Origin of the sequence: Niabella agricola (assembly GCF_021538615.1) — a bacterium.
In the GTDB taxonomy this organism is placed as follows: domain Bacteria; phylum Bacteroidota; class Bacteroidia; order Chitinophagales; family Chitinophagaceae; genus Niabella; species Niabella agricola.
The window spans coordinates 3,690,303-3,747,973 of sequence record NZ_JAJHIZ010000003.1 but is presented as its reverse complement, the minus strand read 5'-3'; the positions used below and the strand labels follow the sequence as shown (position 1 = coordinate 3,747,973).

Sequence of the window (57,671 nt, the reverse complement as noted above, 5' to 3'; positions counted from 1 at the left end):
GGGGGTGATCACCGGCTCGAACAATCCATTCTCATTGAGATAGGACCCGGAAATATAATACTTGGCGATCTTACCCCCTCCCGTTATATTCAGGTTTACGCGTTTATTGGTGGTCCGGTTCTTAAAGATCGCATCCATCCAGTCTACATTTGGATACAGATCCGGATCGGTTTTATTGAGATATAGTTGTTTTACATGTTCTGGGTATGGCATATTGGATGAGCCTTCAAAACTGATATCGTTATAGTAGTCCATCCATTGCTCTGCATTGGCAAGTTTTACCATCCGTACTGGGCTCAGGTAACCTTGTTCTGCCCGGAGGTTGATGCTGGGCTTGTCGCTGATCTTTCCGCGCTTGGTCGTAACCAGTACAATACCGTTGGCACCCCTTACACCGTATACCGCTGTTGCCGTAGCATCTTTCAGAATGGAAAAGGACTCTACATCTTCCGGATCCACCAGGTCCAGCGAACGCTCGATCCCGTCCACCAATACCAGCGGGCGACTGTTGGCTCCGAAAGTGCTCACGCCCCGGATCCAGAAGGCAGCGCCGGAACCCGGCTCACCCGTACTTTGCACTGCTACGATCCCGGCCAGCTGACCGGCCAGGGCACTGCTGAGCTTCGTTACCGGAAGTTTTAGCTTGCTGGGTGAGATTGAGGTGATGGCGCCTATTACACTTACTTTCCGTTGCGTACCATAGGCTACAGTTACGATCTCATCCAGATCGGCTATCACCGCACTCAGCACCACATCAAGAATGGGCCGGTTTTCGATGGTCACTTCCCGCTCCATATATCCAACAGCGCTGAAGACCAGCACGGCGCCTTTTGCCGCCTGGATACTAAAGCGGCCATAAGCATCTGTAGCGGTGCCCGCATTGGTACCTTTCAGCTGCACGGATACAGATTTGAGCGGATTTCCCAGAGAATCCGTAACACGTCCTGTGATATCCATTTTATTGCCTGGTGATGCCGGCGCTTTGGGCGGAGGGGCCTTATCTGCCGGAATCAGTGTAATGATTTTGCCGTTGATCTTATAATCGAATGGCTGATCGGCAAATAACAGCTCCAATACTTCTTTAACCGGTTTCTGCTTAACCGTTAACGTAACCGGCCGGGCCTGGTCAAAATATTCGGCCTTAAACAAAAAGCTATAGCCGCTTTGTTGCTGAATGCTCAGCACCACCGACTCCAGCGAAGCGTTCTTAACATTCAGGGAGATCGTCTGCCCGTTCGTTCGGGCGGGCCAGCACAATACTGCAGCAAGGATGCCGGTTAACAGCAGCCGGAAAAAAAAGCCGCCGGAAAGGAAGGAGGAGTAATGGTTTGTTTTTTGTTTCATATTTATTTCTTCAAATGGCTAAAAAGCAGTGACGATAAGAAATGAGCGCACTCAGATCCACCGCGGGTTCCATATTTCAGGATCACCGCCGCTTAGATATTAAGGAACAATTCAGTTATTGGTTGCACAACTGGCTGGATGCAGGGTGTAAAGGAGGTGGCCTTCACAAACGATGCATCATGTTATCGTTAATTCATACCTGTTTTTGAACTTATTAAAACCGTTTTTCCCTGAAGGGTAAACTTCCACCCGGTATTTAACGTAAGCACCTCCAGGATCTCCGAAAGCATTACATTCCTGGAAACGGTGCCCCACATCAACGTGCGTTCCATGGATGCGGGGTACCTGAACTGCACATCATACCATCGCTCTATCTGCGGCAGGATCGCCTGAACCGGCAACCGGTTGAAAACAAACAGCCCGTCCTTCCAGGCTATATAATAGCCCACTTCTACTTTTTTTACAGAAAGATCCCCGTCTTTTAAGACCGATTGTTGTCCGGGAACCAGTAGCCGGGGCTGGCTGCCCACACCCGGCAGGATCTTTACCGACCCCTCTGCCAGCGTGGTGACGATCCTTTTATCTTCCGGGTAAGCCGAAATATTAAACCGGGTACCCAGTACAGACAATTCCTGTCCGCCACTCATTACAACAAATGGCATATCCGGGTTCTTCTGTACCTCAAAATAGGCTTCCCCGCTCAGCGTTACTTCCCTGCGGGCGCCTGTAAACCGCATTGGATAGCGGATGGAAGAGGAAGCATTGACCCATACCCCGGTGCCATCAGGAAGCGTAAGCCGGTATTGTCCGCCCGGCGGTGTTGTGAGCACAACAAACTCCGGTTGTCCGTTCGCATGGCTGCTGTCCGCACTCAGCGAAGTGATCAAAGAACCGTCCGCATAACGAAGCGCTCCGTTCTGTACGATCACCGCGGCCTGATTACTATCCAGCACCACCCGTTGTCCGTTCCCAATGGCTAAAAAGGCCCGGTTGCCGCCAGGATTTACATCATGTGCTTTGACAGCTGCCTGCTGCGACGCATGCCGGGATTGCGAAACTGTATACCAGATCACGGCGCCTATGACCAGGAACATGATGATCGCTGCACCGGCGAGCCACCATTTCCTTCGCAGGCTTCGCGCAGAACCTTGCCGGTTCCCGGGGATTCGTGTTACTGATCCATCCAGCCGTCCCAGTAATCGTTCATCCAGCCCCTCCAGCAATGCTTCCAATTCCACCGAAAATATATCTCCGTCCGGGGCCGTTGTGGACCATTCATTACGAACCCAGGCTCTCAGCTGTTCTTCACAGCCTTCGGCCGACAGGTGCTGCAACAGTTCCAGGAACTCCTCCCTGCTGATATCATTATTGACATATTTCTTAAATAGCTCCTGTATGTCCTCCTGGCGATCCAAAATATTCTTTTATACTGGTAATACGGGAAAATGATTGTTTACATCTGTTCCGGCGACGAAAACTTTTTACAATACCTGACCAATATGACTGATGCCAACCAGCAGCAGGTATACGATCCTGGCCGCCAGGTATTTTTTTAAGAACTGGTTGGCCTTATAAATATGATCGTTCACGGTACTCATGTTAATATTGAGCATCAGGCTAACTTCTTCATAACTCTTGGACTCGAACTTGCAAAGGATGTATACTTCCCTTCGCTTGGGCGGCAACAGGTTAATGGCAGCGTGAATCAGTTCCCGCTGCTCAAGGTCCTCCATCCGCTCTCCGGCACTTATCACAGATGGCTGTATACGCGTCCATACCTGGTCCTGCATTTTTTTATCCCGCGATAATTTCCGGAAGAAATCGCATACAAGATTTTGCGCGATCCGGTGCAGGTATCCCGCCACCGGCAAACCGGGGTCAATGCGCTGCCGGTGTTCCCATAACCGGATGAACACTTCCTGCAACACGTCTTCCACCAGCCCGGGGTCCTTTACCATGCGGTAAATTGCCGATGCAATGGACATTTTGTGCCGCTGATAAATGATTTGAAAGGCAGGCCGATCTCCTTCCCGTAACCTGGAAAGCAGTACTTTTTCCCCAGCATCCGCTTCACAACGCATCATTGTCTGAAAGTTATAGCAATCATCGTTATACCGGCTAAGTTACGCATTCTGCAGCGGATCCCGCCCGGCCTTATTGTTCATCTGTTCTATCAGGTATATACGGCAAAAGAAGCAGTGCCACCTGCTCCCTTCGAAAAAAATATTTCTTTAGGGGATGTTTATCGGCGCCCAAGCCAGCAGTGAGCCAACCGGCACTTACCATATATCGGCGCATGAAGACAACCTGAAGAAAAGGGGAACATCTATACCGATCTGCAACCGGCATTAAAAAACTTGGGGGATTATTCCAGATTGTTCAATGCCAAGAATAAACCAGTATTCAGTTAAACACTTGCGGTTTAGTTGGGTTGCTGACCGGTGTTTACACCTTAATAAACGGAGAATGATGCAGGATAGTCAATTGGTTTAAAGATGAAGCATACAGGTCATTGCAGTTACTGTGTTAACAGCAACTTTATCCCTACGAAAATAAATGATGAAGGTGCGGTATCAATCGCCAATTTGAGCGAAAAAAAACCGCCCCCTGAAGGGGCGGTTGCATATATATTATAGTTCTTTTTATACGGCTGCATTATAGTGTTCCTCAACCTTCTTCCAGTTCACCACATTCCAGAATGCTTTTAAATAATCCGGACGCCGGTTCTGATATTTCAAATAGTACGCGTGTTCCCAAACATCCACACCAAGGATAGGTGTACCTTTAACTTCGGCAACATCCATCAGGGGGTTGTCTTGATTAGGGGTTGAAATCACTTCCAGTTTTCCATCCTTTACGATCAGCCAGGCCCAGCCGCTTCCGAAACGGGTAGCACCTGCTGTATTTATTTTTTCCTTCAGCGCGTCCAATGAACCGAATGTTTCATTAATCGCATCCGCCAGTTTCCCGGAGGGTGCACCACCATCAGCGCTCAGGATCTCCCAGAAAAATGAGTGATTCCAATGGCCACCACCGTTATTACGAACGGCCGGAGAAATAGCGCCTGCGTTTTTCACAAGGTCTTCCAGCGATTTATCTGCATGCTCGGTACCATCAATCGCTTTATTTAAATTGTCCACGTAAGCCTGGTGGTGCTTACCGTGGTGAATTTCCATTGTTTGTTTGTCGATGTGCGGTTCCAGCGCGTCGGGCGCATAAGGAAGGGCTGGTAGTGTAAATGCCATGATTCTTTATTTTTTTATTGAGTAAATAATAATACTTAATTGCCCAAAGTTAAACCATTATCGCCGGGCTGCAAAGACGGAAAAGTACAAAGAATCACAAAGTTTGCAGGCTTGCAAATACGGATTTCATTTATGCGAAGAAATTACCACGGATGCTGCACGGTACCCTTTATTGAAGTGTTCTGTGCAAATCTGAGAAATCAGTAAGCGGTGTTTGTGTTGCTGCGAAAACTTAAAAATTGGTAAAATAGTTGGTAAATACCAGGTCGAACATATTGACGTTCGCCTTCTTCGTTTGCAGGTAGGCGCCGGGTACCGGCACTTTATTGAGTTCCCGGAAAAGAACCATTTCCGTTTGGAATGATTCGCGGAGCAGGTAGTTGATCATCCCAATATCTTTCAGGTATTGCTGATGACGTTTTCCATCGTTCAGGCAAAACTGGTCGTGATCCATCATGGCCGTGCCATTCAATCCCAGGAAATCCGTTACAACAATGCTATGCCAGGGCATCAGCACGCTTAACAGCACATGTATTTTAAACAGACCGCGTCCTTCTTTTGAAGTGCAGTCCAGATAGTAACAGAACTTATTATGAAAAAGATCCGTCCGGTCCTTTAGCTCATAACGGGTCAATATTTCGTCAAGCGCCTGTACAAACCCATTCCACTGTTCTTCTAATGCCTGCTTCAGCATCTTAACCGACCGCTTGCGCCGGGCATACACCCGCTCATACTCCTGCCGGTCCACAAGAGGTGTTATTCCCTTTGGATAATGGTCGTAGATTTTTGACGGATCCGGCATTTTCATAACACCCTATTAAATAACACAAATATCACATATAATAAACACAACTAGATTCAATCCGAATTTACGAAAAAATTTCAAATATTTAAATATATAACATTATATAATATTTTTTAGTGCGTCCATCTTGTCAAAAAGCAGTAATCTTCCAATAATATTTGCAGTTTTTTGCAAACTTTATCTGCTTTTTGCATTTCCAATTTAAATAACTTATATTTAACAAACCTATAACTCCAAATTAAACTCATTTGCATGAAGAGAAAGCTTTCCCTCCCCCCGGCAATCTTGCTTTTGCTGTTGTTTCCGCTCTTTTTAAACGCTCAGCAACGGCAGATAAGCGGATCCGTTAAAAATGAATCCGGCGAACCTGTTCCAGGAGCTACGATCCTTCAGACGGGCACTCCTAATGCCGCTACCACAAACGATGATGGAAATTTTTCCATGCAGGTAACCGGCAACAACGTGCAGCTTGAAATTTCTTCCGTTAGCTACATCTCACAAAAAGTATCCATCGGCAATAACGCCTTTATTTCGGTCACCCTGACAACGGACCAGAAAGCAACGATGGAAGAAGTGGTAGTCACCGCGTTGGGGGTCACCCGTGCGCAACGATCGCTCGGATATGCTACTCAACAGGTAGAAGGGAAAAATCTTACAATGGCAAAAGAATCGAACCTGATCGCCTCACTGGCAGGTAAAATTTCCGGTGCGCAAATCGTTGGTTCCTCCGCTGCCAACCTGGGCGGCACTCAAAAAATCAAGCTAAGAGGAATAAATTCCTTAAACGGCTCCGGTTCTCCGCTGCTGGTTGTAGACGGCACCCCCATTTCAAATATCAATTTCAGTTCTGACAATGCCAATGGCATTGACCTCGGTAATATTGGCCAGGATATCAACGCCGAAGATGTAGAAAATGTAAGTGTGTTAAAGGGACCTGCTGCATCCGCGCTTTATGGTCTTCGTGGTCAATATGGGGTTATCATGATCACCACGAAAAAGGGGGGCCGTTCCAAAACGCCAACAGTAAGTTTAAATGCTGCTTATACCATTGATAAGGTAGGCAACTTTTTGCCACTGCAAAACATTTATGGCGTGGGCAACAATCAGACATTCCTGAAACTACCCAATGGGGAATTGTATGTAAATGGCAATGATGAAAGCTGGGGGCCAAAAATGGACGGAACGCCTGTAAGAATGTATTATAGTTTTTATAAACAGGACCCGGAATATGGGAAAGCGACACCCTTTTTACCACAGCCCAATAACATTAAAGATTTTTTTGTAACCGGACATAACATCAACAACAGTATTTCAGTCTCAGGCGGTGGCGACCGGAGTACCTATAAACTGAGCTATACCAACAATTACATAAAAGGCACGTATCCCAATACTTTTCTAAAGCGCAACAACCTTGGCCTGAACGCTGCATTGAATGTAACCGACAAACTAACTGTTGGTACAAACGTTAACTATGCCAACAACCTGGGCCAAAGACCGGTTCAGGGCTACCAGGGATCTTTTACCGGGGCTACTCAATGGTTCCAGCGGAACATCGATATCCACCGCCTTAAAAACTATAAATATGCTGACGGAACGATTCTGAACTGGAATGTAAATCCCAATACAACGGCGGGCATCATTACCAACAATCGCCCAAGCGACTGGAACAACCCTTATTTTGACGCCTATGAAAATCTGAATTCCGATTCAAGAGACCGGTTGTTTGGAGACGTGAACGTAAAGTACCAGATCTTACCCGAACTGCGGCTAAGCGGCTTTGTAAGAGGTGATATTTTTATGCAAAAACTTTCCCAGCGCACGGCCGTAGGTGGCCGGCTGGATCCCGGCTACAGTGAAGGCAAATACCAAAACAAAGAAATCAATTATGAATTACTGGCAGAGTACAGCAAAAAATGGGAAGACTTTTCATTAAATGTAAACCTGGGGGGCAACCTGCTTAATACTCAATACTCCTATCTGTCTGGCTATACCGTAGGCGGTTTGTCAAGCCCCGGTTGGTACAGCCTGGAAGCCTCTGTCAACAGACCGGTTATTAACCAGCGTTTAAGAGAAAAAAGCGTGCGCAGTGTATATGGGATGATCTCTGCCGGCTATAAAGACATGTTGTTTATAGATGGAACGCTGAGGAACGACGTTTCGTCTGCGCTTCCAAAAAAAAATAACTCCTATCTCTATCCATCATTATCGGGCAGCTTCGTCTTTAGCGAACTGTTACATTCGGGAGTGCTGTCTTTTGGAAAACTAAGGGCAAGCTACGCCAGTGCCGGTTCTGATTTAGACCCTTACCAGATTCTCGACATCTATGCCGCAGGATCTATCTATGCCACCCCTTCCACAACGATCAATACGATGCGCCTGCCGATTGAGCTTAGAAATGCAGACATCAAGCCCGCCTATGCCAATTCTTTTGAAATCGGTACTGAACTCCGGTTTTTGAAGAACCGGATCGGGCTGGATGTAACCTACTATGAGCAGGTCAATAAGAACCAGATCCTGCCCTTACAAATTTCTGCCGCCACCGGCTTCACGAACGCCATCATCAATGCAGGGCGTATTTCCAACAAAGGCGTTGAAGTTTCTGTAAAGGGAACTCCGGTTCAGGCGCAAAACTTCCAGTGGAACACAACCCTGAATTTTGCCAAAAACAAAGGCATGGTTGATGAACTGTATCCCGGTGTAAACGCCTATCAACTGGGCTCAAATACCTATTCCAGTCAAACCATTTATCTGTATTCAAATGTTAAACAACCCTTTGGAACCCTGGTAGGGCCTGGCTATAAAAAAGATGCTGCTACCGGCAAAATATTACTGGATGAAAGCAACATGCCTGTTCAGGAATTAAACAAGAACTTTGGATCGGTAGTGCCCGATTTTACCGGTGGTTTTTTGAACAGTTTCCAGTTTAAACAATTTGACCTCAATGGAATGATCGACTTCCAGTCTGGCGGAAAATTCTTTAGCTGGTCACAAATGCTTGCCGTAAAATCGGGGCAGGCCGCCATCACCGCTGCCGTCAACGATAAAGGGAAAAATGTAAGAGACCCGCTGGCAGATGGAGGCGGATACAAAATAGAAGGAATATCTCAGAAAACAGGAGAGGCGGTTACGACATATGTAGATGCAAGAACTTATTTCAGAAATAATATCGGCACACGTATCTACGATGAATGGCTCTATGATGCCTCTTATATAAAGCTAAGAGAAGTAAGTATAGGCTACAACTTCAGCAAAAAAACGTTGGAAAAAACGCCGGTAAAAGCATTGCGTCTGGCCTTAATTGCGCGCAATCCGCTGATGATCTGGCAAAAAGCCCCTAAAGGTCTGGACCCCTCCGAACTTTCATCGGGCAGCGCGTCCATTAGCTGGATCGAAAAAGGAGAACTGCAAACCGTGCGTTCCTATGGCATTAATTTAAATATTACCTTCTAAGGATATAATCTGATTATTATGATAAAGTTTATACAACTTTCAACGATACTGGTACTCCTGGCAGCGGCCGGATGTACAAAATTTGACGATAAATACTATGTGGACCCCAATAACCCATCAAAAGCGTCCGGAACCCAGCTTATTGCAAATGCGCAGTTATTTTTGCCAAGCATGAGCTCCAATGCCTATGGGCCATTGTATCCGCAACAGCTGTCCCTGACCACATTTACGGACAACAGCCGGTATATGACTACCAGTTTCAATTTTGCAGACTGGTACACCGGCCCGTTAATGGACCTCCAAACAGCCCTTAACAGCCCCCTCGACGCTAATGAAGGGCCGGTGGAAAACCAGGTGGCTGTTGCCAAGGTACTGAAAGCGTATTTTATGTGGTTCCTTACCGACCGATGGGGCGATCTGCCTTACAGCGAAGCCTTTCAGCGACTCAATAAAATAGCTCCAAAATATGATAAGCAACAGGTCATTTATGATTCCATGTTTAATCTGCTGACAACGGCCAATGATGCCTTTATACTGACCAATGGAGCTATAAAGAATGATATTATCTATAATGGAGACATCGGTAAATGGAAACGGTTCGGAAATACCATTCATATGCTGATGGCGCTTCGGCTCTCAAAAGTGGATCCGGAAAAGGGAAAAGCTGAATTTGTGAAAGCGCTCGCTGGTGGAATTATGAATGCGAATACCGATAATCTATTTTTCCCGCACCTGGCAGATCAGTCGATGGAAAATTATTGGTACAACTCTTTTACCAGGTTGGGCCGGGAATGGTATGCGCTCAGCAAGCCATTGGTGGACTATATGCAGCCGTTGAATGATCCCAGACTTCCGGTATTTGGTAATAAAAATAAAGACGGCAATTATGTAGGCCTTGAATATGGAAAAGCCGTTCCCAACGCCAATGATATTCCCGGCATTTCCCTGCTCGGTTCCGGTTTACGGCAGCAAAACTCACCCGTATACCTCACCACCTACGCACAGGCACTCTTTGCAAAAGCAGAAGCCGCTAAACTTGGATGGATACCAGGCGGCGATGCTGAAGCAAAGGCAAATTACGAAGAAGCCATACGCCAGTCTATTATTATGTGGACCGGAAGCGCAGCAGGTTTTGATGCGTTTATGCTAAACCCCTCCGTTATTTACAACCCGGCAAATGCGATCCGGCAGATTGCCTACCAGCGATGGGTACACCTGTTCTTAAATGGCTACGAGGCCTGGGCAGAATGGCGCCGGACCGATTTCCCAACACTAGTGGCACCTACAGGAGCCAACGATGGAAAGATACCCCGTCGCGAAGGGTACCCCTCTGCTGAAGCTCAGATCAACAAAGCAAATTATGACGCAGCCGTTGCCTCCTTTCCTTATGGTGGATCCGACGGGTTAAACGCAAGAGTGTGGTGGGATAAACCGCAATAACAGACAATTAAAGTTACCAACCGGTAGTTCAAGGCAACTCTATAGAAGGGACAGCAAGATTTGGGAGACAGTGCTTTTACGGCGATTTCAGACATCAGCAATTAAACCCGTCCCTTCAGTCACCCGGATCTTCAATTAACACTGTAAAAATTTTACCTTTTTGCCTTAAAAAAAGCTTTCATCAAAGCGGCACATTCTTCTTCCAGGATACCGGTAACGATCTCCGTTTTTGGATGAAACGGCGAGGTTTCCGGCTTTACCCGGCTGAAGCCATTTTTTACATCCGATGCGCCCCATACCACGCGGCGGAGCTTGCTCCAGTAAAGCGCTCCGGCACACATGACGCAGGGCTCCACCGTTACAAAAAGGGTGGCGCCCGGCAAATATTTGGCATTGAGAAAACTGAACGCAGAGGTTAATGCGATCATCTCCGCATGTGCCGTAGGGTCATTTAGTTTTTCAGTCATATTATAACCCCGCGCAATGATGCGGTCGCCCTGAACCACCACGGCCCCGATGGGGATTTCGTCTTCTTCAAATGCCCGCTGTGCCTCTTTCAGCGCCTGCTGCATAAAATATTCATCCGTCATTGATCTTCATTAAAGGATAAAATTAGAAATAAGGAGTGAAATAACGCATAAGATTTATTGGGTTCGTGAGAACACAAACCAAAGAATTCCTCTCATAAATTGATTTTTTACTACCTTGTATTTTTAAAACACAGCATGATAACCCGCATTCGTAAAACAGCGGCTGCAGACGATAAATAAATACACAGATGGCATTTCCCAAACAGAAACTGGAAGAAAAATTTAAGGAAGTATACCAGCAGCTCAACGATCAGCAGCGCCTTGCGGTGGATACACTGGAAGGCCCGGTAATGGTGATTGCGGGCCCCGGTACCGGTAAAACACAGATCCTGGCGGCCCGTATTGGAAAGATCCTGCTGGACACAGATGTGCTTCCCGAAAACATCCTTTGCCTGACCTATACCGACGCCGGTGTGGTGGCCATGCGCAAGCGCCTTCAACAGTTCATTGGCGCCGACGCGTATAAAGTTAATATTTATACGTTTCATGCGTTTTGCAATGATGTGATCCAGGATAATCTTTCGCTCTTTGAAAAAAATTCCCTGGATCCAATTTCCGAGCTGGAGCGCATCGAATACTTTAAAAAACTGATCGATGCCTTCCCCAAAAACCATCCGCTAAAACGTTACCGGGGTGATGTGTATTTTGATGCGCCGCACCTGCAGCAATTGTTTTCCGCTATGAAACGTGAGGGCTGGACCGCAGCCTTTATCAATGAAAAAATTGATGCCTATATTCAGAACCTGCCCAACCGGAACGAGTACATTACCAAAAGAGCCACCAAAGATTTTAAAAAAGGCGATCTGCGCACCGATAAAATTGCCGAAGCAACCGAAAAAATTGAAAAAGTGCGCGCGGCCGTGCATGCATTTGACGCCTTTCAGCAAATGCTGAATGAAAAACGCCGTTATGATTTTGATGACATGATCAATTGGGTGATCCGGGCCTTTGAAGAAAATGAATCGTTGCTGCGAAGCTACCAGGAGCGTTTTCAATACATCCTCGTGGATGAGTTCCAGGATACCAGTGGTACCCAAAACCGGATCGTGCAGTTACTGATCAACTACTGGGAACAGCCCAATATTTTCGTGGTGGGTGATGATGATCAAAGCATCTATCGCTTCCAGGGCGCCAACGTGCAAAATATGCTGGACTTTGCACAGCAATACCAGAACGCATTGAAAACGATTGTACTTACCAGCAACTACCGCAGCATCCAGCCCATACTGGATGTTTCCAAATCGGTAATCGCAAAAAACACAGAGCGGCTGGTAACCCAGCTCCCCGGGCTGAGCAAGGACCTGGCGGCGGCCAATGCAACCATCAACCACCTGACCACCCCACCGGAACTGATCGAATACAACAGCGAAAAAGAAGAAATGGCCGGTATCTGCATGGAAGTAGATGCGTTGGTACGGAAAGGCGTACAACCGGGCCGGATTGCCGTGATCTATAAAGAGAATAAATACGGGGAAGAGCTCTCCAATTATTTCCGGCTGATGCAGGTACCGGTGTTTAGCAAACGGCCCATCAACCTGTTGCAGGACCCTTTCATCAAGAAGATCATCACCATCCTCCGCTACCTCAATGCCGAGCACGACATCCCCTACGGTGGAGATGAACTGTTGTTTGAACTGCTCCACTACGATTTTTATAAGATCCCTCCAATTGAAATTGCCAAACTCAATGTAGAAGTCAACAACCGGCAATTTAAAGGGGAAAGCACTTCCCTGCGCCAGCTGCTTTCCGAAAAAGCCAACCGGCCGCCCAAAGATCTTTTTGACACAGGCATCCATCCCCAGCTCAAACAGTTCAGCATTGTGTATGAACAGCTGATCGGCGATGTATCGAACCTTACGTTGCAGCAACTGGTGGAAAGCGTGATCCGGAACGCCGGTGTGCTGGCTTATGTGATGCAACATGTAGAAAAAATAGAGCTGATGCAGTACCTCTCTGCCTTTTTCGATTTTGTAAAAGAGGAGAACAGTCGCAACCCGGCATTCAGCCTGGACGGACTGATCAGCATCATCGACCTGATGGAAAAAGAAGGCGTGCCGCTTTCCATGATGCGTACCATCGGCAATGATAAGGGCGTGAACCTGCTTACAGCCCATGGAAGTAAGGGGCTGGAATTTGAATATGTGTTCCTGGCCGGCGTGAATGCATCCTATTGGGAAAAGAAGAAAAGCTTTCCCACTATTTTTAAACTACCCGATACCATTTTCAGCTCCCAACCGGAGGGCGATTCCACCGAGGAGCTGCGGCGTGTATTTTATGTAGCCCTTACACGGGCAGAGCAGCACCTGCATATTTCCTGGTCCAAACGCAACAATGCCGGTAAGGAACTGGAGCCTTCTATGTTCATTGCTGAGATACAGGAGCAGCATGCGCTGCAAATACGGTTCCGCTCCATACCGGAAGAGGAAATGACCCGGTTCCGCCTCCTGCAGTTCACGGCACAGGCCCCCACCATTGAGCAACGCGAAGCAGATTTCATCACGCCCCTAGTCGATAAATTTGTGATGAACGTAACCGCGTTGAATAACTATCTTAACTGTCCGTTGCGATTCTACTACCAGAACCTTATCCGCATCCCCTCCGGTAAAAATGAGAATACAGAATTCGGAAGTGCCATCCACTTTGCACTGGAACGTTTTTTCCGGAAGATGCGGGAGCATCCGGCCAATGCCTTTCCGCCAGAGCAATCGCTTTACGAAGATTTTAAGTGGTATATGCAGCGCCACCGCCAGCATTTTACCCGAGAATCCTTTAAACGGCGCATGGAGCAGGGCGGCATTATCCTGCCGGAATACTACAACAACTATATCGACGCCTGGAATAAAGTGGTGGTCGTAGAATTAAACATCAAGAACGTAGTGGTAGACGGCGTTCCATTAAAGGGCAAACTGGATAAACTGGAATTTAATGGTAAAGATGTGAATGTGGTGGATTACAAAACAGGGAACGTTAAATACGCCAAACCCAAATTATTGCCACCTTCCGAAAAAGACCCCAATGGCGGTGATTACTGGCGCCAGGCGGTTTTCTACAAATTGCTGGTGGATCATTACGAGGCCAAGAACTGGACAGTTGCCAGCACCGAGTTTGATTTTATTGAGCCGGATGAAAAGAAAAATTTTGTGAAACAAAAAGTGGTGATCCTTCCGGAACACCTGGAGATCGTACGCCGGCAGGTACGGGAAACCTGGGAGCATATCCAGAACCATGAATTTTACAAAGGCTGCGGCAAGGAAGACTGTCACTGGTGCAATTTTGTAAAGGACAACCAGCTGTACACGGATCTGGAGGCACTTGAAGAAGATATCGAATAAACACCGGGAATTCCTTATAGTTTGAACCGATATATCCCATACCCCCAAGCTGCTTTAATGAACAGGAAAACGATCATCCTGACCGGATTTATACTGATTAAATTTGTATTGCAGTATACACTGATAAGTCCTGAATACGAATTGCATCGCGACGAGTTCCTGCACCTGGACCAGGCCAACCACCTGGCATGGGGCTATCTTTCCGTTCCCCCGGTCACAGCATGGATCGCATGGCTTGTAAAGTTATTGGGAAACACGATCTTCTGGGTAAGGTTTTTTCCCGCTTTGTTTGGGGCTTTAACAATTTGGGTAATCTGGAAAACCATCGAAGAACTAAAGGGCGATCTTTTTGCACTGCTCCTGGGGGCAACCGGTATGCTGTTCTCGGTATTGCTGAGATTAAATATATTGTTTCAGCCCAACTCTCTCGATGTACTAGGTTGGACGCTGTTTTACTTTGTGTTTATCAAATACCTGAACACCCAAAAAACAACATGGCTGTACGCAGGAGCTGTGGTGTTTGCGCTGGCCGTTTTAAATAAGTACAATATTGCATTTTTGCTCATAGGCCTTCTCCCAGCTCTGATTCTGACACCGCAGCGAAAAATACTGGGCCGGCCGCAGGTCTATACTGCCGCAGGTGTTGCGCTTATACTTATTCTCCCCAACCTGTGGTGGCAGTACACACATCATTTCCCGGTAATTCACCATATGAATGAGTTAAAACGGACACAGCTGATACATGTTAGCAGAAGCGGCTTTATAAAAACACAGTTTCTTTTTTTCTTAGGCGCCCTTCCGGTGATCCTCGCAGGTTTTTACGCACTGTTATTTTACCCTCCATTTAAAAAATACCGGTTGTTCTTCTGGTCTTATGTCTTCACAGTCGCCTTATTCATCTATTTCAGGGCTAAAGATTATTATGCCATTGGTTTGTACCCGATATATATTGCCTTTGGGGCCACTTATCTTTCAAAAATACTAAACGGGCGATGGGTAACCCTGCTTAAACCGATCAGCGTTGCTTTACCGTTGCTCTGCTTTATACCCATTTTCCGGGTAGGCTTTCCAAATAAAAGTCCCTTGCAAATTGCGAAGCATCCCGAAGCCTACAAAAAACTGGGACTGCTGCGCTGGGAGGATGGCAAAGAGCATGCCTTACCCCAGGATTTTTCGGACATGTTGGGCTGGGAAGAGCTGGCCCGTAAAACAGACAGCTTGTATATGAAAATGCCTGTTACGGGAAAAACAATGGTCCTTTGCGACAATTATGGCCAGGCAGGAGCCATTAATTTTTATACCACCAAGGGAATCCGTGCTTTTTCGTTTAATGCAGACTACCTCCATTGGTTTAATTTAAAACAGCCCTATCAACATCTTATACGCATAAAAGAGCATGAAACGCCTTCTACAGAGTTGAGCATAACCGGTCCATATTTTCAGCAGTCATTTGTTGGGGATTCGGTTACAAATAGTTTCGCAAGGGAATATCGCACTACCATTTTTGTATTTAAAAATGCGTGGGTTGATATCAACAACCGTTTAAAAGCCGAACTCGACACCATGCAAAGACGCTGGTACTAACATGCCTGGATTATTTTTATCATAAAGATGGGACACGCGGAACTATAGAAAGTGGCATTACGCCCTTTGCCGCTTTATGTTCAGGCGCCTTTACCGCCTACTGTGGATAAAACCGTATCTGCTCAAAAGTATAGTCCCCGCTTGCTTTCAGCCGGTCAACGAGTTGTTTCAGCGCACTTTCCTCCCATTTTGTCTGGAACATTTCATCATGGATCAGCAATACAATATTTCCCTGTGTAAAGGTGTTTCCCGTTTTACAACGCTGTGCAATTTCATCAAACATCGCTGTTACCGTTTGCACCGGCCGGCCATCGGGGTGGTGCTGCCACTCCAGGTCCCACCCGATCACCTTGTACCCCTTCGCAGCCAATCCGTCCGCGGTTGAGGCTCCGCTGATCCCATCGTCGCGCTTCTTTCCATTCAGCCGCCACATATTCCTTCCCGGTAGCCGCACAATTTTATAATGCAGTTTCAGCAATTGCTGGTTTTTCAAAATGTCCGCAATGGTCGTTTGCGGATTACTGTAAAACTTTTCATAGTGATTGTATGCATGTGAATAACTGTGATTGTATTCATCGATGTAGGGGTTCTCTTCATAGTATTTAAAATACGTGTCCATGCGGCGGTTGGCCTCCACGTGCGCGCCTACCAGGAAAACGCTGATCTTGATCTTTTCGGCAAGGATCACGCTATCGATGTTCTCGCTGCCGTTCAGCGGGCCGTCGTCGAACGTCAGATAAATCGTACATTTTTTTTGCGCGGTACCTTGTGGCTGTGAAGTTCCCGACAAACAGGCATTCAGTCCAACCAGAACGCCAACAAGGATAATTTTTGATAAAGCATGCATAAGAAGAGGTTGTTCGTATTTAAAACTACTAAATAAAAAAATACGCATCGTTTTGGAGAAAAATTATTTGTTGTAACGGAGGGCTGCACGCAGCGGCACCAGGGAGCAATGATGCGGCGCCTTATTGTTTAGGGTTGCCAGGAAGGCGGAAGGCCTGGGAATGAACGAATAGCTAACCCCCTTGCGTTGCTTTATAGCTTGGGGCTTTCCTTGCCCCGCTATCTAAAGAATAACTATTTTTACACTCTAAATCATTTCGCTTATGACCAATATCTTTTCCCCCGAAGGGGCCCAAACCATGATCAACCGCATTGAGCAACTTACACCCGAAAGCAAACCACTTTGGGGCAAAATGAGCGTGGGTCAGATGCTGGCGCATCTTTGCGTGATGTACGAAACGGTTTATACCGACAAATATCCAAAGCCCAAAGGCTTTCTCAAATGGATTATGAAAACCTTTATTAAAAAAACTGTTGTAGGCGATGCGCCCTATAAGCGTAATATAAAAACCGCTCCGCATTTCCTGATCACCAGCCCCCGCGATTTTGACAGAGAAAAAACGAGGTTAATTGACTATATCCGTCAAACCCAGGAACTGGGTGGTACCCATTTCGATGGCAAGGAATCTCATTCTTTTGGTCCACTTACCCAAATGGAATGGAATACCATGTTCTCCAAACACCTGGACCACCATCTAAGACAGTTTGGGGTATAACCAGCAAAAAAACGTTTTCAGGAAGGGATAAAAAACAACGCATGCCTGTCAAAATAAACGTAAATTAGTAGCAGCGAATCATTCGTATTAAATCCTTTACAAATGCTGCGACTATTACTCCTCATGGTGCTGGTTCCTTTTACAGGCCGTTCCCAAACGGAATCACCCGCTAATCATTACAATCAATACCTGGCCGATAGCCTGGGTGCCGACGCATACGGGATGCGGATGTACCAGTTTGTGCTATTAAAAACAGGCGACAGTACGATTACTGATAAAGAGAAGGTGACGGTTCTTTTTAAAGGGCATATGGAAAATATCAGTAAACTGGTAGCAGATCATAAACTGATCATCGCCGGCCCGTTCGCCAAAAACCTGCTGCAATACCGGGGGCTATTCATTTTCACCACCAAAACAAAAGAAGCAACAGAAGCCTTGCTGGCCTCCGATCCGGCTGTAAAATCAGGACTTCTTAAAACGGAGATCTATGGCTGGTATGGATCGGCGGCATTGCCGATGTACCTTCCCTTTCATACGCAGATCGAAAAAAGCAAACATTAATAAGATGGATATCGGGGAAGCAAGGAGTCTGATCAAGGATTTACCACTGCCCTCGGGTAAGCCGCTCCAATGGGCTGATCTGGGCTGCGGCTCCGGCACCTTTACCTATGCCTTGTACAGCCTGCTTCCGCCGGGAAGTGTCGTATATGCTTTTGATAAAAATATACAACGGCTCCACGAGCCGGGCATCCGCTTTATACAACTCAATTTTGAAACAGCGGCATTGCCCGTACCGCCGCTTTCCGGCATCCTCATGGCCAATTCATTACACTATATAAAAGACCCACAGGCATTGATTGCAAGGCTCCGGCAACAACTGGAGCCGGCGGGCATGCTGGTGCTGGTTGAATACGATACCCTTACCGCAAATAAGTGGGTCCCTTTTCCTGTACCTTTGCTGAAGGCTAAACAACTGGCCAGCCGGTGCGGTTTCAGGAATTTTCATTTGATGGGAACCCGGCCTTCTGTATATCACGGAGGAGGTATGTATGCGATCTCTTTCACGCTTTAAAACATTCCATTTTTCTAACGATAAAAAATCAAAACATGCGTATTCTTAAAAAGATCCTGCTGGTAATAGCAGTACTCATCTTGCTGGTACTGCTGATCGCTGCATTTGTAGACGGCAAAATCAAATTTGAAAAATCGGTAGCCATCAATGCGCCCATTGATAAGGTGTGGACCCATGTCAACAGCCTGGCCGCCATGAATACCTGGAGCCCCTGGACAGACAAAGATCCCGAAATGAAAAAAAACAACGAAGGTACCGATGGTACGCCTGGTGCCCGGTTCTGCTGGGAGAGTCAGAAAAAGGATGTAGGTAAAGGTTGCCAAACCATCAGAGCCGTAAGCGCGCCATCGCTGATCGAAACCGATCTCAAATTTTATACCCCTTACGAAAGCGACGCGCAGGCTTATGTAAAATTGGAAGCCGCCGGCTCCGGCACTAAGGCCACCTGGGGTTTTAACAGCGAAATGCCCTACCCGTTCCGGATCATGAAGCTCTTTATGAACATGGAAAAAATGATGGATCCGGATTTTACCCTGGGTTTGCAGCGGCTAAAAAAACTGGCGGAACAATAACATGAAGCAGCGCACTACTTTTGCAATGCTTTGGTGTGATGGTCAAAATACAAAGACAAAAAGCATTATGGCACACATCAATCCCTACATCACCTTTACCGGGAAACTGCGAAGAAGCGTTTAACGCTTATTGCTCCATTTTTGGAGGCGCGTTCGATTTTGTTGGCCGTTTTAGAGACATGCCGCCACAGGAAGGTTACACCATACCCCGAGGAAGACGGCAATAAGATCATGCACATATCGCTGCCTATTGGCAACACCATTTTAATGGGCAGCGATACCGGTGGTGAATGGGCATCCGGTTTTACAGTGGGCAACAATATCACGATCTCTTTTACAGCAGGTTCCCGGGAAGAGGCGGACCGCATATTTGGAGCGCTTTCTGAAGGTGGCAAGGCAACCATGCCGATGGCAGACACTTTCTGGGGCGATTATTTTGGCATGTGTACCGATCGGTTTTCCATTAACTGGATGATCAGCTTCACAAAAATCCCCAGTAAGCTATAACAGTTTGTGCAGATCTTATATTGCCGTGCGCTGCACCTTTATGTTTCATATCCCTGTTTGCCAAGGGTATCAGCGCTGCGTTGCCCGTCCGAACGGTTCATCCGGGCGGGCAGCTTGCATCTTTAAATGCTGAAAATCAGCCAGACGCCCCTGCGAAGTCTCGAGTCGTCGTCATCCTCGTCTGCCTTTTTAATGGTTTTCAGGAATGCGGCCCGCACCGGAGTGGGTGGCTTTGCATGTTCCCCTTTAACGGCTTTCCATACCATTTCGTTCATAATAGCATCCGGTACCCGGTCGATATCGGAAAAATCCAATCCTTTGGAGAGGGCGGCCAGCTTGCTTTTTTCCGGGTTTACGGCATCCAGATCTGCTTGTGCAGGAAGAGCGGTAAACCCGGCATTGTTTGGCGTGTTATTGAAGCAGCGCCACATGGGAACAGCGGCCGCATCATATTGGGTCATGGGCGGCATCCCGAGTATCAATTCCATAGTGCGCAGCATAGAAGATGTGGAATACATGGTGTGATCTACAAAATTCCTTTTTACATAGCCCCCGGCTATATAAGCAGGAGAGCGATGGGCATCTACATGATCAGGGCCATTTTGAGCATCGTCTTCCAATATAAACACTACGCTTTGTTCCCATACAGGGCTTTTACTAAGATGTTCCACCAGCATGCCAACTGCCAGATCATTGTCCGCCACATTTGCAAAGGGCGTTGCCTTGCCTGGAGCCGTTCCCTGCGTATGATCATTAGGTAAACGGATGGTGGACAAGCGGGGCAGCGCCTGATGTTGCAGTAATGAATCGAATTCCCGGGCCCAGGCACGTACGCGCGTTGTATCCCTCACCTCAAAAGCCTTCGGAGAAAAACTGGTTGAAATATGATCCTTCAAAACAGGAATATTCGGAGCATTGGCTCCGGATACAAATTCCCCGTAGGTGCGGTAGCTGACGTTATGCCGGGCTGCCTGATCCCAGATATAGACCTTGTTAAATCGCGTATCAGCCACAGCGCCCTTTCCTCTTTTGCCATAACTGGTGGGCCAGTTCTTTTCCATATAATCCGTTGCATAAGCACCCATGCTCCAATTATGCCCATCGGCGCTTACTTCTCCATCCACATAAAAATTATCCAGCAATACAAATTGTTCGGCAAGCGCATGCTGGTTGGGCGTCACCTTTCGTCCGAATAAAACCAGACTGGTATCGCCATTCCCGCCGGGAAGATCACCCAATACCTGGTCATAGGTTCGGTTTTCCTTAATAATATAAAAAACATAGTTGATGGGAGAAGGATCGCCTACCTTTCGTGGGATGGGGTTCCCGGTTTCACCCTCCGCATCCAGTTCCCGCTGGTTGTTATGCGGCGTGTTGTGATAAACGGCCTGTGCATAAACGGACAATTCTTTTTCGCCCGGAACCGGAATGATACTCAGGGTGCCCATTAGCAGACCGCCTGCGATATGCTGAACCCGTTTGGGCTTCCTGGTATCCCCTTCATGCAGGACAACGGTTTCTTTTTTGCTTGCAGGGTTTGGACCACGGGGATTGGGCAGCGAAGAAAATCCCTTGGCATTGGCTACATACAGTTTATTATTGACCAGGCGCACGGAGCTGGGATACCATCCGGTGGGAATAAACCCGTGCGAACTGCTATGACCGGGATCGCTTACATCAAATACAGCAATACAGTTATTGTCGGCATTGGCAATGTACAGGGTCTTGTCATCCTTGCTCAATGCCACTGCGTTGCTGGTGGTACCGCTCAGCTTTGTGGGATATACGGCCGTGTTTAGGGTTTCAATCACTTCCTTCTTTTTCAGGTCTATGACAGAAACCGTGTTATCATTAGCATTGGCTACATACAGATAGCGTCCGTTCTTCGACAGGCAGCCATCATTTGGATTATCGCCTACGGTAACCGGCTCATTGAACTGCCGGGCTTTTGTATCATAGATGGCCACCTGGTCACCACCCCAAAGGCTTATATAAAGACTGGACCTGTCGGGCGATAAAAGACAGGTATAGGCCGCGGTGCCGAGGTCTTCTTTCTGCAGGATTTTTTTTGTCTTCAGATCTACCACATAAAGCCGGTTATCGAGCTTTGTTACCACGTACAGGATGCCTTTCGCGTCATCCAGGGCAATGCCGGTGGGTGAAATAGAGCCCTTGTCCGTCTTGCTGTTCCAGGGGGCGCCCAGGCGGATGGTATCACTTGTGACCAGTTTATTCCCGGTTATGGAATAGCGGAGTATCAGGTTATCATCACCACCGGAAGCATACAGGTATTTTTCATCAGCGCTGAATACCAGGCCGCCCCATGACCGGTTGATGGTCACTTTATCCAGCTCCTGGTCGTTCTTTGCATCCAGCAACTGGATGGTTTGGGTGCTTTGCCCGTTATTGGTAACGGCCGCATAACGTCCGCTGCGGCTTATGGCGATATTTAGTGGAAGATCACCCAGCGGAAGACTTTTACCAACGGGTGTCAGCGACCAGCCGTTTGGAAGCCGTACCCGGCTGCGTTCAATAGCTGAAAGATCCTGGGCCAGGACAAGGGATCCGGTTGCTAAAAGGCAAATGGCAAATAAAAAACGTTTCATTATCTGAAAAGGTGTGAATGAGTTTGGAAGATAAAAATAAGCAATGCGCAAAACTAACAGAAAAAACGATGGCGGGGTTATTAATTTGTAACCAGGAAAACGGGACGAGTGCCCCTCGTATTTTCCCGACAGTTTAATGACATTCCGCCCGGCCATGTTCAATACACCGCTCCTCGTACATTTGCATTGAACAAAAAGAGGCCGCCTGTGGTTATAAAAATCTCAGGCGTTTAAAAAACACGAACCGCTATCAAACATCGTATATGATACATGATTACTTACTCATCTCGATAGGAGTTGTATTAGGCGTAATGCTTTTGGTCATATTGGGACAACGGCTCAAAGTGGCCTACCCAATCTTCCTGGTCATTGCCGGGCTGCTCATCAGTCTTACCCCCGGTATGCCGGTGTTGCAGATCAACCCGGATATCGTGTTCCTCATCTTCCTGCCGCCCATCCTTTTTGAAGCGGCCTGGTTCACCTCCTGGAAGGATTTCTGGAAATGGCGCCGGCCGATCTTCCTGCTGGCATTCGGGCTCGTGTTCCTTACTGCGCTGGTTGTGGCCTTTGCTTCTTCTGCTCTCATCCCCGGACTCACCCTGGCACTCGGTTTTTTGCTGGGCGGTATCAATTCACCACCCGATGCAGTTGCTGCTACCTCGGTTTTAAAACATATGAAGATTCCCAAACGCGATATCACGATTCTGGAAGGTGAAAGCCTGGTGAATGACGCTTCGAGCCTGATCGTATTTAAGTTTGCCCTAGCGGCGGTGATGACCGGCCAGTTTGTATGGTATCACGCGCTGAAGGACCTCCTCATCATGGCAACCGGAGGCATCGTGGTGGGACTGGCTGTTGGTTTTGCTTTTGCCTGGCTGCTCAACCGGATCCGGTCCAACTCCAATATCGATACCGTGTTGACCCTTGTGGTCCCGTATGTGATGTATATAATGGCAGAGCGGCTTCATTTTTCCGGCGTACTGGCCGTGGTGGCAGGTGGACTCATGATGTCATATCATTCGCATTGCTTTTTGAGCCATACCACACGTATACAGGCAGCCAACGTTTGGAGCACGCTTATCTTTTTGATCAACGCGTTTATCTTTATCCTGATTGGTTTGGAAATGCCGCTCGTGGTACAGGGCATGAAGAACTATTCTATTGCCGATGGCATCAAATATGCGGTGATCCTGGGGGCTATCATTGTGGCTACCCGTATTATCTGGTGTTATCTTATCGCTTTTGCACCCCGCTGGTTCTCCAAAAAGATCCGCGCAACCGAGCCCCATCCCGGCTGGCGTGGTCCGCTGCTGATGAGTTTTGCCGCCATGCGGGGCGTAGTATCCCTGGCATCAGCCCTGGCCATTCCGCTATTACTGCCCTCGGGAGAAGCCTTTCCGCACCGGGATATATTGCTGTTTGTAACCTTTGTGATCATTGTGATCACGCTGGTGGGACAGGGCCTGCTCCTACCCCTGGTGATCAAATGGCTGAACATTAAAGAGATTGATGAAATGCTGCCCCGTGAAAAACAGGAAGCGCTGATACAGGCCAGCTTGAAACATGCGGCGCTTACCGCCATCAATGGGAATTACCAAAAACAGATTGCGCAGAACTCTCTGGTGAGCCATCAGAAAAGGAAGCTGGAAACCGATTTGGAATTACTGTCCAGCAAATTGCAATGCATAGCTACTTCGGCACATCATGCAGAAGCCGCCTCCGTCAATAAAGACATTGCCCGCGACCTGATCCGCGTACAACGGCATGAGCTGCTGCGGCTGCGGCATGAGCAACAATTTGAAGATGCGGTAATCCGGAACCAGGAAATGCAGCTGGATCTGGAAGAAGCCAAGATCACTGGGTTTGAACATTAACAGCCAAAAACATCGTCTTTTCGAGCGCAGCCGAGAAAATTTTACGGATCATTCTCAAAAGGCAATTTCATAAAACTGCCATTCCTGGACAACTCCGTAAAGGCAGCTCCGCCGCGGTCGAGGCGACGGTAATTTTTCGCAATGAGCGCTATGCTGCATTATCGCGGAACTTGCTGAATATTGTGACTGCTATGCTATCACCCAGGTTTCTTTACACACAAACTATAGAAAATGACAGCTCTTTCTTCCGTTACCCTGACCGGAACGCAGTGAAGCCGAAGGGTCTCACAATAGTCGGGATGCCCGATATCACACAGGGATGCTTCGGCTGCGCTCAGCATGACGACAGACTGATACTCTTCCAATGTACAATGTTATCTATTATTGACAGCATTCAGCAATGCTAAAAGCAAGGAACCAGCATCACCTCAGCCATTTTTGGCCGGTCATTTGCAGGAATAAATTGAATACAAAGCCCCCATGCTCCAATTCAGAGAAGAAGGCATTTATTTCCCCGCAGCGGATCTTTATATCGATCCCTGGAAGCCCGTACCCCGCGCGGTGATCACGCACGGACACAGCGATCATGCCCGGCCGGATATGGGCAGTTATCTCTGCCATACCCTTACCAAAGAGATCCTCCGGCACCGGTTGGGGCCAGACATCTCCATACAAACCCTGGACTATAACGAACTACTCCACATCAACGGTGCCACACTCAGCTTTCATCCCGCAGGCCATATCGTCGGCTCTGCACAAGTGCGATTAGAATATAAAGGAGAGGTATGGGTGGTCACCGGCGACTACAAGCTCCTCAATGATGGCGTATCCACACCCTATGAGCCCGTAGCCTGTCATAGTTTTATTACCGAAAGCACCTTCGGACTGCCGGTATACAATTTCAACCCCTGTGCGGCCATTTACGAAGACATCAATCACTGGTGTGCGCAAAATGCCAAAGAAGGATACAGCAGTGTCCTCATCGGCTATGCTTTAGGTAAGGCCCAAAACATCCTGGCCAACCTGGACCCGGAGCTGGGCGTACCCCTGCTGCATGGGGCCGTATTCAATATGAATGAAGCCCTGGCCCGGGCCGGTCTTTCATTTCCGGGTGAATGGCTGACACCGGAAACCCCGGCCGACCGATTGAAAAACGCTGTTGTGGTAGCACCGCAAAGTGTACTGGGTACTTCCTGGCTTCGCCGGCTGCAGCCCTGCCGTGTGGCCATTTGCAGCGGCTGGATGGCCCTGCGTGGGCCCCGGCGACGGTTGTCGGTAGACAAAGGTTTTGCCCTCAGCGATCACTGCGATTTTGAGCAACTCAACACCGCCATCAAAACTACGGGTGCCCAGAATATTTATGTAACCCATGGCTACCAGTCAGTATACAGCCGCTGGCTGCGCGAACAATATGGCCTGAATGCCGTGGAGCTCACCACCCATTTTGAAAACAATGAAGAAGCCATTACCGGTGAAGATCAAAAAACGCCCGAATGAAAGACTTTGTAACCTTATTCCAGGAGATCGACGCCACTACAAAGACCAACGCCAAGATCGCGGCGCTGGTTAGTTATTTTCAAAACGCGGCCCCGCAGGACCGGCTATGGGCCATTACCCTGCTGATGGGCAACCGCCCGCGGCGACCTGTTAAGACTACCGACCTGCGGGCATGGATCGCGGCGCTCACCGGTCTGCCCCCGTGGCTGATCGAAGAATCGTATTACATCGTGGGTGATCTGGCAGAAACACTGGCGCTGCTGGCCGGCAACCAGGAAAACATAGAAGCGCCGGTTCTTACACTCACCGAGCTATTGCAGGCCCTGCAACAACTGGCCGGATTGAATCCCGAAGAACAGCAGGCCTTCATTACCCGCTTCTGGATGGATCACCGCGGTGAAGACAATTTTGTTTTTAATAAACTTATCACCGGCAATTTCCGGATGGGGGTCAGCAAACAACTCGTCATTAAAGCCCTGGCGCAATACATCGGTCAGGATGAAAAAGCCATCGCCCACCGGCTCATGGGTAAATGGGATCCCGCAACCGAAACCCTGGAATCGCTTTTTGGCGAACAGAGCACAGAACATAAAGCCTACCTGCCCTATCCCTTTTTCCTGGCGTATCCGCTGGAAGGGCCGCCGGAAGAAAGCCTGGGGCCGATCACCGACTGGTATCTCGAAAAGAAATTCGATGGCATCCGCGGGCAGATCATCGTCCGCAACCACCAGGTTTTTGTATGGAGCCGGGGCGAGGAACTGGTTACTGATAAGTTCCCGGAATTTGACCGGCTGAAAGAATTGTTACCTAACGGAACGGTGATCGATGGGGAGGTTATTCCCTGGAAGGACGGACAGGTGCTTCCCTTTGTCCAAATGCAAACCCGTATCGGTCGCAAAAAACTCACAACAAAGCACCTTACCGAAGTGCCGCTGATCATGATCTGCTATGACCTGCTGGAATACAATGGCGAAGACATCCGCAGCAAAACACTGGAAGAACGCAGACTGTTGCTCACCAGCCTGCTGGCGCTGCCGTCGGTTAATTCCGTCTTACAGTTATCTCACTTATTGAAATTTGACAACTGGGAAGCAGCCGCGCAGTTCCGCGCCCGGGCAAGGGATTTCTTTTGTGAAGGCATCATGATTAAGCGGATCAGCAGCGTATATGAAACGGGCCGGCGCCGGGGCAACTGGTGGAAATGGAAAACCGCCCCGATGACCGTGGATGCGGTGCTGATTTATGCACAAAGCGGCTCCGGCAGAAGGTCCAACCTGTTTACGGACTATACGTTTGCCGTTTGGGACGGCGACCAGCTGGTGCCGTTTACAAAAGCGTATTCCGGTCTTACAGATAAGGAGATCCTGCGGCTCGACCGCTGGGTCAAAACCCATACTATCGAAAAATTCGGTCCTGTAAGAAGTGTGCAACCCCAACTGGTTTTTGAGATCGCTTTTGAAGGCATACAGGAAAGCAAACGGCATAAATCCGGCGTGGCCCTGCGCTTTCCCCGCATCCTGCGCTGGCGCGAGGACAAGCCCGCAGCGGAAGCCAATACCAAGGAGGATCTGCGGGCGTTGTTGTAGATTGATTGGCTATGCCTAAAGAAGAACGATCATCTTCGCCCTGCCATCGCGGAGTGATCGATACGGCATTATGCTACAACCAACAACTTTGGCCCTGAGTAGCGTGAGCACTATCACCAATGGTTCAACATCGCCGGCGGATGAGATCTGCCGCAAAATAGCCTCTACGATGTCACAATGTCCTGCTTTGTAAGCAGGACAACCAAATTACTTTTGTAAAAAATAATAGAATGAGAAAGCTAAAATTACAAATGAATATTTTACTCGACGGTAAATGGGACAGCGGGATGTCGGATTTTAGTATTGACAATCTCACGCATGTGGACTGCATTTTGCACGGCAGAAAAACCGGGGAAGGCTTTATTCCCTATTGGACCGAAGTAGCAAATAACCCTAATGACAGTGAGTATCAACTTGGAAAACGGATTGCAAAAGTTCCAAATGCCATTTTTTCAAATACACTCAAAGAAAGCAAGTGGAACAATACAATCATTATAAACGGCGATCTGGCGCCGGCAATAAAAGCCTTGAAAAACATAGTGGGGAAAGACATTATTGTATATGGTGGCGATTCATTTGCAGCATCATTAATACAACATGATTTAATTGATGAATATTATGTACTGGCAAACCCTGCTGCATTAGGAAACGGGCAACAAACCTTCAATCCCCTAAAAAATGAACTAACCCTAAAACTTGTAGAGTGTAAAGCATTTGCCTGTGGCGCAGTCCTGCTACATTACTCAAGACAGCAATAATATCGCCATTCCTGTTGGTGTTGTCGAAGGCTCAGCGTGACATGCAGGGACCAAACCGGGTTAAAGAACGGGAAGCCCGCTTGACGGATGGCAGCGGATACCCCGCTGAAGCCCTGTGCGGTGGGCCTGCGGCGGAGTGCGAGCGAATTTATTCACCATTTTTTTATTTGTTTTTAATGGTGCTCATGAGGGCTTCGCCGTTGCCCGGCCCCGGCCGTGCGCAGTTCTGGTGCGATGGAAGGCCAGGGACACGCCAAAAAAATCATCCCGGTAAACCGGACTCAACCACCATTTCGCTTGTCTGGGGCATTTGCCGGATTCGTACTAACTTTATAAAAAAAATGGAACCGCAAACCGTAACACATGAAGAAACCTACAACGCGCCGGTTGAAAAAGTCTGGCTGGCGCTTACGGATAAGGAACAGATGAAACAATGGTATTTTGACATTCCCGATTTCCGGCATGAAGTGGGCAGTACCTTTGAATTTTATGAGGGTGAGAAAAAGGAATTTCTGCACCGCTGTGCCATTACCGAGATCGTTCCCCTGCAACAATTCCAGCATACCTGGACGCACCCCGAGCAAAGTAAAGGTGAATCCCTGCTGACCTGGGAACTGTTCCCGGAAGGCGATCAGACCCGCGTAGTGCTTACCCACACGGGGCTTGAGCAGCTGGCGGATGGGGGTCCGGCCTTTGCAAAGGAAAATTACGAAAAAGGCTGGACGGAAATTATGGGTAAGTCGCTTCGCGGCTTTCTGGAGCAATGATGCGGGTGGTGGCAGCTGCGGTTACGGGCATTTTGTTAACAGCCCGCTCCTGCTGGTAGCGCCGGATAAACAACACACAAAGCCCCAGACCGGCAAAGGCCATTACCGCACCTACCAGCGAGGGATACTGGTATCCAAAACCATGTTTTAACGGGATCCCACCAAAGTAGGCACCCAATGAATTGGCCACATTGAAAGCCGCCTGCATGATCGCCGCCGCCATCATCTCTGATTTCTTTGCCGAACGCAGCATGAGCACATTTACCGGCGTACCCACGGCCATGGAAAGCGCACCGCAGATAAAAGTGAGCGCCAGGGATACGGGCTGGTTGCCGGAGAAAAAGAACACGGCAATGAGCGCGGCCACCATCAGCGAAAAAAGGATCGCCGCCGCCTTAATGGGTTTCATCTGGTCCGCCATATAACCGCCTACCAGGTTACCCACCACCATGCCTCCGCCGGCCAGCACCATGATATAGGAAATGGAACTTTCACTAAACCCGGATATATGAGTCATGAGTGGGGCGATATAACTGAACCAGGCAAATAACCCGCCGAAACCGATACCGGTAATGGCTATGATGAGCCAGGATTTTTTGGTCTTAAAAAATTGCAGTTCCTCCCGCAGTCCGGTCGTTTTCATGCTGGGCATGGCCGGTAGCCACAGGTGCAGGAACAAAATAGTGAGCGCACCAATAAAGGAAACCATTCCAAAAGCCAGTCGCCAGTTGAACTGATGCCCGATAAAAGTAACCAACGGCACCATGGCCAGGTTGGCTACGGTAAGACCGGTGAACATCATAGCAATGGCCCTTGCCTGTTTGCCTTCCTGCGCCAGCCGCGAAGCCACGATGGCTCCCACCCCAAAGAACGCACCATGGGGTAAGCCTGAAAAGAACCTGGCAAAGAACAGACTGTAAAATCCGGGCATTAAAGCAGACAGTCCGTTAAACAACGTAAACAGGACCATGAGCCCGATGAGGATCCGCTTGGGTGGATATTTGGCTGATAAAGCTACCAGCAACGGTGCCCCGATGACCACACCCAACGCATAGGCGGAGATAAGGTATCCGGCCACCGGTATATTCACACCCAGCGACTGCGCGACATCCGGCAGCAGTCCCATGATCACAAATTCTGTTGTTCCGATACCCAGTCCGCCAAGGGCCAGGGGAAATAATTTTTTATTCATCGCTTTAAATAAAGATCGTTTATTAATAAAATGTGTATTTAGTACACATTATTGTTCGTCAAACAAAATCGCCATATGCAAGGTAGTTTTAATAACCGGCTTTACGGTTACAAGATAGAACCGGCAACATGATAGCCAACGGCCATTTTGGATGGTGTGCGTTGTTATGGTTATTTGCAAAAGCCTTATTAAATTATTAATTTACAATTGGTTAAACAGTTGGCAATGGTAGCTATTACTTGCAGCTACATAAAGCGGCTGTTATTGCCAATGCTGCTTTGGGGACAGCAAGACTGGGACATAGTTGCTTTACCTGAGGGATTAAAACAAAAATTAAGCCCCTGTGTTCCTGAGTCTCAGTGGCCATACAACTTTTTTCTTCCTGAACTGTTCTTTTACTTGCCTGTTCCCCGGAACGTCCGGCCAACAGTAAAACCGGAAATATGAGCCGTTTACAAAACATCAGGTATTCCATCCTGGACCTGGCTACCGTTTGCCAGGGCGATACCTTACAACAAACCTTTGAACGCAGCCTGGAAAGTGCCCGGCATGCCGAACAGCTGGGTTATACCCGGTACTGGTTTTCCGAGCACCATAATATGGAAAGCGTGGCCAGCGCTGCTACTTCCATCCTTATTGGATATGTGGCCGGCGGTACCCAAACCATCCGGGTAGGATCGGGCGGTATTATGCTGCCCAACCACTCACCACTGATCATTGCCGAGCAGTTTGGCACCCTTGGTATTTTATATCCCAGCCGGATTGACCTAGGGCTGGGAAGGGCGCCTGGCACTGATGCCCTTACGGCCATGACCATCCGCCAGGCACCGGTAAATATTCCCTATGATTTTAAAAGCAATATCGAAACCCTGCAACAATACTTCAGTAAAGAGAACAGTCATGCTAAGGTACGAGCCCTGCCAGGCGAAGGTGTGAACATCCCGCTTTGGGTGCTGGGATCCAGTACCGACAGCGCCTACCTGGCCGCGGAAATGGGCCTGCCTTATGCCTTTGCCGCACACTTTGCCCCCGCCCAGCTAATGCAGGCCATGGAGATCTATCAGAGTCGCTTTAAACCTTCCGCAGTGCTCAGCAAGCCCTACGCCATGGCCTGTGTAAACGTGATTGTTGCCGGCAGCACCGCTGAAGCTGCCGCACTGTCTACTTCTCTTTACCGTATGTTCCTGGGCATTTTCACCAATAGTCGCGCCCCGCTGCAACCGCCCATTACACATGAGGAACTGGAAAAGCTCTGGACACCGGAACAGAAATACGGGGTAATGCATATGCTGTCCAATGCGTTTTTTGGAAGTAAGGAAAAGGTAAAGGAGGAGTTGACCGACTTTATCGAGCAGACGGGGATACAGGAACTGATGGTTATTTCGCAGGTATTTGACCAGAAAAAGAAGTTACGGTCTTATTCGCTGTTGAAGGATATTTTTAACGGCAACTGATTTTCCCCGTAGATTATTATGCCGATGGTACTGCTGATGAGCACTTGGGCAGATCGCTTCAGCTGCGTTACTACATGATCTATCAGGCGCTTTGCTACCGGTCTTTTCCGGGTAAAACAGATCGCCGCTATGCGGCTTAATCTACCATCGATTTATGGAACTATCGGTCTTGGGCCCCGATGGGGCTGAGAGAAGCAGAGATACCCAATCAATATTACTTTTGAACGATTCCATTTCCTGCATAGACGTCGGCTTGACTATTAACCATTCACTATTGACATATTCCGTCTTCAATTCCGTTAGAACGATCTCGAAGCAACAGCGGTATCATTCCTTTTACATTTAATATTTTACATTGGTTATTTTAAGTTCCATACGCTAACTTACAGTATGAACTGGAGCTGGCTTCTTTTTGCCGAAGTACTGTATGTGATCCTGGTGATTCTGGTTTGCATGCGGGTGATCTATGATACGCGCAGCTCTACAAAAACGCTAGCCTACCTGCTGTTGATCATCTTTCTGCCAGTGATCGGTATGTTCACCTATTTTTCTTTTGGTATCAATTACCGGCGCAGGAAACTCTATTCCAAAAAATTAATCATGAATGAAGCGATGGAACGATCGCTGAATGACCGGATACAGACTATTTCTCTGGAAGCATACGACCAGGGCAAAGTGTTGGTGGCTAATAACGACCGCCTGTTTCATTATCTTTTAAAGGAAGGCAGTCCGTTAACCGGGCATAACCACGTAGAATTGCTGCTGAATGGCGAGCAGAAATTTCCCCGGGTACTGGAACAATTGCGCGCGGCCACCCATCACATCCACATCGAATATTATATTTACGAGAACGACGAAACCGGAAATGCCATTGCCGACCTGCTGATTGAAAAAGCACAGCAAGGGGTAGAGGTCCGCTTTATCTATGATGATTTTGGCAGCCATTCCATTAGAAGAAAACTGGTCAAACGCCTGCGTAGCGCCGGTGTGAAGGCCTTCCCTTTTCACAAGATCATTTTTATTGCACTGGCCAACCGGCTTAATTACCGAAACCACCGGAAGATCATTATTATTGATGGTCGCACGGCATTTGTGGGCGGCATTAATATCAGCAACAAATACTGGAACAAGCCGGAATTCAATAACAAACTCTATTGGCGGGATACCCACCTGATGATCCAGGGCCCTGGTGTGTATTACCTGCAATACCTCTTCCTGGCCGACTGGAATTTTTGTGCCGGCGACCGGCTTACGGTGAATGAACAATTTTTTCCGCCCGCGCATTCACTTCTTCAAAAAGAACATACGCTGGTACAAACTGCTGCCAGCGGTCCGGATTCCGATAACCCAACGATCCTTTATGCGATCCTGCGCGCCATTGGTCTGGCTAAAAAAGAGCTGCTGGTCACCACTCCTTATTTCATCCCGGGCGAAAGCATTATGGAAGCCCTGGTCGTGGCGGCTTACAGCGGCATCCGAATCCGGATCCTGGTACCGGGCATCTCCGATTCATTGCTCGTAAATACTGCGGCCAATTCCTACTATGCCACGTTGCTAAAGGCAGGAGTAGAGATCTATCGTTACAAAAAGGGATTTGTGCATGCCAAAACCCTGGTGTCGGACCGTAACCTGGCCATGGTGGGCACGGCGAATATGGATCATCGCAGCTTTGATCTGAATTTTGAAGTGAATGCACTGGTATACGATACCACTATTGCAGAACAACTGGCCAGGGCCTTTGAAAATGACCTGCTGGACGCGGAACAGATCGATGCTGAACAATGGCTGAACCGGCCCTTATACATACAGCTGTTTGAAAAAACCTGCCGGCTATTGTCTCCGCTGTTGTAGTGTAGCGCAAAATTTTTACCCGGTGAAAAGCTGTCGCGCAGTGCCTATGTGAAGGGCCTTTTTCAATCTTTGGCGGGGACCGCAAATAGGTATTCCAGGCCTAGTGCCTCCCCGGGTGCATTCCCCTGATTATTTGACCTTGTCCTGGGTTTCACCACCGCCCTTTCGTTTCTCCCAATGCATGGGGATTCTTTTGCCGCTTTGCAGACGGCCTTTTAAGCAATATCACAGTCTGGAATGGATAATACCTACTCAAAAACAAATTCTTTCTGCCAATGACTTTGAAACAAGATTGATGGCGATTTAAGACTCCAACCGTTTTTTCAGCTTCCGCAACCGCATTGAAAGAACGATCTGAACGATACCCAGCATTAAGAAAGAAACCGCGGTGTAAATAATGATCGTGAGTCCGCCGAAGACCGGATTGCCGATCATCAACAATGCAAAGAGCATACCCATGATGGCCATAAACAGCACACCACCCCAGCCTTTTACCACCGCTTTCTTTAAACTAAACGCATAAAACACGCCCAGCAGGGACCGGAACAGGATCACAATGCCTATATACGTGGGCAGCGCGGCCATCGTCAGCATCGGCGAAGAAAGGAGGAAGATGCCAAACAGCAGATCTACAATTCCACCAAATAGCGACCAGCCCCAGCCTTGGTCGTGCTTGCGGCTGCTGACCGCATAAAGGATCTCAAAAGCACCGGCCACTATGAAAGTAGATGCAAATAAGACAGACAGCGCCACATAGGAAGCCAGAGGCTGACTAAAAATATACAAGGCCAGTAATACAAACAGGATCCCGGAAACAAGCAATAGCCACCAGTTTTTCAGGCGCTCTTCCAATAATGTTGTAGTCATGGTATTCAGGTTTAACCGTTAAAAGATGAATTTTTAAAAGACATTCCGCTATCAATGGTCACCGATTCTATCAACCGTGTATAACATATTCTGATGCGCGCCTTTGCGAATCAGAGCGACCAGTTGTGACGTGTGTCTTCACGCACCACATTAGGGCAAACATGTTATCTTCCCTCTCAAAGTTATACAATAAGTTTGACCATTTTTACCTTTCATTGTATCTTTCTTCCAAAAACCACAGAGCAGCGATGAAACATTTCCTTTTTATATTGCTCCTGACCGGTCTATTGCCGGGGAACGCAAGGGCACAGGGTTCGATTGAAAATGACCTCCTGAAACTGATGCAGCAATACCAGGCCATTGGCATGTCTATCGCTGTAGTAAAAAACAATAAGATTATCTACAACAGATCCTTTGGATATAAAAATAAGGACGATAAAACCATTATTCAGAACACTGACATCTTCCGTATTGCGTCTATTTCCAAGTCCTTTACCGCCACTTCCCTACTGCAACTGGTGGAGGCCGGCAAGCTGAGCCTGGATGATGCAGTAAGCACCTTGGTTGGCTTTAAGGTTAACAATCCCAAATACCCGGATGTACCGATCACCCTGAAAATGATCCTCTCCCACACATCCAGCATCAACGATAAAAACGGGTACTTTACCCTGGATGCCATCAACCCGGATAAAAACCCCAACTGGGCACAATGCTATAATGATTACAAACCCGGGGAAGGTTACCAATACTGCAACCTGAATTTTAACCTGGCCGGAAGCATTCTTGAAAAATTCTCCGGGGAGCAATTTGACCAGTATGTAAAAAATCATATCCTGGCCCCACTGCATCTATACGGAGGGTACAATGTGGATTCGCTGGACCGCAACCGCCTGATACCGCTTTATGAATACAACGACTCTACAAAAACATTTGAAGCAGCTCCTGCAGCCTATGCATCGACCAGGGCAAAGCTGGCCAACTACACGAGAGGGTACAACACACCCATATTTTCACCTACCGGGGGCATGAAAATTTCGGCGCTGGACCTTGCCAAATATATGATGATGCATATGAACTACGGCGTTTTCAATAATGTGCGGATCATCAGCGAAGCCAGTAGCAGGACTATGCAAACCAAACTGTCCGACAAGGAGAATTACGGCCTTGCACTTTGGTCTACCGAAAATTTAATAGACGGCGAAAAAATGGTGGGCCATACCGGCGATGCCTATGGCCTGTACAGCAGCATGTTTTTTCACCCGGAAAAAAAGTTTGGCTTTGTGGTAATCACCAATGGCTGCCTGACGCAGTACAAGAAATCAGTAGTGGGGCTGTTATATGATGCGATCAATTTACTTTATAACGGGATGGTGAAATAATTATTAACACCTGCCGGGGAACAAGAAGACCTGGGAGATTTTGAACGAAGGCTTTTTACTATTAGAATATGCTTAAAAGCAAACGGGTTAACAAGGAACATTGTTTTATTAAGCCCCCTGTTAACCCGTTAACTGATTAACCGGAAACCTAGCCTTTCAGCAGATCTACGTACTCCTGCTTGTCGTAATCATCCATGCCCTCCATTTTTTTGATCAACTCTCCTTTTTCATTAAAGATAAAAGTAGAAGGAATGGCCTGCACATTGAATAAGAGCGGAAGATTTTCGGCGGGAAAAAATACCGGCATATTTAAATTCTGTTTCTTTTTAAATGTGGCAGCGTCTTCCCTGTTCTCATCTACCGACAACAATACAAAGGCCACCTTTTTCTTATCCAGTTTCTTATAAAGGTTCTGAATAGAAGGCATCTCCGCACGGCAAGGAGGACACCAGGAGGCCCAGATATTGAACACCACTTTTTTCCCTTTCAGAGATTCGAGGGTTACAGGCTGCCCCCGTTCGTCCGACATTTTAAATGCCGGCATCATCGATACCGCGGGTGTTGCCGGTGCTGTATTCGCTTCCACATTGGGTGCAACCGCAGCCGTGTCTGTAGCTACAGGCGCGGTGCTGTCAGCTGTATCCTGCTTTCCTTGGTTTTTACAGGCTGTAAGGGCACTCATACCCAAACTGATCATCAGTATAATTGTATTCAGTTTCATTGATTTTTTTTGATTGTTAAATTAAAATCCATTGGCATCCTGTCCGTTTATTAGCAATAGGCTACATCGCAGCAGATTCAACACGCGGAGGGGCGTCGATACATTCAGGAAAGGGATCTGGAGGAAAGCGGGTCTTTGCCGCCGGATAGCTTTTCTTAATGATCAACGCCACAGGCTGCAACGCATATTCCGTTGCAACCGGTTCAATCGCAATACCCGCCGCACCGCAGGAAGCCGGCGTTTCCATATCGCCTGCAGGGGCCTGGTGTTTACCAGCTGCCACACCCACCTGGTGCTGCATCCGTTTGCATGCCGGCCTTAGCACGGGCAGGCTGAACAACAGGATACCCGCCGCCAGCAAACTATACAGGATGATATGGTGCTGTATTTTCAAACCACGCAAATGTAAAGAAATGCACTCAAATCCTCAGATCGCGGCTTCGGGATGATGCCGGTAATCGTGCAATTTTGACAATTCTACGATAGTACCCCTTCCTTCCGGTGACTCGTGGTACACCGGAATAAATTTTGCGCCATTCACCAGCTCATTGTAGGTATAACTGGTACGTGCAATAACGGTGTTGGAAAAATCTTCATCAAAAGCTTTTAAATAAATCATCATTTCGAAATCGGCCTGTTCCAGTTCCGTCATGGTCATATTGTACACAGGGCTATCTTCATTGATGGGATGCACCACGGTCCACGAAATATGCAGCGAGTTGATCGTATTGAACTGCAGCGGCAGGGAAAAATACCGGTAACCGTCCTGTCCGTTTTCGTCCACCAGCATGCTTACGGTAACCTGTATTGACACTTCACTAAGCGTCGCATTTTTTATGGGCGCCAGCCGGAACATAATAGCCTTTCCCTCCCTGAAGGGCGCAATGATGGCATGTTTACTAAACCGGATATAGGCCCGGGGTTTTACAAACCGGCCATACAGCAACCCCGTAATGATGGCCAGGGTAAGGATACCCACCAGGGCCTCAATAGATGCAATTGTATTGGTAATGAACCCGATAGGACTGATGCGACCGTATCCCACCGTAGTAAGCGTTTGCGAGGAAAAGAAATAGGCTTCTTCGAATGTTTCAAGGGGCGTTCCTTTTACCAGCCCCTGGAGATGTGGAATACAAAACAGGTAGTATACAATAGCAAATAAAAGATTGATGACCGTATAAAACCCGATAATGAGCAGCCCGAATTTCCAGCCCTTCAGGTTGATCAGAAAATTGTAAATGCTGTATTTATCAAATACCGAACCCGACCGGTTAATCACATTGACGGTACCATCCTTATTAATAAAACGGGCATATTTCGCAGTTACAGCAGTGTTCAGTCCCGTGTTATCTACTGTTTTTCCCTGTGCCCGTTTTCTTCCGATTGCCATAGGGTGAAATTATTGAAATAAATCCGATTATGAAGGCATAACATCTGGTGTATTTTTTCAAAACGAAAAGAGACAAGAAATTTACGATTAATCCCGCGCTCATCGTGACGTCGCGGATACATTGCAGTCATTGCGGTTGAAACTTAACCGCAAAAACAGCGGGGGCCGTCAGCAAAATGAATTACTAAAAATTTTTTACGAGGCCCAATCCGTACGACCTGCCCGAAACAGCGGGATAAAAATACGTGGTATTGCCCTGCCCGTCTTTTTTCTGACCAATGTGCAATTTATTGTAACAGAGATACGCCAGGTTGGTAGAAGCAATACCAAATCCTGCGCCCGCTACCACATCGCCCAACCAATGCCGGTTGTTGAACATCCGCAATACACCCGTAGCAGCAGCTACGGCATAACCGCCAATGCCATACCAGGGGGATATATCTTTATACTCTCTTCTCAGAAACTCGGCAGAGGCAAATGCCGTTGAAGTATGCCCGGAAGGAAAGGATAGATGATTGCTGCCATCGGGGCGCTCTACATTGGTCAAATGTTTTAAAGGTGTTACCAATGCCGCATTAATACCCAGGGACATGGCATACAGGATGGCTTCATGCCCCAACGTATTTTTTCCTTTTATCCCCAGCCCCCGCAGCGCAAAAACCGCAAGTCCGGGCGTGTATTCCAGCATGTTGTCGATATGCGTTCCAAAAGCGGGATGGTCTTCCACTATTTCATTTTTTGTTGTCTGGTTCAACCCCTTGAACAGGTTTGTACCATCTGCCAAGCCGCCAAATGCGATCAGGGCCGCGGGTGCGATAAATTGTTTTAACCGTACGGGGCTGCCCGAGGCCGGCAATTGCAGAGGCCGTATATGGGCGGAATCGACAACTGATCCGGTAGAATCCTGCTGAGCCAGCAGGGAAAAGGACAAACTAAAACACAGGCCTAGAAATATAATTTTTTTCATCTATAAATTTTTATGCCGCCCGGCTGAATGCCGTTCGGACTGGGTTTAAATGATCGGATGCTGCCTTTGATGATTAAAATTTTCATACCCTTGAAAAATGAACATATTAATTATACCGGTTTCATACTTACAGTTTAAAACGGAGCGATAAGTTAACGGCCCTTCCGTCAATAGGCGCCCATAGCGGTTTGAATTGAGGATCGGTTACAGAACCGGTATACAAATCTTCCACATTGCTTTGTTTATAATTTAGCAGGTTTTCGCAATTCAATACAACAATCATATGATCTCCCAGATGCTTTTGAATTACCGCTGCCATAAACATATAGCCCGGCGTGCCGGATCCGTCCAGCCGCTTCTGGCTTCCGTTATACGAGCCCTCAAGCCCTGTCATCAAACCGGCCTTCTCAAAATCCCGCGCCAATACAAAAGAAGCCCGGTTCCTGGGAGTTAAAGGCATAAATTGATTTTGGGAAAGATAGTTGCGGGTGACCACGGTATAGGTATACCCTGCATACAGTTCCCATTCATCCAGCCTGGCCTTTATATAGGTATCGAACCCACGGCTGAGTACCTTTTTATTCCCATTCTGGTATAACAGGATTCCATCGGGATTAATGGTTCCGTAAATCGGATCTTTGATCTGTGTCAGAAAAACAGCCTGGTTAATAAACAGGCTGTTTCCACCCTCCCAGTCCAGCTTGTAATTTACTTCCGCATTATACCCTACCGATTTCTCAGGAGTGATATCGGCTGGTAAGTCAGCAATTTTATCCGGAGTATAATCTATGTACCAGGGCGTAAACGGATTCGGCACTTTATATCCCCAGCCTACTCCCAGGCGGGTGGCCCAATGCTCATTAAACCGGTTGAAAAAGGCCAGCCTTGGTAAAAAGAAATTCCCATATTTTTTGTGATAGTCATCCCTCAGACCCAGTTCCAATGTAGCCAGATCTTTGATGGCCCATGTATTTTGCGCAAAGGCCCCGATGGTCTGATTGTTCAGCGAAGCAATCGGGATAAACTGATTCTGATGCGTTGCCTTAAACTGGTCGCCGGTTAGGTTTACCCCGCCCACAAAACTGTTCTTACTGTTGTAGGGGATCAGCGTAGATAATTCACTGTAGTAGCTCAGCTGGTTGCCTTTATAGGTCAGCTGAGCATCTGTAAAATGATTGCTATAATCACTTACCGTATTTTTAAAATACAGGCTTTTGCCACTGTTAAAATGGTGCTCCACCACCAGTTCGCCGGTATGACGTGTCGTATTATTCTGCTCAAAATACTGGTGCACCCTATCAGGGCTTCCTTTTAACACCTGTATATCCCCGCCCTTTGTATTATTCACGTTCCCGTTGTACCCAAGGATAATGGTGGTATTTTTTGGATAGAAAAACAAACGCGGATGTATATTATAACTATTCAGTTTCGGAACATCCGAAAAACCATCTTGATTTACGTCCACCGGGGCCTGGTGGATATACCCTCCAAAAAGCGTATACCCAAATCCTTTATACCGTTTCGATAAATAGGCATTGGCGTCGGTTTCTTTCAGGGTGGTCTGGTTCAGCGTAATAATACCTTCCTGCGCCGCAGTTGGGCGTTTTGAAATCATATTGACCAATCCGCCAATGGCGCCACCACCATATAAGGTGGAGGCCGATCCCTTTACCAGTTCGATCTGCTGCAGATCCAGCGGCGGAATGGTAAGGATGCCAAACCCACTGCTAAAACCATCATACAGGGGCATTCCATCCCGAAGGATCTGGGTGTAGCGTCCATCCAACCCCTGAATGCGCACATTGGAATTACCCGATGTGGCACTGGTCTGCTGGATCTGCACGCCGCTGACATCCCCTAAAATACTGGCGATATTGGCGGGCCGGATACCGTTTTCCTCATTCATTTCTTCCCTCCCTAACACTTCTACTTTTATAGGCGCATTTTCAATGGACTGGTTGTTCCGGGTGGTAGCCACCACCACCACCTCATCCATGGCTTTGCTTATAGCAATGAGTGAAACATTAATCAGCGTGTCTTTTTTGATTGGCAGGAACAGCACAGCCCGTTCATACCCCACGGCGGAGAAAGAAAAGCTGCTGTTGCCACGGGGCAAGGTTAATTGAATCCTGCCAGTACTGTCGGCCGCAGCGATTAGTTTCCCGTTTACCGTAACGGTAACACCCCAAACGGTGGTCTGATCGGTCCGGTTATTAAATTTGAGGGTAAGTTTTATCTGTGCTGGCAAAGCTGTGCAAAAAGTGCAGGCGATCAGCAAACAAAAAATCAAACGACACATCCTCCTGATTTCCTGATTTTGCAGTTGCCGGGAAGCCGGATTTCCTGGCTTAAAAATGAACATCAATGATACTGTTCAACGGGATCAGGACACCTCCTTTTAACGAAATATGATTTTCAGTAAGCGACCATACAGTTGTTTCTACAGACTGGGGCCCCTCAGTGGTATTAAATGTAACGGTTGTCTTGCTCTTAAATTCATTACCCAGCCGTACAGCATAACCCAGGTGCGCTTTCCAATGAATACTGCGGTCTTCCTCTGCCTGTATAATATGATACTGCTCTATCGCCTCTTTGGGAATCAACTTTTCAAACATAGGACTCGGTTTTATCGCTAATCAAATTTACTGGTATTTGTTCTTTTATATTTAAATTTTTATATAAAAATGCCATTTCTGTCTGTTACAATTAAGCGCGTTTATTGGTGAAAATACTCCAGGTGCTGCCGGTTCTTTTATCAGAACTTGTTTCAAATGACTTTTAAAAACGGAAAAATTGCGTATCCGAAAACTCAAGCCGCACCGCTATACCAAAGAGGCTGTCTCGTTTTTTTGAGACAGCCTCCTTAACACCATAACAACAATGATCCTTACTACCGCAAATCAAAGCGATCCAGGTTCATTACTTTATCCCATGCTTTCACAAAATCGTTCACAAATTTATCCTGACCGTCGGCGCTTGCGTACACTTCTGAAAGCGCCCTCAGCTCTGCATTAGAACCAAATACAAGATCCGCGCGCGTTCCCGTCCATTTCACTTCACCGGTTGTACGATCGGTTCCTTCAAACAACTCCCTGTCTTCTCCCAGCGCCTTCCATGCCGTACGTATATCCAGCAGGTTTACAAAGAAATCGTTGGTCAACTGGCCCGGTCGTTGTGTAAAAACCCCATGGGCCGAGCCATCATAGTTGGCTCCTAAAACCCGCATTCCGCCCACCAGAACGGTCAGTTCCGGAGCTGTTAATGTTAATAATTGCGCTTTATCTACCAGCAATGCTTCTGTGGGCACGCCGGCTCTCGCCTTGCGATAATTTCGGAACCCGTCTGCGGCTGGTTCTAAAAAGGCCATCGACTCCACATCGGTTTGCTCCTGAGATGCATCCATGCGGCCGGGTGCAAAAGGAACCGAAATAGTACGCCCCACATCTTTTGCAGCTTTCTCGATAGCTGCTGCGCCGGCCAGCACGATCAGGTCTGCCAGCGATATTTTTTTACCACCGGTCTGCGCCGCATTAAAATCGTTCTGAATACCTTCCAGTGCGCCCAGTACTTTTTGCAACTGCACCGGATTGTTCACCTGCCAGTATCGTTGCGGGGCCAGACGGATCCGGGCGCCATTGGCACCGCCACGCTTGTCTCCGCCACGGAAAGTAGAAGCCGACGCCCAGGCAGTGGATACCAGTTCTGATATGCTCAATCCGGTTTCCAGCACTTTTACCTTTAAGGCTGCGATGTCATTCTCTTCAACCAACGGGTGGTCTACTTCCGGAATTGGGTCTTGCCAAAGCAGTATTTCTTCGGGGACCTCAGGGCCCAGGTAACGGGCACGCGGGCCCATGTCGCGGTGCGTGAGTTTAAACCAGGCCCGGGCGAATGCATCTGCAAACGCCTGCGGGTTTTCCAAAAACTTCCTGGATATTTTTTCATAGGCCGGGTCGAACCGTAAGGAAAGATCGGTTGTGAGCATCATCGGCTTCTGTTTTTTTGCGGGATCAAATGCATCCGGTATTACGGCGTCCGCATTTTTTGCTACCCACTGATGTGCGCCGGCTGGGCTTTTTGTAAGCTCCCATTCGAAAGCAAAAAGGTTTTCAAAAAAGTGATTGCTCCACAGCGTAGGTGTTTGCGTCCAGGTCACTTCCAGCCCGCTGGTAATTGCATCAGCCCCCACCCCTGTGCCATAACTATTACTCCATCCCAGTCCCTGAGCCTCCATAGCGGCCGCTTCCGGCTCTTTGCCTACATGTGTGGCCGGTGCGGCACCATGGGTTTTACCAAAAGTATGTCCGCCTGCGATCAGCGCCACAGTTTCTTCATCGTTCATCGCCATACGGCCAAAAGTATCCCGGATGTCTTTTGCTGCAGCGATGGGATCCGGGTTACCATCGGGACCTTCCGGGTTTACATAGATCAACCCCATTTGAACCGCTGCCAATGGCTTCTCCAGATTGCGGGAATGGTTCTGTCCGTCTGCATCATCATCGGTTACCACCACACCACCGCTTTTCTCTACTCCTTCCGAGCCATCCTGCGCATAGCGGATATCGCCGCCCAGCCAGGTAGTTTCCGATCCCCAATACACATCCTCATCCGGCTCCCAAACATCCTCACGTCCGCCGGCGAAACCAAAGGTCTTAAAACCCATAGACTCCAGGGCCACATTTCCGGTAAGGATCAGCAGGTCGGCCCAGGATATTTTGTTGCCGTATTTTTGTTTAATGGGCCACAGCAGGCGCCGGGCCTTATCCAGGCTCACATTATCGGGCCAGCTATTTAATGGTGCAAAACGCTGCTGCCCGCTGCCAGCCCCACCCCGTCCGTCACCCACCCGGTAGGTTCCGGCACTGTGCCAGGCCATCCGGATGAACAATCCTCCGTAATGTCCAAAATCGGCCGGCCACCAGTCCTGCGAATCCGTCATCAACGCATGCAGGTCTTTTTTAACGGCCTCCAAGTCCAGGCTTTTAAACGCCTCCGCATAATTGAAGTCTTTTTCCATCGGGTTAGACCTGGAGGAATGCTGACGCAGGATGTTCAGCTTGAGCTGGTTTGGCCACCAATCGCGGTTCCGGGTTCCCCCGCCGCCTACGTTTTGCTTCAGAGTGCCGTTATGAAACGGGCATTTGCTGATGTCGTTTGATTCCTTTTCCATTTAATATTTTTTGCTGTTGACAGATTTTTGCTTTGCAGGGGTCTGGTCCTGCAAACATCTTAACAAACTTATGACTTTAATATTATAAATATAATTGATTAAATTTATAGATCCATAGATGAAACTTATAGAGAATAACAGACTGGAGAAAATTGAGAAAAAACAATGCAGCCTTAAGATTCCGGCAACCATATTGTTGTTCTATTATTATAAAGGCAAAACAGCACTTGATTAACCAGGCAACACTACTGGTATAGCCCTTGCCGCTACTTTCCAATGCAAAAAGTACAAACCCCCATTAGCAGTGGGTTTGAAAAGACGAGGTACAAAAAGGAAGCGTACTTTTCTTTAGAGAGAAATAGGAAAGAAAAGCAAGATGACGTTACTCCATTTTACAAGAACTTACTATAATTACCCCCTTCAGGCATAACCTGCAAGATAAAAAAAACAGGCATTCTATTCAAGAAAAAATCGGTTCCACATTTCTATATTTTTTAAAGAAATCATTAATAGAATGATGCGTTAATAAAGAATTAATTGAAACCTTTTACCATTCCTAAATGAAAAATGGAACTGCCGAGAATACCTCGGTAATTGCAAGTGGTTTGCCTTACTAGTATATGAATAGCCAACGCTTTCACCAACAGGCAAATCGGAATAAAAGTTCCTCTTCGGGCCAGCATCTTTTAAAATTTGAAATGATATTGTTTATGGAAAAAAACGTGCAGGCAACGATCATTGTTCCATTGGAACAATAGACCAGTGTCAAAATGCTCTGGATGAAAGTTTGTTACTTCTAGAACTCAAGTCTTCAGAAGCGAAAAGCAAACAGACAGCATCATCTTACATTACTGTAAAGGATTTTATGGTGGAAGGAAGAATTTGCCGGTCTAACTTTGATAAATTAGTAAACAAAAGTAAAATCATGACCTTGAAAAAAGGAAGAAAGGTTTATGTTGCTGAAAATGAGATAGAATGGTATTATTCCAAAGCAGGTTTCGGCAATACGATATTGGATTCCGCCAGCCTGTGAGATCGATGTCACCACAGTACGCTCCATGCCAGGGGAACAGCTCGGCTTTGCCATGCCCGCTGGCAGGTTCGCCCTGGTAATTATATCCTGCAATGTCGTGAACCGCAAAAAGCGGATCAAAAATTTCCCAGTCTTTGTCCCAGGTTGTTACGGCAGAAGTAACAGGCCGGGTGCTGTCGATAACGTGTATTGCCTTAACCATGGCTGCGGCAATTTGCACCGCTTCCGGTTTTTTTCTTTCATAAATTTCATTGCCGATGCTCCAGATAAGAACAGAAAGGTGATCACAATCTCGCAAGATCATCGATTGCAGATCCCTTTTCCAGCAAGAGTCAAAATAATATCCACACCCATAGGGATTCTTTGGCTCCCTCCAGCCATTAAAAGCTTCATCCCAATGAATGCCCGTTGATAAATACTTCCGCATTCATATATACTCCCTCAAAATAGATTAAAGCGCTTTTAGCTTTAATGGAAGCGGGAACCATAAAATGTTTCCGGTACCAGCCGACACCAGCAGGAAAGAAACCATCGGCGCCGCCGCCCGGCAGGGAGTGTTCCGGCACTGCTTCGATGCTCCAGTCATGTGGAAGATCCAACACGCGCCATTGATCATCTGCAAAGCCCCGGTTTCCGGCATGCGGAATATCGTCCGATATAAAGTGCCATTGATCATCGAATAGATGTTTTCCAACCTGCAATTGATCCGGTTGCGCTGCCGTAAACAACCGCATTAGGGTGAGCAAAATCAATAAGCAGGAACTTTTGCTGATCATAGGCTTCCATTTTTCATAGCGCGTATCACATAATCACAGGCCCGCGCTGTAAGCGCCATATAAGTTAATGATGGGTTTTGTGTACCGGTGGAGGTCATACAGGCGCCGTCGGTTACAAAAACATTCTTGCAGGTATGCAGCTGGTTATACCGGTTCAACAAAGAGGTAGCAGGATCATTACCCATACGCACTCCTCCCATTTCGTGAATGTCCAACCCAGGTGCCTGCCGGGTGTCGGTTACTGTGATATCCGAGAATCCCGCCTCGTCAAACATTTCCTTCATTTGCTCAAAATAATCCCTAAGCATTTTTTCATCGTTATCGTCGTACTGTACATGGATCTTTAATAACGGGATACCCCATTGATCTTTCTCATCAGCATGCAGGCTTACATAATTACTTTCTTTAGGAATGGTTTCGCCCATCATACCCGCGCTTATTTTCCAGACAGCTTCTTTGGGATGCTCTAATGTCTGCCGGAGCTCTCCGCCCCACCCCTGCGGCTCAACAAGCGGCCGCCAGCCTCCTAATGCTACCGCGTACCCTCTCAGAAAACCGGTTTCCTGCCGGTGTACGTTCCGGAATCTTGGGATGTAAGCGCCATTTGGTCGCCTGCCGTTGGTGGTATATTGAAGTAACCCGTTGTAAGTAGCTTCGGCTTTGCCCCGGTAATTGTGAAACGCTAGATACTTTCCTAAAAGCCCGTTATCATTACCCAATCCCTGCGGAAAACGGCTGCTCTTTGAGTTCAGTAAAATCTGATTGGTAGCCAGTGTACTAGCATTGACAAAGATAATTCGTGCAAAATACTCTGTTGCGGCATTAGTGACCGCATCAATCACCCGGACGCCGGTGGACCTGCCAGTTTTAGTATCATAAAGAATCGACTCCACAATACTTTGGGTCCTGATGGAAAGATTGCCGGTTTTTAATGCCCACGGAAGCGTAGCCGCATTGCTGCTGAAATAACCGCCGAAAAGGCATCCCCTCCGGCACAGATTCCGGTACTGACAATTCACTCTTCCCTGCTGAAGATGCACCGGCTGCGCTTCCGTAATATGCGCACAGCGTCCGATGATCACATGCCGGTCTTTATATTTTTTTGATACTACCTTTTGAAAATGCTTTTCCACGCAACTCATTTCCATCGGTGGCAAGAAATCACCATCCGGTAGTGTTGCGAGGCCATCTCTGTTTCCGGAAATACCGGCAAATTTTTCCACGTAGCTGTACCAGGGCGCCAGGTCTTCATATCGGATGGGCCAGTCCACCGCAAACCGGTCGCGTAGCGGGCCTTCGAAATCAAAGTTACTCCAGCGTTGGGTCTGGCGGGCCCAGATCAGTGATTTGCCACCGAGCTGATACCCGCGGATCCAGTCGAAGGGTTGCTCCTGGTGATAGGGATGCTCCTTGTCGCCGGCAAAGAAATGTTTGGCATCCTCCTTAAAAGCATAACATTTGCTTACAACAGGATTTTCTTTAAGTTCCTCATAAGTCAATGCTCCTCGGTGTTCCAACTCCCAGGGTTCGAGGTTTGTGGTAGGATAATCCCTGACGTGCTGCACATCCCTACCGCGCTCCAGCACCAGCGTTTTGAGCCCTTTTTCAGAAAGCTCTTTGGCCGCCCAGCCGCCGCTGATACCTGAACCGATGACAATCGCATCATATTGATAATTTTCTTTCATTGCAAATCAGTTGTGACTGGCCACACAACCATAAAAATGCCCCGGCACTAATTCATAAGGCATCACGCTGGTCATAAAATATTTACTGGTTCTATACCCCTCAATTGCGAGCGTTTTTATGGTTGCAAGCGTTTTGTTTACACTTTGTACATTGCTGCCGGCAGCAGCTGTCAGTACCTTTAATTTTTCCGGATGGGGAAGCCGCTCAAATATATTTCCAGAAGCAGATTTAACATAATCCCGGAAAGCTGCGAGCCCTTTTTTAAAATTGTTTTGTTGTTCCGGGCTGTAGCAATCGCTCACTGTTTTCTCTATAAAAACAGACAGCTCTTTAACGGAAGCGGGCCGAACCGGAAGAATGGTTTCGATAACCTGCAGCAGCAGGCCGGATTCCTGCCGGCTGAAAAGCTCCTTTTCTTTGGTATCTGCAGGTAAACACCCCGGCAAATAAAGCAGGGTTGCTGAAAAAAATAATCCTTTTATCGCTTCTTTTCTATTCATAGTAACCCGGGTTATTGACCGGTACGAAACGGTGAAGCAGGAAGACCGGCCTCATTGTATAAATTAACATCGGGAACATTGGACCAGCCATAACGTGCGGCCACGGGATGCGGCACCTCACTGCTGGTCACCTCAACGGAACTGCCCTTGATAATTGCCTTGGCAGTTACAAACTGATGATCCGGGCCTGCAATCGTAAATCCTTTCAAAGGACCTCCTTTGCTCTCCAGTTGCCGGGCATGTTCAAAGTAAAGTATTATTTTATCCCCCATGATCTTAAAACGCTTATAGACCGGCCCTGAATAAGTGATCGGTTCGTGATAGGCAACGGCCCGCGCTGCCAGCGCCAGCCGGGCTCCTACGGGTTGCTTAAATGTCGGATGAATGTCTGCGCTATCTCCACAATCCGTCGTAACAATTAAGGCTGTGTTCGGCAGTTTTTGAGAAACCTGCAGCTGCGCCTCCCTGATTTCCGGACTCATATCTTTATAAGGAGCGATCTGAACAATCAGGAACGGGAAATTCCCCTCGTTCCATTTTTGCCGCCAGCTATTGATCAATGCAGTTAACAAAGCCGGGTATTGCCAGGCCCTGGCACTATTCGATTCCCCCTGGTACCAACAAACCCCTTTTATTGCGTAAGGAGTTAAAGGAGCCACCATAATATTATACAGACCGCCGCAGTCGCCTTCTTTTTGAAGATTAAACGGGGGACGCGGTTTGGGCGGTAAAGGAGCGCCTTTCGTTACAGCCTTTAAAGAATCTCTGCTCCATTGTTGGAGCAGGTCAGGCTCCTTTGCCTTATAGGCTTCCAGTTGCCCGGGATATCGTTTCATCGCTTCGTAATAGGCCGTTACCAGCCCGGAAAGCGCCGTATCTGATTTTAACACCTCCCGGCTCACCCATCTTTCAGCAGGCGTTCCGCCCCAGGCCGTATAAATAAATCCTAAGGGAACCTTAATTGTCTTATAAAGATCCCGGGCAAAGAAATAACCGATCGCCGAATATTCCATTACCGATTGAGGAGAGCAGACCGTCCACTTTCCATTACAATCCTCTTTGGGCTCCTCCGTTACAGCAGAATGCGGTACAAAGAATTGACGGATCTCAGGATATCGTGCCGCCTGCACTTCCTCCTCCCAGCGAACAATAGGCTTTTGGGGAGGCATTGGTTTGAGCCTCCGGTCCATGTTGGATTGCCCGGAACAGATCCATACTTCTCCTACCAGTACATCCCCGATGGTAATGACCGTATCGGCACTGATCGTCATTGTAAAAGGACCGCCCGCAGTCAGCGGACTCAGGGTTACCCTCCAGCACCCGTTCTGTACAATAGTAACCTGCTGCTGCCCGTTAAAAGAGACGGTTACCTTTTGTCCGTCGGTACCCGTTCCCCACAGCGGCACCGGTACCTGCTGTTGTAATACCATGTGGTCGGCAAACAGGCTGTTCGGATGAATGGCAGCCCTGCATAAAAACGATAACAGCGTGCATAGCATGCCACCCCCAAATGAAACGATTCTCTTCATTACAAGTGGTTTTAGAAAATGATGATGATTCCAAAATGGCGCTTCCATTAGCGGAGATGCAGTTGCCCGTTGATCTCCCTGGCTTGTACGCCGGAAGCTATTTCGATATTTTTCAAAAAAACAGCCAGCGGTTCCGATTTATTGACCGCACCGCTGAATCGCTCGTTCTTTAATGAAGGATTATCAAAAACGATCTGCACCTCGTAAAAACGGCTTAATAGTGCAGCAATGTCCTCAAGGCGGCTCTCCCTGAAATAGGCGACCCCGTGCATCCATGCGAGCATTTCGTTTGCATCAAAAGTCGATTTTACTAATTGCCCTTGTTGCAATGACACCTTATACCCCGGGCTCAATTTAACGGACGAGCCCCCATATTCCATTAAAACAGCTCCTTCCACCAGCGCTGTTGTGATCTTTTCAGGAACGTAGGCCTCTACGTTAAAGCGGGTTCCCAATACCCTGACCGCCGTCTGTCCGTTATGTACAATAAAAGGCCGGTCAGGGTTTTTAGTGACGCTGAAATACGCTTCACCTTCCAGGTAAACCTCCCGGATGTTGCCTGAGAACCGGTAAGGAAATTTTAAGCTGGAAACCGCGTTCAGCCAAACTTCCGTACCATCATCCAAAACAACCTTGTAGTCTTTCCCCACGGGCACTTTGAGCGTTGCCCATCGCACCAGGGAGGAATCTGACGGATCAAGACTGACTTTATTACCTTCCGTATTCAGGGAAAGATTACTGGCCTGGTAATAACTGTTCGCCGAATCCAGGCTGATCACACTTCCATCTGCTAAAGTAAGCTGCACTTTATTTTTTGGAACATCTACGCCTGCCACCGCCGCCGGTCCTTTTGGCTTGCCGGGGCTATTATGAAATACAAACCATCCTGCAATCAAAATTGCTGCGGCTGCACTCATCCATTTCAAATAGACAATGGCTGTATTCCGTTTATTATTTTTCAGCCGACCACGAAGCTGCTTCCAGCGCTCCTCCGTGCTTATTTCCCGCAACTTTGCAGGTGCTGTGGTTTGAACAATATCTGTCCACATCTGCTGCACCTGCGGATCTGTCCGCAATAATTCATCAAGGAACACATTATCCTGCTCGCTAATGACACCTGCCAGCTTTTCGAAGATCAAAGATTGAATATGTTCCTCACGTTTATCCATACCTGTTTATAAGACAGTTTTTTTATAAAAAAGGGTGATTCCGCGGCAATAGTTTCCTTCCCTTGCAGGGAATATGCTTTTAAGAATACATCCTTCATTTGCGGGCCTTACTAAATTTTTGCTGAAGAGACTTAACGGCTAGCTTCAGATGTGTTTTTAAGGAGTTGACACTGATGCCCATTTCCAGCGCAGCTTCGCTGTATCGCTTATCTTCCAGGTAAACCAGCGTAAATGCTTTTGATCTTTGCAGGGAAAGTTCTTCCAGGGTTTCCCGGACGATTTTTTCAGACTCCTTTCTTCCGATCCGGTCGTCACTAGTTACCTGCTCCAGGTGGTATGTATAGGCATCCAGTCTTTTTTTGGCTGTCTTTTTCTTTTCCAGCAAACCGAATGACCGGTTGCGCACAGAAGTATGCAGATAGGACTTTAACGACACTTTTATGTTCCGGTAGAGTTGTTTGTTCCAGATCTCAATGAAGATCGACTGTACCAGGTCTTCAGCTTCCATCTCGTCTTTCAGATAATAAAATGCCTCAAGCACCAGCATCCTGTAATACTTTTTAAACAAGACAGCATATGCCTCCCTGTTACCCTGGGCCAACGCCTCTTCCCAAAAAGTATCATCTTGATGTTGCATCTCAGAATATATATTTATACTCCCGTATATCTTACAATCGTCACCCTGCCAGGAACCCTTTCTGCAAGCTATTGATTGATCAAAGATATTTGATTTTTCATTTACCATCTTCTCTAATGATCAGCCACCAGCAAGACAGCATCTGCTGCCATCTTTGCTCTTCCATCAGGTGATAGCCGCACGGAAAATTTCCTGCCTTTTTTCAGCAGGTATTTTCCCAGCGGGACCCACTCCCCGCTGGTTTGCCCTGAAACGTTGATCTCTTTTTTATTCACCATTACCATATGCATATCCTTACCATTGCGCAGCCCGACCCGGAATTGATCCGCCGCTTCCTGAACATGGGGAGTAACATAAATGTAACAATGATAGCTACCTGCAACCGGGATCTGCGGATAGTAGACAATCGCTGCGTCTCCTGTAGTATCGCAAATGCTATAACCGATTTTATACCCGTCTCCTTTATGAAAGGTCCATATTCCCTTTTTACTCACAAAAGCGCTGTCCTCATCGTCGATAACCATATCAGGAGTACGGCCATCGGCAAAAGGATTGTCGCGCAGCATTTCCTGTAATTTTTTTATGTTAATGTTCTGAACAGCAATCCGGCTATTTGCGGCCATTACTGCAGCTGTTGCTGCCGACTGGCCCAGTACCATAAATACCGGTTCCATACGGATCGATCCATAAGCAATATGACTGGCGGACAGGCAAACCGGCACCAGCAAATTCGTGCACTCCTCACGCCTCGGTACGATCGAGCGGTAGGCAATCGGGTAGGGTGCGGGAACCCTGATCTGCACATCACCTTCATTTTTTACCATTCCATCAATCACATGCCGGTCCGTATTGTGCGAATCCATACCATAAGCGGCCATTCCAATACCATCTGCAACAACCTGCTCCCCGGTACAATTGGCTTCAGTCATTATATACGCTCCGATCATTCTCCGGGCTTCCCTGATATACAATTGCGGGCTCCAGTGCCCATTATCCGTATATTCATCCTTTGGATAGCCCCATTGCAGCATAAAATGACGAATGGAATCCGGTACTCTCAGATCATGGCCCAAAAAATACAGGAGCCCTTTGTTATACCATTCATGCTCCTTTTCTATTTTCCTGCGCTCCTGCCAGTTCGCGTCCGGGTAGGCCCAGTTAGCACCGATCATGTCCGTTGAAAAACCACCATTATTGTTGATGTCCACTTTATGATTGGGCATTGCATCGAACTTCAAAAGTTTACGGGCTGTAACACCGGGCAGTTTGTTGATGATCCTTAGAGCCAGTTCGTACCGGCTGGAATCATAGCCAGGCGGGCGTGTTATAGGTACCTGGTTGGCAGGATCATTGCTCAGGCAGATCCTGTAATTATAAGCCTGCACCTTCCTGTCTCCGCTTCCGATTCTCCTCACAGGCTCAGGGCTGATTCCCCAAAGCAGTCCGCTGGAAGGATCGCCTGGTACCCGGTAAGGGTCAATACCATTCGGAAACTGGTTACCGGCACGGATCTGCACTCCATTGTATTGTTCATTGTAGGTACCACCGGACTCCCGGCCCACCGTATATGAAACCCCTGCTTTTGCCATGAGATCGCCCTCATAGCTGCAATCGATAAATACATCTGCATCAATGCGGGATCGCTCATTCTTTGAATTACTGATCCAGATGCTGTTAATCGCGCCCTGACGTTTGTCCACCGTGTCCAGCCTGTAATCCGTCAACACTTCTATCTGTGCTTCTCGCAAATATTGACGGAAGACATTGAGCGCGACATGGGGTTCAAAGATCCAGGATTCAAATTTGCCATAAGCCTTGCCGGTTCTCCGGTAAAAGTCCAGTGCAAGCCCTGACACAACATATTTATTGCCAATATCTGTGTAGCCCAACCCCCCGGAACTCAATCCCCCCAAATGGGTGCCCGGTGTGACCAGGATCACAGACCGGCCCAGCTTTTTGGCTGTATAAGCCGCTATAATTCCTGCAGAAGTGGCTCCGTAAATGCAAATATCAGCACGATATATAGATTGAGCGGCACCGGTTACGGTTATTAACAGGTAAAGTAAAAAAATTAAAGATGCCCAGTACCCCTTACTATTTCTTTTTCTATTCATACATTTATTTGCTAAGTGTTCCCAAGAGCAACAGATATCCCGCAAAACAGGCATGTTGTTTAAAATTCGCTTCCAGACCCGGTTTGCGGGGAGCTTTGGCTCCCAGGATCCGTTGTTTATCCAAAAGCTGTTCCGATACTTTAAATGTGATTTGATGGGAACCGGAAGGCAGTTCCGGTAACAGGAAATAGTGAGAACGGTAGTATGTGGCATGCCGGTCAAACCGGGGCATCAAAAAACTGGTATCATTGTCTATGTTAATCGCATACTGGCCACAACCGGGACCCACCAGGTCATAAAGGCCTGCAAGCCTGCCCTTAAATGAAACCCGGATCTCAGCGCCCGCGCTGTCTGCCCTAAGCAGGTGCGGGAACCGTTGTTTCCATGCAGCGCCCAGGCTATCTGTGGTTTGAGTAATATTCGTCCATTTCCCTGTCTGCAACAACTGATCAGCCGAAACCATGACTGCGTCTTCCCAATTATCGGTTGTATAGGGTTTTTTAAGATTTCGGGCAGGTAATTGAGTGATCCCTTTTATTTGCTGCATGGCCTGAATCAGCGCTTCCGTATAAATCCGGTGACCGGTTTGCGTATGAGGATGCACGCCATCGCCCGAAAACGCCGGTACTGCCTCGCCCTGCTTTCCCTGAAAAATGATTTGATGATCTTTTAATAAGGATAATACTTTTAGCCCCATCTGCACAGATGGTATTCCGTAATGCTGTGCAATGTGCTCCATCGCAAGCATTGATGGAACCAGGTGGCCCTGATTCAGTGTAGGCAGCATGCTTTCCGCGAGTGTATAAACAAAGCAAATATCCGTAGCCAGGTTGTCTTTCCATATTTTTCGTACAATCCCCTCCATCGTTTGATGAATATAGGGTCCTCCGTCATTTACAGCGAACTCAACAAAAACCAAATCTGGTTTGAATGTCAGCACATCTTTTTGAAGACGGAAAACGCCCAGGGAAGAGCCTGTTCCTCCTACTCCTGCATTGATCTGGTGGATCTGCGCTTTGGTAAACACTTTTTGAAACCAATCTGCGGACTGGTCCCTCCAGCCGCCCGATGCAGCAGTAATACTACCCCCCAGGTATGCAATGGTTACAGGACCACCTTTTTCAAGTTTTGCAAAGAAGTGCGGTAATCCCATACGCGGCCTGCATGCCTCCAGCGCATCCTGCGGATCCTGTTGTGCATGTCCCTGTACATATCCCAACGAACAAATCAAAACGAAAAGCTTCCATCGTCTCATAACCGTATATTCTTATTTAAGATGTATTTTAAAAACCCAGGCAGGCCGGTTTGCCAATGAGGACCGCACTGCATCAGAAAGTTGCACTACCTGTTTACCGGATTGATTCCGGATATCCAACTGATGCGGATACCCCAAAAGGCGGATGTGACGCAGGGCGTTCTTTTCTACCGGCCAGTCGTCAGTAGCAATCACTGCGGGCAGCGTGTTTTCCGTGCTGTCGGGCAGGTATAGTGCAAACCGGTCCGCTCCTTTTTGTGTAAATGCCCATTTGCCCTTTCGATAAGGCGCCAGCGGATGCGTACCATAGATGGCCTCCCCATTGATCTGCATCCATTTCCCTATTTTTTCCAATCGATCGTAAGCTTCGGAGTGCCAGTCGCCATCCGGCCCTGGTCCTATATTGAGCAAAAGATTTCCATTCTTTGCAACAACATCGATCAGTAGCTGTACCAGTTGCCGCGCGCTTTTATATTGTTCCTGTTTTTTATAAGACCACGAAGTACCCATGGTCATACAGGTCTCCCAGGGAACAGGGATATAGTGATTTGGCACTTTTTGCTCGGGTGTCAGATAGTTGACGTATTTCGGAAGACCATGCCGGTCTACTACAATCAAACCGGGCTGATGTACTCGTGCCGATGTAACGGCCGGGCCTATGTCCATATTCGCCCAGTTGCCATCGAGCCATAAGATACTTATTGGGCCATACCCTGTCATAAGTTCCTGAATCTGGTTGTTAGTGTATTGTATAAACCGGTTCCAGCGATCAGCATATTTTTTGCGATCATAATTTTCTGAACGGTCTTTGGGAGGAAAGTACGACCACCAATAATCATCAGAATGCCAGTCCGGCTTGGAAAAATAGGCGCCCACCATAAATTGCTGGTCTCGAAAGGCATCAAACAACGAACGGGTAATATCCGGATGTTGCGTCCGGGAAAAAGGAACAGAGGAATCGGTAACCTTATAACCGGTCAGCTTTGAATCGTACATGCAGAAACCATCATGATGTTTGGTTGTAAAGATCATATAACGCATTCCCGCAGACCTGGCCGCGAGCGCCCATTTCCGGGGTTCGAAACGGGTTGGGTTGAATGTTGCAGGCAACGCTTCGTAGGCCTTTTTGTACCGGAAGTAATCCGCAGCATAAGGCCCGGTTCTTTGGTTCCAAGCCCAGTCCTCCGGGCAGATGGACCAGGACTCAACAACATCCCACTGGCTGTAAGGCCCCCAATGCATGAACAGGCCGAACTTGAGCTCCTGCCATTTTGTGATCCGCTCCCTTACTTTAGGATCGGCAGGGTACTGATACTGTTTTTCAGCATCATATGCAGGCGCTTGCCCGATCACACCGGAATGCAGCAATAGACCGACCAACAATAAGATGGCACACAATCCATTTTTTGAGAATATGGCAACAGTCATTATTTTACAGACAGCAAAACACCTTTGGATGGGTGAACTAATCTTCCTATTTCCCGGAAAGCTTTTTCCGGTACCGGCTGGTCGCTATTAGTAACATTCAATTGTTCGTTTATCGAGTTCGCGAAATATTACTTCAGTAGATCACCGTATACGGGATAGTGATGCTGTTGCCAGCGCCCGGTGCAGTTCTCAGGTTTACCGTAAACCCGGTGTTGGTTCTGGCGGTAATGTAAGGTGTGCCGGGATCAAGTGTTAGCGGCCCTGCCGTGACTAACGGCGTGCCAAATGAAATAATGGCAGTTGCCGGCAGTAGAAAATTGGCGGCGCTGATCACCGTAGTGTCGGTACTGCAAAAATCGGCGGCGGTTATAGTAGCTGTTGTACTGTCGCCGCTGATAGAAACGGCATTTGAATAGCTCAGCGCTTTTTCCACACGTACCGATCTTACGGCGATGTTATCCCATAACGGCTGATTGGCATTATCCCTGAACCAGGCCGAGAAATCGGCTACCGGCATAGAGGAAGGTACGGCAAAGCCGGTTACTGTATACTGCCTGTCTTCGTTCAGCGGGATATTGGAAAAGTCCCATCTCCCCAGTAGATTCGAACCGCCGTTAGTTGAGCACTGCATGGTGAACCGGCCTGCCGAAGTTCCTGCTGCCAGCCGGCGCAATATTACCGTAGCTTTCATGGGAGTGGCGTAGGGCGGGGCATTGTCGTACCGCAGCTTTAAGGACGACTGATTATCGCTGATACTGCCGGGATCAATGGTGGCTTTAAAAAACCCCCAGGCGCCACCGAGCCTTTCCGTAGAACCGTTGGCGTTAATAAACTGGTTATCTTTTACCCCTCTGGCATCGCCCACAATATATACATCGTTATTTGTTTCCCTGTATCTTTTTAACGGAAAAGGGCCGGTATTCTCTTTTTCAAAATCCCATACTACGGTACCATCTGTAATGTTGGTACCAGTACCAATAGGACCGATACCGGTATTGGAAGTGCCAGCGGTAGTAACTATATAAACGTTCAACCCATTTTGTATTCTTTGCCCGGTAATATAAGTGGTGGCGGGTTTCCAGCCACTGTACTCCGTATAGGCCGCAGCGCTAAAATCGCTGCCCTGCGCATCGACCCGCTGAAAGTCAGTGCCGGACGTTGCCAAACCAGTAGTAGCAGCATTGGTGATTACAATCGGATTATCTTTGAAGGCAACACCCCTTGCCACGATCCTGGTAAAGATACCGGCTTCCACGAGGATGCCATACTTAGCCCGGCCGTTGTTAGTGCCGGAGCTGGCGTTGGTATTAAAAACAGTGCCTCTTTCCAGCAACAGATCCGATCTGAAAGGCGATTGTGTGCCGTCCTTATGCATCCATATCAGGGCTTTGGCCGCAGCACCGGTATTGCTGCCATTGTTCACTTCCAGCGCGGTATCCCGGATGACGAGTCCGCCATCGGTATCGATCATTACGCTGTTGACATCGGGAGAGATGATCAGCGGTTCAGATGTTTCGATGAGGTTGCGCCCCCCTATAAACGAACCTGTTTTACCTGCGCGGATCTGCCGGGTGTATATAGCGGCTACTGGCGGATTACCATTATTATAAATACCCTGTTGCGTGGTAACATTGATGATCCTGTTCATAAAACATCCGATCAGCTTTATGCCTATTCTGCCACCGCGAAGCAAGCAGCGGTCAATGGTGCCAAGGTACACGGGATCCCACCAGATACAGGCCTGTGCAGGGTCAGCAATTTCTTTGAGTAGTATATCTACGTTCTGCAGCGTGGGGCGATAGCAGTTGGAATAGTTGGTGCTATAGTAGCGGATGCCGGTGAGCGCTTCGCCACAGTTGAGCGTAAGGTTCCTGATACTAGGGCCGGTGGCGCCAATGGTGGCATCAAAACTAAGACAATGAATATGGCCTGTTGCAGAGGTGAAATCGAGAATAGTAGGTG

At 47.8% G+C, this 57,671-nt stretch carries 45 protein-coding genes (2 of these 45 cut by a window edge); 17 read left to right on the top strand and 28 right to left on the bottom strand.

The window, feature by feature from the left end:
* The 5 genes from LL912_RS21035 to LL912_RS21015 form a co-directional block, all read right to left on the bottom strand.
* Positions 1-1,344, bottom strand: partial view of a TonB-dependent receptor gene (locus LL912_RS21035; RefSeq protein WP_235555581.1) — the 5' end (the start) only. Its footprint begins 2,007 nt before the window's first position; 1,344 of the gene's 3,351 nt are visible here — the first part of the coding sequence; the start codon lies at positions 1,342-1,344; its stop codon lies off the left edge, out of view.
* 188 nt (positions 1,345-1,532) lie between these two features.
* On the bottom strand, positions 1,533-2,759 hold the full coding sequence (locus LL912_RS21030) for a FecR family protein (protein WP_235555580.1): 1,227 nt from the start codon (positions 2,757-2,759) through the stop codon (positions 1,533-1,535).
* A gap of 66 nt (positions 2,760-2,825) precedes the next feature.
* On the bottom strand, positions 2,826-3,428 hold the full coding sequence (locus tag LL912_RS21025; RefSeq protein WP_235555579.1) for an RNA polymerase sigma factor: 603 nt from the start codon (positions 3,426-3,428) through the stop codon (positions 2,826-2,828).
* Between the two features lie 558 nt (positions 3,429-3,986).
* Complete coding sequence (locus LL912_RS21020) at positions 3,987-4,589, bottom strand: superoxide dismutase (RefSeq protein WP_235555578.1); 603 nt, start codon at positions 4,587-4,589, stop codon at positions 3,987-3,989.
* Between the two features lie 232 nt (positions 4,590-4,821).
* Positions 4,822-5,397, bottom strand: coding sequence for a hypothetical protein (locus LL912_RS21015; RefSeq protein ID WP_235555577.1), 576 nt, complete (start codon positions 5,395-5,397; stop codon positions 4,822-4,824).
* A 249-nt stretch (positions 5,398-5,646) separates the two neighbouring features.
* Here LL912_RS21015 and LL912_RS21010 point away from each other — a divergent pair, with 249 nt between their 5' ends.
* On the top strand, positions 5,647-8,844 hold the full coding sequence (locus LL912_RS21010; RefSeq protein WP_235555576.1) for a SusC/RagA family TonB-linked outer membrane protein: 3,198 nt from the start codon (positions 5,647-5,649) through the stop codon (positions 8,842-8,844).
* Positions 8,845-8,862: 18 nt separating this feature from the next.
* Positions 8,863-10,284 carry a SusD/RagB family nutrient-binding outer membrane lipoprotein gene (locus tag LL912_RS21005; protein ID WP_235555575.1) on the top strand — a complete coding sequence of 474 codons (1,422 nt, stop codon included), beginning with the start codon at positions 8,863-8,865 and terminating at the stop codon, positions 10,282-10,284.
* A 152-nt stretch (positions 10,285-10,436) separates the two neighbouring features.
* Here LL912_RS21005 and LL912_RS21000 read toward each other — a convergent pair whose 3' ends face one another.
* On the bottom strand, positions 10,437-10,874 hold the full coding sequence (locus LL912_RS21000; RefSeq protein ID WP_235555574.1) for a nucleoside deaminase: 438 nt from the start codon (positions 10,872-10,874) through the stop codon (positions 10,437-10,439).
* A gap of 188 nt (positions 10,875-11,062) precedes the next feature.
* On the opposite strand from LL912_RS21000, the gene LL912_RS20995 reads away from it, so the two are divergent.
* Positions 11,063-14,206, top strand: coding sequence for an ATP-dependent helicase (locus LL912_RS20995; protein ID WP_235555573.1), 3,144 nt, complete (start codon positions 11,063-11,065; stop codon positions 14,204-14,206).
* Between the two features lie 57 nt (positions 14,207-14,263).
* Entirely contained in the window at positions 14,264-15,790 is a 1,527-nt protein-coding gene (locus LL912_RS20990; protein ID WP_235555572.1) for a glycosyltransferase family 39 protein, read from the top strand.
* Between the two features lie 97 nt (positions 15,791-15,887).
* Here the strand turns inward: LL912_RS20990 and LL912_RS20985 are convergent, their stop codons facing one another.
* Positions 15,888-16,637, bottom strand: coding sequence for a polysaccharide deacetylase family protein (locus LL912_RS20985; RefSeq protein WP_235555571.1), 750 nt, complete (start codon positions 16,635-16,637; stop codon positions 15,888-15,890).
* A gap of 262 nt (positions 16,638-16,899) precedes the next feature.
* Between LL912_RS20985 and LL912_RS20980 the strand changes: the two genes are divergently transcribed.
* The 5 genes from LL912_RS20980 (at position 16,900) to LL912_RS20960 (ending at position 19,503) form a co-directional block, all read left to right on the top strand.
* A complete protein-coding gene (locus LL912_RS20980; protein WP_235555570.1) occupies positions 16,900-17,352 on the top strand; it encodes a DUF1569 domain-containing protein in 453 nt (150 codons plus the stop codon).
* A gap of 102 nt (positions 17,353-17,454) precedes the next feature.
* The gene (locus LL912_RS20975; RefSeq protein ID WP_235555569.1) at positions 17,455-17,913 is read left to right on the top strand and encodes a YciI family protein; all 459 of its coding nucleotides are present in this window, start codon (positions 17,455-17,457) and stop codon (positions 17,911-17,913) included.
* 4 nt (positions 17,914-17,917) lie between these two features.
* Entirely contained in the window at positions 17,918-18,424 is a 507-nt protein-coding gene (locus LL912_RS20970) for a class I SAM-dependent methyltransferase (protein WP_235555568.1), read from the top strand.
* Positions 18,425-18,459: 35 nt separating this feature from the next.
* Positions 18,460-18,996 carry an SRPBCC family protein gene (locus tag LL912_RS20965; RefSeq protein WP_235555567.1) on the top strand — a complete coding sequence of 179 codons (537 nt, stop codon included), beginning with the start codon at positions 18,460-18,462 and terminating at the stop codon, positions 18,994-18,996.
* Positions 18,997-19,137: 141 nt separating this feature from the next.
* A complete protein-coding gene (locus tag LL912_RS20960; RefSeq protein ID WP_319941336.1) occupies positions 19,138-19,503 on the top strand; it encodes a VOC family protein in 366 nt (121 codons plus the stop codon).
* Positions 19,504-19,625: 122 nt separating this feature from the next.
* Here the strand turns inward: LL912_RS20960 and LL912_RS20955 are convergent, their stop codons facing one another.
* Positions 19,626-22,109, bottom strand: coding sequence for a bifunctional YncE family protein/alkaline phosphatase family protein (locus tag LL912_RS20955; RefSeq protein WP_235555566.1), 2,484 nt, complete (start codon positions 22,107-22,109; stop codon positions 19,626-19,628).
* A gap of 263 nt (positions 22,110-22,372) precedes the next feature.
* Between LL912_RS20955 and LL912_RS20950 the strand changes: the two genes are divergently transcribed.
* From LL912_RS20950 to LL912_RS20930, 5 genes are all read left to right on the top strand, one after another.
* Positions 22,373-23,983, top strand: coding sequence for a Na+/H+ antiporter (locus LL912_RS20950; RefSeq protein WP_235555565.1), 1,611 nt, complete (start codon positions 22,373-22,375; stop codon positions 23,981-23,983).
* A gap of 480 nt (positions 23,984-24,463) precedes the next feature.
* Positions 24,464-25,480 (top strand): ligase-associated DNA damage response exonuclease, encoded by a 1,017-nt coding sequence (locus tag LL912_RS20945; protein WP_235555564.1) that lies wholly within the window; start codon positions 24,464-24,466, stop codon positions 25,478-25,480.
* Positions 25,477-27,066: an ATP-dependent DNA ligase gene (locus LL912_RS20940; protein WP_235555563.1), complete on the top strand. Its 1,590-nt coding sequence runs from the start codon at positions 25,477-25,479 to the stop codon at positions 27,064-27,066. The genes LL912_RS20945 and LL912_RS20940 overlap by 4 nt, the downstream gene beginning before the upstream one ends.
* A gap of 230 nt (positions 27,067-27,296) precedes the next feature.
* Positions 27,297-27,824: a dihydrofolate reductase family protein gene (locus tag LL912_RS20935; protein ID WP_235555562.1), complete on the top strand. Its 528-nt coding sequence runs from the start codon at positions 27,297-27,299 to the stop codon at positions 27,822-27,824.
* 341 nt (positions 27,825-28,165) lie between these two features.
* On the top strand, positions 28,166-28,591 hold the full coding sequence (locus LL912_RS20930) for an SRPBCC family protein (RefSeq protein WP_235555561.1): 426 nt from the start codon (positions 28,166-28,168) through the stop codon (positions 28,589-28,591).
* Here the strand turns inward: LL912_RS20930 and LL912_RS20925 are convergent.
* Positions 28,554-29,783 (bottom strand): MFS transporter, encoded by a 1,230-nt coding sequence (locus LL912_RS20925; RefSeq protein WP_235555560.1) that lies wholly within the window; start codon positions 29,781-29,783, stop codon positions 28,554-28,556. The genes LL912_RS20930 and LL912_RS20925 overlap by 38 nt on opposite strands.
* Positions 29,784-30,226: 443 nt before the next feature.
* Between LL912_RS20925 and LL912_RS20920 the strand changes: the two genes are divergently transcribed.
* On the top strand, positions 30,227-31,237 hold the full coding sequence (locus LL912_RS20920) for an LLM class flavin-dependent oxidoreductase (protein ID WP_235555559.1): 1,011 nt from the start codon (positions 30,227-30,229) through the stop codon (positions 31,235-31,237).
* 390 nt (positions 31,238-31,627) lie between these two features.
* A complete protein-coding gene (gene cls / locus LL912_RS20915; RefSeq protein ID WP_235555558.1) occupies positions 31,628-33,088 on the top strand; it encodes a cardiolipin synthase in 1,461 nt (486 codons plus the stop codon).
* Positions 33,089-33,391: 303 nt separating this feature from the next.
* Here the strand turns inward: cls and LL912_RS20910 are convergent, their stop codons facing one another.
* Positions 33,392-33,955 carry an HdeD family acid-resistance protein gene (locus tag LL912_RS20910; protein ID WP_235555557.1) on the bottom strand — a complete coding sequence of 188 codons (564 nt, stop codon included), beginning with the start codon at positions 33,953-33,955 and terminating at the stop codon, positions 33,392-33,394.
* Between the two features lie 248 nt (positions 33,956-34,203).
* Between LL912_RS20910 and LL912_RS20905 the strand changes: the two genes are divergently transcribed.
* Positions 34,204-35,334: a serine hydrolase domain-containing protein gene (locus LL912_RS20905; protein ID WP_235555556.1), complete on the top strand. Its 1,131-nt coding sequence runs from the start codon at positions 34,204-34,206 to the stop codon at positions 35,332-35,334.
* A gap of 148 nt (positions 35,335-35,482) precedes the next feature.
* Here LL912_RS20905 and LL912_RS20900 read toward each other — a convergent pair whose 3' ends face one another.
* From LL912_RS20900 to LL912_RS20815, 18 genes are all read right to left on the bottom strand, one after another.
* A complete protein-coding gene (locus tag LL912_RS20900; RefSeq protein ID WP_235555555.1) occupies positions 35,483-36,055 on the bottom strand; it encodes a TlpA family protein disulfide reductase in 573 nt (190 codons plus the stop codon).
* Between the two features lie 61 nt (positions 36,056-36,116).
* Positions 36,117-36,449, bottom strand: a complete 333-nt coding sequence (locus LL912_RS20895; RefSeq protein ID WP_235555554.1) for a hypothetical protein — start codon at positions 36,447-36,449, stop codon at positions 36,117-36,119.
* A 33-nt stretch (positions 36,450-36,482) separates the two neighbouring features.
* Positions 36,483-37,445, bottom strand: coding sequence for an ion channel (locus LL912_RS20890; RefSeq protein ID WP_235555553.1), 963 nt, complete (start codon positions 37,443-37,445; stop codon positions 36,483-36,485).
* A 184-nt stretch (positions 37,446-37,629) separates the two neighbouring features.
* Positions 37,630-38,412 carry a phosphatase PAP2 family protein gene (locus LL912_RS20885; protein ID WP_235555552.1) on the bottom strand — a complete coding sequence of 261 codons (783 nt, stop codon included), beginning with the start codon at positions 38,410-38,412 and terminating at the stop codon, positions 37,630-37,632.
* A gap of 127 nt (positions 38,413-38,539) precedes the next feature.
* On the bottom strand, positions 38,540-40,711 hold the full coding sequence (locus LL912_RS20880) for a TonB-dependent receptor (RefSeq protein WP_235555551.1): 2,172 nt from the start codon (positions 40,709-40,711) through the stop codon (positions 38,540-38,542).
* Between the two features lie 49 nt (positions 40,712-40,760).
* A complete protein-coding gene (locus LL912_RS20875) occupies positions 40,761-41,027 on the bottom strand; it encodes a hypothetical protein (protein ID WP_235555550.1) in 267 nt (88 codons plus the stop codon).
* Between the two features lie 275 nt (positions 41,028-41,302).
* Entirely contained in the window at positions 41,303-43,582 is a 2,280-nt protein-coding gene (katG, locus tag LL912_RS20870) for a catalase/peroxidase HPI (protein ID WP_235555549.1), read from the bottom strand.
* A 923-nt stretch (positions 43,583-44,505) separates the two neighbouring features.
* Positions 44,506-44,919: a glycoside hydrolase family 2 TIM barrel-domain containing protein gene (locus LL912_RS20865; RefSeq protein WP_235556536.1), complete on the bottom strand. Its 414-nt coding sequence runs from the start codon at positions 44,917-44,919 to the stop codon at positions 44,506-44,508.
* Between the two features lie 85 nt (positions 44,920-45,004).
* Positions 45,005-45,391: a sugar-binding domain-containing protein gene (locus LL912_RS20860; RefSeq protein ID WP_235555548.1), complete on the bottom strand. Its 387-nt coding sequence runs from the start codon at positions 45,389-45,391 to the stop codon at positions 45,005-45,007.
* Positions 45,388-47,076: a GMC oxidoreductase gene (locus tag LL912_RS20855; RefSeq protein ID WP_235555547.1), complete on the bottom strand. Its 1,689-nt coding sequence runs from the start codon at positions 47,074-47,076 to the stop codon at positions 45,388-45,390. The genes LL912_RS20860 and LL912_RS20855 overlap by 4 nt, the downstream gene beginning before the upstream one ends.
* A gap of 6 nt (positions 47,077-47,082) precedes the next feature.
* Positions 47,083-47,577, bottom strand: coding sequence for a gluconate 2-dehydrogenase subunit 3 family protein (locus tag LL912_RS20850; RefSeq protein WP_235555546.1), 495 nt, complete (start codon positions 47,575-47,577; stop codon positions 47,083-47,085).
* A gap of 11 nt (positions 47,578-47,588) precedes the next feature.
* Positions 47,589-49,106 (bottom strand): sialate O-acetylesterase, encoded by a 1,518-nt coding sequence (locus tag LL912_RS20845; RefSeq protein ID WP_235555545.1) that lies wholly within the window; start codon positions 49,104-49,106, stop codon positions 47,589-47,591.
* A gap of 47 nt (positions 49,107-49,153) precedes the next feature.
* A complete protein-coding gene (locus tag LL912_RS20840; protein WP_235555544.1) occupies positions 49,154-50,275 on the bottom strand; it encodes a FecR family protein in 1,122 nt (373 codons plus the stop codon).
* Positions 50,276-50,369: 94 nt separating this feature from the next.
* Positions 50,370-50,912, bottom strand: coding sequence for an RNA polymerase sigma factor (locus tag LL912_RS20835; protein WP_235555543.1), 543 nt, complete (start codon positions 50,910-50,912; stop codon positions 50,370-50,372).
* A 113-nt stretch (positions 50,913-51,025) separates the two neighbouring features.
* Positions 51,026-53,026: an FAD-dependent oxidoreductase gene (locus LL912_RS20830; RefSeq protein ID WP_235555542.1), complete on the bottom strand. Its 2,001-nt coding sequence runs from the start codon at positions 53,024-53,026 to the stop codon at positions 51,026-51,028.
* A 4-nt stretch (positions 53,027-53,030) separates the two neighbouring features.
* Positions 53,031-54,281 (bottom strand): SGNH/GDSL hydrolase family protein, encoded by a 1,251-nt coding sequence (locus tag LL912_RS20825; protein ID WP_235555541.1) that lies wholly within the window; start codon positions 54,279-54,281, stop codon positions 53,031-53,033.
* A gap of 12 nt (positions 54,282-54,293) precedes the next feature.
* Positions 54,294-55,709 carry an alpha-L-fucosidase gene (locus tag LL912_RS20820; RefSeq protein ID WP_235555540.1) on the bottom strand — a complete coding sequence of 472 codons (1,416 nt, stop codon included), beginning with the start codon at positions 55,707-55,709 and terminating at the stop codon, positions 54,294-54,296.
* Positions 55,710-55,842: 133 nt separating this feature from the next.
* Positions 55,843-57,671, bottom strand: the 3' portion of a protein-coding gene (locus LL912_RS20815) for a glycoside hydrolase family 55 protein (RefSeq protein ID WP_235555539.1). It continues 406 nt past the right edge of the window; the window shows 1,829 of its 2,235 coding nt (coding positions 407-2,235); the start codon falls outside the window, past its right edge; it ends in the stop codon at positions 55,843-55,845.

Coding starts and splice junctions, on each gene's coding strand:
- LL912_RS20820 (WP_235555540.1), bottom strand. CDS start 55,709: ATGACTGTTGCCATATTCTCAAAAAATGGATTGTGTGCCATCTTATTG.
- LL912_RS20845 (WP_235555545.1), bottom strand. CDS start 49,106: ATGAAGAGAATCGTTTCATTTGGGGGTGGCATGCTATGCACGCTGTTA.
- LL912_RS20825 (WP_235555541.1), bottom strand. CDS start 54,281: ATGAGACGATGGAAGCTTTTCGTTTTGATTTGTTCGTTGGGATATGTA.
- LL912_RS20910 (WP_235555557.1), bottom strand. CDS start 33,955: ATGACTACAACATTATTGGAAGAGCGCCTGAAAAACTGGTGGCTATTG.
- LL912_RS20940 (WP_235555563.1), top strand. CDS start 25,477: ATGAAAGACTTTGTAACCTTATTCCAGGAGATCGACGCCACTACAAAG.
- LL912_RS20865 (WP_235556536.1), bottom strand. CDS start 44,919: ATGATCTTGCGAGATTGTGATCACCTTTCTGTTCTTATCTGGAGCATC.
- LL912_RS20995 (WP_235555573.1), top strand. CDS start 11,063: ATGGCATTTCCCAAACAGAAACTGGAAGAAAAATTTAAGGAAGTATAC.
- LL912_RS21015 (WP_235555577.1), bottom strand. CDS start 5,397: ATGAAAATGCCGGATCCGTCAAAAATCTACGACCATTATCCAAAGGGA.
- LL912_RS20980 (WP_235555570.1), top strand. CDS start 16,900: ATGACCAATATCTTTTCCCCCGAAGGGGCCCAAACCATGATCAACCGC.
- LL912_RS20975 (WP_235555569.1), top strand. CDS start 17,455: ATGCTGCGACTATTACTCCTCATGGTGCTGGTTCCTTTTACAGGCCGT.
- LL912_RS21010 (WP_235555576.1), top strand. CDS start 5,647: ATGAAGAGAAAGCTTTCCCTCCCCCCGGCAATCTTGCTTTTGCTGTTG.
- LL912_RS20920 (WP_235555559.1), top strand. CDS start 30,227: ATGAGCCGTTTACAAAACATCAGGTATTCCATCCTGGACCTGGCTACC.
- LL912_RS20900 (WP_235555555.1), bottom strand. CDS start 36,055: ATGAAACTGAATACAATTATACTGATGATCAGTTTGGGTATGAGTGCC.
- LL912_RS20955 (WP_235555566.1), bottom strand. CDS start 22,109: ATGAAACGTTTTTTATTTGCCATTTGCCTTTTAGCAACCGGATCCCTT.
- cls (WP_235555558.1), top strand. CDS start 31,628: ATGAACTGGAGCTGGCTTCTTTTTGCCGAAGTACTGTATGTGATCCTG.
- LL912_RS20935 (WP_235555562.1), top strand. CDS start 27,297: ATGAGAAAGCTAAAATTACAAATGAATATTTTACTCGACGGTAAATGG.
- LL912_RS20840 (WP_235555544.1), bottom strand. CDS start 50,275: ATGGATAAACGTGAGGAACATATTCAATCTTTGATCTTCGAAAAGCTG.
- LL912_RS20835 (WP_235555543.1), bottom strand. CDS start 50,912: ATGCAACATCAAGATGATACTTTTTGGGAAGAGGCGTTGGCCCAGGGT.
- LL912_RS20930 (WP_235555561.1), top strand. CDS start 28,166: ATGGAACCGCAAACCGTAACACATGAAGAAACCTACAACGCGCCGGTT.
- LL912_RS20925 (WP_235555560.1), bottom strand. CDS start 29,783: ATGAATAAAAAATTATTTCCCCTGGCCCTTGGCGGACTGGGTATCGGA.
- LL912_RS21025 (WP_235555579.1), bottom strand. CDS start 3,428: ATGATGCGTTGTGAAGCGGATGCTGGGGAAAAAGTACTGCTTTCCAGG.
- LL912_RS20885 (WP_235555552.1), bottom strand. CDS start 38,412: ATGAAAAAAATTATATTTCTAGGCCTGTGTTTTAGTTTGTCCTTTTCC.
- LL912_RS20850 (WP_235555546.1), bottom strand. CDS start 47,577: ATGAATAGAAAAGAAGCGATAAAAGGATTATTTTTTTCAGCAACCCTG.
- LL912_RS21005 (WP_235555575.1), top strand. CDS start 8,863: ATGATAAAGTTTATACAACTTTCAACGATACTGGTACTCCTGGCAGCG.
- LL912_RS21020 (WP_235555578.1), bottom strand. CDS start 4,589: ATGGCATTTACACTACCAGCCCTTCCTTATGCGCCCGACGCGCTGGAA.
- LL912_RS20855 (WP_235555547.1), bottom strand. CDS start 47,076: ATGAAAGAAAATTATCAATATGATGCGATTGTCATCGGTTCAGGTATC.
- LL912_RS21000 (WP_235555574.1), bottom strand. CDS start 10,874: ATGACGGATGAATATTTTATGCAGCAGGCGCTGAAAGAGGCACAGCGG.
- LL912_RS20970 (WP_235555568.1), top strand. CDS start 17,918: ATGGATATCGGGGAAGCAAGGAGTCTGATCAAGGATTTACCACTGCCC.
- LL912_RS20965 (WP_235555567.1), top strand. CDS start 18,460: ATGCGTATTCTTAAAAAGATCCTGCTGGTAATAGCAGTACTCATCTTG.
- LL912_RS20985 (WP_235555571.1), bottom strand. CDS start 16,637: ATGCATGCTTTATCAAAAATTATCCTTGTTGGCGTTCTGGTTGGACTG.
- LL912_RS20880 (WP_235555551.1), bottom strand. CDS start 40,711: ATGTGTCGTTTGATTTTTTGTTTGCTGATCGCCTGCACTTTTTGCACA.
- LL912_RS20830 (WP_235555542.1), bottom strand. CDS start 53,026: ATGAATAGAAAAAGAAATAGTAAGGGGTACTGGGCATCTTTAATTTTT.
- LL912_RS20950 (WP_235555565.1), top strand. CDS start 22,373: ATGATACATGATTACTTACTCATCTCGATAGGAGTTGTATTAGGCGTA.
- LL912_RS20875 (WP_235555550.1), bottom strand. CDS start 41,027: ATGTTTGAAAAGTTGATTCCCAAAGAGGCGATAGAGCAGTATCATATT.
- katG (WP_235555549.1), bottom strand. CDS start 43,582: ATGGAAAAGGAATCAAACGACATCAGCAAATGCCCGTTTCATAACGGC.
- LL912_RS20990 (WP_235555572.1), top strand. CDS start 14,264: ATGAACAGGAAAACGATCATCCTGACCGGATTTATACTGATTAAATTT.
- LL912_RS20860 (WP_235555548.1), bottom strand. CDS start 45,391: ATGATCAGCAAAAGTTCCTGCTTATTGATTTTGCTCACCCTAATGCGG.
- LL912_RS20905 (WP_235555556.1), top strand. CDS start 34,204: ATGAAACATTTCCTTTTTATATTGCTCCTGACCGGTCTATTGCCGGGG.
- LL912_RS20890 (WP_235555553.1), bottom strand. CDS start 37,445: ATGGCAATCGGAAGAAAACGGGCACAGGGAAAAACAGTAGATAACACG.
- LL912_RS20945 (WP_235555564.1), top strand. CDS start 24,464: ATGCTCCAATTCAGAGAAGAAGGCATTTATTTCCCCGCAGCGGATCTT.